The following is a 57,671-nucleotide window of genomic DNA, read 5'->3' on the forward strand; positions in this document are numbered from 1 at the left end:
CGACCGCCAGATAATGCGTTAACTCTAGATTGAATATACTCATAAGGTGCTAAAATCTTTTTAACCGTTTCCTCTGCGGTAAACAGCCTTTTAATTTTTTCAATAACAGCATGATTAAACTTATTTATTTTATTATTTAGATCATCAACTAATAAATCCTGTTTCATTTCATCTGTAATTCCATCAGGAAAAATAATCTTTTGTTTAATACTTTCTGATATATTTCCTTTTAACAACCCCATAATTGGAATTTGAATATTACTACCTTCCACTGCCAACGGAGTTTCTATGTCAATTTTTGAAATAAGATTATTTTTATGGCGCCATCCTTCAAAATAATCAATGAGTATAAAATCATTTAATTCTTGATTATGAGAAACAGATTTATGATACCAGTTTGATTCATAGCCATATTCACCTTTTAAATATCGCAATGTAGAAAGATGGTATTTAGCAATGTTTAATATCTGCAAGTTACGGCGTTCTTCATCACTATAACTTTCACGTACTCTGTCTTTTATTTTTATTTCTTCCTGTACCAGAGTCAGGAAAGCTTTTTGATATTCAAATTCTGATTTACTCTGGTCATGAAATTTTTTATGATTTCTTTCATCTTTTACGCCAACGGAAGATAATATCTTTTTTGTTTTATCAATGCCTGCTTTATATATATCTAATATTTTTTCAAATTCCTTCTGTTTTTCCTCAATAGTTTTTAAATCATTGTTCGCTACTCTTTCTTTTTCTCTTAATCCATCAAGTTTAATATTCAGCTTTTCAATATCATTAGCCAAATTATTACGGATATTTTCAATCTCAGATTTACTCTTCCCTATAACAGAAAAATCATACTCATCAAGTAAAAAATTAAGATGTTTAATTTTTTCACAATATTTCTCTTTTGTCTTTTTAGTTTTCGATAAAACTTCTTTAGCATTTTCAAAACTTCTATTTAACCTGGTTCTTTCCGCTCTTATATCATTGTCATCTCCTGAGATCTCAGTTTGGAGAAGGCTTTTATACAGATCTTGTTGTATTTCTCCAGAAGAAAATGCCACAAGATAAGTATCTAAAAGAGATTCACTAAGCGGTTGTTGAACAATATCTAAAATTTTTTGCTCATCTGTACGTTTATGTTTACGCTTATTGTATATTTCTTGCTTTGCCAGTAATATATAAAGCGCTTTTTCCAGATCATTACCTTCATGTGCCTGGAAAAATTTTATTGTAAGTGCATGATCAAGTCTATTCATAAGATCAATAAATTTTAATTTCGTTCTTACAGCAAAAATATTCTGTAATTCTTTCTTCAATAACTCTCCTATATTATCTGGGTATTGAGTATATTTGAACATCGACTCTACAATATAATTATTAATATCGATTCTATTTTTTAACTTCCAAGACTTCTCTCCCCTTTTTGATTTACTGCTTAAATATGAAATACGTAGTTTGTCACCTCTGGAATTTGAAATATAACCACTGGTCAGATTTTCATTAATTGGCTTAAAACGCCAATAAAGTCCATTCACTAAAATAAAATAATGTATTTTCCTGCCATTATCCATTTTTTCAGAGGTGAAACTTAAACCTGGAGGGGTTATAGGAGGTAACTTTCCTTCACCAGGCTGTATAATTTCACAATTCTTCCATTTATTTTCCGTCCACCATATAATCGAACGCGAAACATTATTTTTACCTTTACCAGAGATATTCTTCTGATTAACTGATTGATATTTTTTCCCCGGATTTAAAATAATAGATTCATGAAATGGCATAATAACTTCCTCTCTTTAATTCATTATGCAAGTGTAGATACTAACTAATTTTTATATTTTATGATGAGTAGTTTATTCTCTGGTGATTTCATCAACTCAGTTGCTGGCTTATGATGAAAACAGTATGGCGAAATCACAAAACCATACTTTCAGGAAAGGCGGTAGAAGAAAAAAAATTTGATGAAAAATGGTCACTTTTCGGTAATAAACATTTTCCAGATTCACAAAAGAAATCATTTAATGACTTAATGACTGGGAACGATGGCGTTTTGCGACCTGATTAGAAAAATTGCTGCCCGCACTGCTAACCACTCCCGTAATCACATTAGCCGGTGATTGGATAATCCCCGAACAGTTATGACAGGCCGGGAAGTCTTGTCCAGCATTTGCAGTGGTTAACCGTTTGGTGAAAATTGATGATTGAAGCATGGCCTTGTCATAACGGGCTGGATTGAGAGGTTCATTCTGATCTGCGGCAATAAATATCTGGTTCAACGCTTGTACTTCAGCATGCAGGCCGGCAATACCTGCCATTGTTGGCAAGATGCCCCCGTTATGTGCGATATGTTCTTCAACCAGACGTTGAGTCATCGGGTGTAGCGTTTGCCCATTTTTTTTATACATATCCTTCAATCCTGTAATAAAGTCAGAAGTCTTTGTTACCCGATATTCATTTGCCATATTATTTCTAAATATATCTTCGATATCATAGGCAAGTTTATTTCTCCGTGGTCCTATCGGTCTGTTTATTTCAATCGCTTTTTGGGGAATGAGTTCCACTCCCTGAAACAATTTTCCGGGGGCTAAGTTATGATTATTGTCTTTAAAATTAACAAAACTATCTTGATAAGTGTTGTTATGTAAATAGCCGGCATGGGCAGCAAAGTTTTGTAATGCCTTTTTGGTATATTTCTTTTTCTCTGATGGTTTTTGCTTGGGCGGCGAAGGTTGTTTGGATTCTTCAAGAATTGAATCTGTTTTATTCTGGAATTTTATCATGACAGAAGACAGGTCGCGCTGATAGGCAGCAGAGACTCCCGCTGTATCGGGTATATCCAGATGCAAAGCTTCCAAAGTTCTATTTAATTCTGATTTCTTTTTATAAATCATTTTGTTGTCATAACTGTATGTCATTGTTCCCTCCGATTCTTAATTAAAGTTTGTTGATATTTAAAATAAATAAAAACCACTATGAATTAATTATTCATTTCTATTTTATTTTTTCACCATTTTATCTAAAGTTAATTAGAAGAGATTGCTTATATATCTAATGATTACATTAAATCATTATGTTGGTTCCTATAAACAGGATAATAAAAAGATTTATGTTCCTTATAATCATTTTCGATATTTTTAAGTTGTTCATAAATTGATAACACTTTATTGTATAGGCACTCTCCTTCTTCCGTTAACACTAATCCCTGGCCTTTTCTGACAAAAAGTTTTACACCTAATGAGAACTCCAGTTTTTTTAAGCTTCGGCTAATTGGCGACTGGGTGATAAAAAGCTCCTTTGTTGCCTTATTTATTGATTTATTTTTGGCTACAACAATAAAGTTTGCTAATTCTTTTGAAAGAAACACCTGAACTCCTTTTTAAATGCAATAGGGTTTATTCCTGGCATTATAAAATATTAGTGAATTGTTACATTGTTATTTTAATTAAATAATCTGATGTAGTAACTCATCAAAATAAAAATCATTAATTATGTAATAATCATATATATACATTAATATTTGTCAATAATTTGCTATACAATTTATTGTATTTATCAATATAAATCTTAATTAAAAATTTCTTATTTAAGATCAATAGAATGTTTATTATACATAATAGATCAACCTTATTATTCATAAGTTTTATTTAAATATCTTTATCACAAAGTGTGACTTATAGACGATATTATTATGTTAAAATCAGGTGAATTATTAATTGATTAACTAATTATTTTTTATAAGGTTTTAAACTACTCATTGGAATAGTCGTTAAAAATGACATTTCAGCATCATTTACTGGCCCATGATTCAGAGCAATGACTGTTGCATCTTCCAAATTTTGCGTATCAAGAAGAATGGAGGGTTTCATATTGCCCGTTCTTCCATTTGGCAATGGAATCAATTTTCCTTTATCTACCCCAAACTCATAGAGTTCCATTGATATTTCATAAAGTGGCGCCCCTGAACTTTGTCCACCAGCCTCAGTATTGACTGCGGTAGAAACCCAAACCGTCGAGCGATCTTTGGTATATTTTATAAAGGTGGAAAGATCACTCAACTTAGGTGTTCCCGCTTTCTTCCATTTATTAATTTCATCGATAATATGTTTAGGCAAACTTTCTACATTGTCACTACCCAAGAATACGCTGGCAAATTTTCTCGCTTTTTCACTATCAAGATGTACCCAAGCCTTAAATCCCTCTGGACTACTTTTTTGTAACTCTGCAAAACTCCGGTTATCAGCGCGATATAGTGTAAATGGTTTTTTTACACCGTTTGCGGGCACCGGGGTTGATGTTGGTATCGCTTTTGGCGTTTGTGTATTACTGACAGATGTTTTGGTCGTCGTGCTGGCGGGGATGTTCACCGCAGAGGCTACAGGTGTTTTTGTTGCCTGTTGAAAGGGGACTGCTCTCAAAGGACGTGAGGCAATACGTGGACGCACAGCTTGCGCGTCAGTCTGCTGAAAGTTTTTCCTCAGCTCCGCTATTTTTGATGTTATGACATGTTCACCATTGACAGTATCTTGGTCAGGACGGGGGGATTGATTTTTCTTTTCTTCTTTCTGTTTTAAACTATACATAATAATACTCCGATTTAAATAAACGGTTATTTAAAGATTCATCAAAATAAAAATAAATTTCGAAACTTCATTAATATCTTTCAGATCATTCTGTTGGGTCATATTTGAGTTTTTATCACTTGTTCCACTGTAGAAGAAATATCCTTCACTGGAGTCACATTATCTTGCCCATCGGTGAGGCTAATCGGTATTGTCACTGAATAATTCAGGGAAAGCCGCGGGCGATTCCCCAGTGACTGCCAAAAATTGCCTAAACTGTTTAAACTTTCTTTCGGCGGTACAACCTGAGTGTAAGCGCCGGGAATGCCCGTCAATTGGCGGTTATTAATTAATGCCTTTAAAACTTGTGACATAACTTGTGTTGCCTGATTATCAGGTTGGCTCTCAGAATGGTTGGGATCCGTTGCAGGTTGGGTCGATTCCCAATAGGTAATCAGGTAATTACATTTAATATTGACCCAACCCGGTAATAATTTCCCCGAAGCAGCATTAAACACCCTGGATTCTGCTGAGCGAAGTTGTAGATCTTCATGGATATCATAAAGAAAAACACTCACCATCGCATCAGACTGTACGGTATCCAGTTCAGGCAGATCAAAACGGATCGCAACTTCTTTATCCAGATATTTTTTCAGAATTGCCTTCATTGCCTTATTGACATCGATAATGGTTTGCGTTTTTAACATAAAAATTTTTCCTCAATTTATTATTGTGATAACTATTCATCCATCAATGTATTTTATTTTTAGCTATTTTTATTTCTATGATTTTTGGAAATTCAATCGCCCCACTTTGGCTAATTCGCGTGATAATGCGATTTCAATATTTTTATTATTGACTTCGTTATGGTTATTCTCTGCGGCAAAAAGTGAAGACAATAAAGCGATATTGCGAATATTCGCCCCTGTTACACTTATTTTTTGCGCTAAGTTATCGAAATCCACATCTTGGGCGACTTTTATATTTTCAGGCCAAATTGTCTGCCACATTTTCTTACGGATAGTTTCATCCGGGTAAGTAAAGCGGGTAATAAAAGTAAAACGTCGATTAAACGCATTATCTAAATGATTGCGGTTATTCGTCGATAAAATCACTAAGCCCGGAAAATGTTCCATACGTTGCAGTAAATAAGAGACTTCAATATTGGCATGTCGGTCTTGTGCATCTTTAGTTTCGCTGCGCTTGCCAAACAAAGCATCTGCCTCATCAAAAAATAAAATACCGGTATCATTTTCTGCTAAATCGAAAATACGAGATAGATTTTTCTCTGTTTCACCGATGTATTTATTTACGACGGTCGATAAATCCACTTTGATTAAGTCAACACCAATGTCATTGGCAATCACTTCTGCCGCCATCGTTTTTCCTGTACCGGAATCACCATAAAACAGGGCACTGATACCGGTGCCATAACCCACCTTATCTTTAAAACCCCCCGCCAGAACTTTTTCCCGATGCTTAATTGCCGTCAGTATTTCTTGTATCTGTTGAGCAATGTCGTCGGAGACTAACAAGTCTTTTAATGAACGTTTAGGGATAATGCGCTGCGCTAATTGGCCGAAATTCTGTTGAGCGCGTAAATTGAGTGCCTTGCGAATATCACATTGCTGCAAGATACCCGAAGGATCTCGCTGTTGTTGGTAAAGTTTCGCTTCTTGTAAAATGAATGGCAGGGTTACGGGATTAAATGCGTAACGTTGGCTTAAGGTTATTGCGTCAATATCATTGGCACAGTGATTGGGTAAACGAGCCGTCAATAATCTCGCTTTTTCCACCGAAGTGAAAACGGGCATTTCAATCAGCAATGTCGATATCTTTTTCAACCACACTAGCGGCGAATACGGTTCGACCAGGCAGATCACTCTTAATTTAGGCTGGCTTAATAAGGCTGACAGAGGTTCCAGCAAGTGTTTATTCTGTTCTGCAAATAAGCAAAAGTTTCGTAGCAATAAGCAGGCACCACGCATACGAATTTCCCGCAAAATGGCTTTTATATGGCAAAACAGGGTGTTGTCATCGTTATCCGTCAATCTGGCGATATCCACAAGCAGCGTTTGTCGTTGTTCCGATGCCATCATATTAGCAACGGCATGGGATCTGGCACTATCAGCCATGCCCCGCAGTAAAATAACGGGCCGGCTATCATCATGATCAGATAACAGTACATTAGCCAATGCTTGTTTTAAGCCTGCTGGATAATTGCCGATTTCTGTGGGCGTTATCCACGCAACATAATGTTCCAGAGCAGGTGCAATATAGTGATGCCCAAGTAAAAAATGATAGACGCCGCTGTCTGTGATAAAGGGTGTCTGGAGCCAGGACAATGTTTTTTGACGGCTATCAATAGATAACAGTTGGCAGCCAATCAGGGGAGCCTGGTGTAAAAAACTGGCCTGCTGTGCCTGTTTTTCCAGTATTGATTGGCAAAACAGTTCCAAAGCCAACGCAAAAGTGGGCAGCCGGGATTGTGATTCTCCCTGAACCAGCGCAAACAGGTGATAATAGCGGTTATCAAAATGGGGCAGTAAACCTAACAACAAAACATCCCTTTCAAAATCAGTCAGTTCAAAATGTGTCATCAGGTCAGTTAATCGGGAAGCGACAGGAGTGATGGTGTGCGGTATTGTCAGGCAATCATCGTTGAGCCAATGAGGTTTACCCAGTGGGTTATCCAGCCTGTTTATCACATCTTCTTCGCTTAACAGAAATTCATCAAGGAGGTCACCTTTCTGGCCTGATATGCAATGGAAATGGTATTGAAGAATGAGATCGATACGTTCCAGTTGGCTATATAAGAATGCTAAATGAGGGTCATTATGTTGTTGAAATAAATCAGGGAAAACAGGCGCTGTATTCATAAATTGTTGCTCAGACTAATTGACGGTATTTGATGGTGATAACCACGTTATGGTGACAGGGTGCTGCAACCAACTAAAGCTCGCTATATTCATTGGCCACGGCCATTGGCTTATCAGTGCATCATACACTTCGGGTTTAATATGAATATTCGTCATACCGTTTAATTCACTTAATTCCCCACAACGTTGCAGAAATAAGTGCCGCACATCATTTGCACCCATTTTTTTCCAGGCCGGAAGTTGCACGATGGTTTTTTCCAGCCATTGGTTGATGGCAATTTGTTGTTCTGGTTTTGGGGTATGCCATAGCGCGTTATCATGAATGGGTACTCCACAAAGCACCTTATTGAGCGTCAACCGCCATGCGGGTATTTCTTCTTCCGCCCAAATCAGCCAGTCAAGTAAACAAACGGCCTCTCTTTGTGCTTCAAGGCTGATAAATTGATTCTTTTCCAGTAAACCAAAGGCACGGAAAAATGCGGGCAATAACGGCCACAAAATTATGCAACCGGCGTTGCTGATAGGTAAAACGGATTGTGCCGATGACGTTTGAATTCTATTACTCGGTTGCGTGGAAGGTATTTGCGCTGATAAAACCGATTTTAGTGATTCCCTGTGTCGCTCTCTATTTTGTAAGGTTAGATGACTTTGTTTTACTGTCGCCTTTATCAGACCATAATGCTGTTGTGTGGCTGCTGGCTGATGGTGTGTTTGCCTGTGCTGGAGTGCAAGTGGGGAGATTGCATCTGCCTGTATATCGGCTTTATTGTGAGTTTGTTTTAATAGATGGCTCTCATTCTGGGTAATATTTACCGTGGGTGTTTGCTTGATTTTAGTTTGTAATGTAATTGCTTGTTGTGTGGCATGGGGATATTTCATCTGATGTTGCAGATAATACTCCGCCGCTAAACTTAATTTTTCTGGTGTCACTTTTTTATCTGTAATTACCTGCGCTTGCGAATGAATAAATTCAGAGGTTGCTGTTTCAGTGAATAACTGACAAAGCATAGCAAGAATGTCTGGCTGGCACAGTTGCATTAAGCGACTTAGCCCCGCAGGCTGTAAGCAGTGTTTGGCTAACATAGGTAGCCATTGTTGTGGCTGGTGGTTAACTTGTTGCCATAATTTATTATCAATATTCACAATATTTGTGACGTGATGATTGTCGTTATCAGATAACCAGTTTCCCTTACGTAAGTAATGGTCTACTTTTTCTATCAATAGAATGTCAGTAGACATTGGGTAGGAAATATCATTTACTGATCTATCTATATATTTATCCACGAGTTTATACATTGATAACGGGTAAGCCCCTTTCTCCTTCCACGGAGTATACTCATAAGAATGATAATATTTTTGCAGAATTTTTCTTAACTCAGAATTTAACCTTATGGGGATTTCTGTTTCAAATGCATTAATATCAATATTACCTAAATCCACGGATATCTTTTCTAAAGATAATTTCTTATTTCTGTTTAATTCTAATGCTTTGATATTTTCTTTTATAATGAAGGATAGATTATCATTAAATAATGACGAGCATTTATCCATTACCTTTTCACCATAATAATCTGCTGACTCAATGGAGATGATAGTTTTGTGGATAATGCTATTCTTTTCTTTTTCTAATAAAGACATCAGCTAACTTAACTCCACTCCACAAATATAATAAGCTATATAAATTAGCAATGAGTATTTACTAAAACCCATTGCTACTAATATAAATTAAAAAATCATTAGAGCTTCATAATAAAAGCCAGAATATAATATGGTACAGTGACACTGTTATTATGACTATGTTCACCGCTGGTCAAGTCGATACCATGAGAATGTGGATCGCCTTTCCCAGAATTATATGTATATGGAGCATAAGTAATAGATGAAGTACCAGTATTTCCACCAGAGACATAAACGGTTTCACCTTTTTTAAGGCTTCCATCATGACAAAATTCAGAATGTATGTAAGTTTCTCCTTGCACATGGTAATGACTACCATTTTGCTCAGCGGTTAATCTATGCCCATCTGTTCTTCCTGATATACGAACGCTTTGGCTTTCCGATGTGAACGTAAATCTTTTACTGTTCTTATCGCCGGAAAATGTATTCGAAGATTTACCATGTATATTTTGTATTGTACCTCCCATAATAAATCTATTGATAAGATCAGGTGTTCCCTTAGAACCATCACACAATGCCCACCCTACTGGAATATCTTTTCCAGAAAACATCATAATCATGCCTTTTGGCAATACCGTGTTAGGATCGATAGCAACGCGATCAGCATCTATCTTAATACCGTTACCAGGTTTAACATAAATTCCTGACGAACCATTACCAATACCTCCATCCGTACGGATGTTTACATCCAAACCTTCACCACCAACTTTAACTCCCCAACCAGTAGAAACTTTTATTCCTGAACCATCAACTTTAATAGTCGAATCAGCCGAACCCACTGATAATGCACCATCTGAACTAAACTTCATCCCATTACCAGGTTTTATGGCAATACCATTGCTATCAACAACCAAACCTTTATTATCAGCCAGTTTCACTGCAACCTTATCACCATCTATCTTAAGACCATCTCCTGGAACAACACCTATTTCATGTGCCCCTTGATAAGTCATTAAACCATTGCCTACACCTACAACCAATACATCTTCATGCAATATTAAAGGGCTATGACGTCCATCGACATAACTTTCATCATTCTCACTTAATTTTAACTGTAAAAGCCCATCTTCGCCCAAACGCATTCCTTTTGCCGGGCCCTTTTGATTGGGAGCCTGTCCAGTCGCTTTACGCCCAATATCAGCAATATCAATTAATTGATTGAAATCGGTTTGTAAGGGAATACTGCCTTCTTTAAACTTATCTTTTAATTTATCAATATCAGGTCCAACACCTTTTGCGTCAGACAATGTTTGTTGTTCTTGTATTTTTGCAGAATAACGAATTTCTTTCATGGTTAACTCCATAAAATATTTTTAATTTAAAATTTTGATTAATCGCTAATTGTTTTTTTGTTCTTTCTCTTTCGGAATATAGAATAATTCGTTTTGTTTTATTCTATTGGTATTCCATTGTTCACCACTCTTACCAACAACTTCCTCTCTCTGATGTGGTGTGGCAATGCGCATTGATCCTATTCCTTTGAAAGGGGAAGGTAATTTACCCAGTGTCAAACTTTCCAGAATCGAATAAGCGGCATCCCCTAATGGTGCGCCATTATTTTGCCAACGTTGATACGTATTGCCGAAGTTTAAAAATGGCTCCCGATCCATCCAGTGAATAATCATGGAAATATGAGCAGGGAATTCGGTGAGAATGGTTTCCTTAACCCACTCTTCCAATTGATATGGATCAACTTTGAGCTCACGTGATTTAATTAAATCACTATTTACCACAACACTAATCACAAATGAGAAACGATCCGTACTTTCATATTCTTTACCCGAAAAATGCCAACTGTACCGCCAGGCTTCTTCTGCGGCAGGGAATGCCAATGTAGAATGTTTCTGACGCTCAATAACCAAAGTTCCCTTGATACGATCAAAGCTGATAACTTTTGCATACAATTTTTCTGATTCGTCAGAAGATTCTTGCTCCAAACCCACTCCCCCCAACTGTTTGCTCAGGGTAATTTCATTACCTACAGCAATCAGGGCCGGGAAAGGGGTTTGTGCTGTGCGGGTCAGGCGCCGCTGGTTTTCAGGCAATGAGGATTGATCACGATCATAGGCCAGCCGGTAGTTCATATCTTCCATCCATACCGGGCTATTTTGCCAGACGAGTTTTTTCCCTTTGGCGGCGGTCATGACTCGTTCCAGATTGTATTCCAGTTGAGTACTGTTGCTCACGTCCAGCCAAAACTGATCCCCTGCGATTTTAGTGATCATTTGACCACGCACGGTAAATCGGTTTTCGTTCTGTGCGCCTTCATAGAGAATTAAATCAATCACCTGACCCTGTATCAGTTTTCCATCAATACCGGCTTGTTTAATCACCAAGTAATATTGATCAGTTTGATTGTCCCTTTCTTCTCTCACCGAATCTGGCTGCTGCTCTTCATCAAACTGGCTGTTGGGTTTGACTGGCAGCAATGCCCGATGTTCTATCAGATAAAAAGGCAGTTTGCTCAGGTCAGGCTTTGGTTTAAATAATTCACCCCCTAACCCCATACGGGCAGCAATGCGCTTTTGTAGTGACGAAACTTGATCAATCCGAATATTGGCTCGGTGATAAGTTAATGTCGGTTGTTGAGCCAGATAACCTTGTTGCACGGCGCGAAATTCATTGATGTTGGTGGTAAAGGTACGTGGTGCCCGCTGAGTGCCAAAGTATCCGAGCAGATAATTGACAATATCCAATTCGTGATCGTTATTGTGTGCAAGCTCTTTTAGTACTTCCTTTAATTCGTGAGCGTAATTTTGGTGGGCATCATCATTGACAGAGCCTGGCTTAAACGGCCATTGATCGCCCCAAACTTCGTATCCTTCACGCTTAAAAGCTAATAATTTTGGCAGCATGGCAATTTGCTGACAGCCGCAAGCCAGCAATTGTTCAAATGGCAGCATAAATTGATGAAGTGACAACAGGCGTTGGGCGTGCTCACTTTCGGATAAGGGTTGTTGTAACTCATAGCAGGCAGGCAACATATCGCTGACGGGATAATAGCGCCCCACATCGCGATGCCGCCCATAAGGTAATACCACGGGTTTATTCTGAATCAAGGGGGACTTGGGTAAACGGTTCCGAATTTGTTGTTCATTCACCGTAACGCTGATCCCGCCTTTGGCAATCACCCTCAGTGGGCCATCATGTTGCGCCAATTGATGAATCGGATCTTTACCCCACAAACGAGGGTAGTAGCCTTCTTTTATTGACCATGACCAGCTATCCCCTTTAATCGGTTCAATCAGGGTTTTATTGAAACTGTCATCCAGCCGAAGGCGAATTACATTCTGAATCCCCTTAATCTTAAGCAGTTTATTCACCAGCCGGCTAAGATTGAGCGTGAGCCGCTTGGTATAATCACGGGCTGCCGGCAATTCAGGTATCCAGCCGTGTTCTAATCGTGGCCCTTCAAAGATTTCACCATTACTCATTCCCGCATCTTGTAATGTTTCGGTACTGAAACGCTGCGCCCCAGGCATCAGATACTGTTCTGCTGTGCTGTAGACGGCAGCAAAAATAACTGGGATATCTTGTACCTTTACATCATCATCCAGTTCAATATCCAGTAATAGCGGAAAATCAACCGGATTTGTCCAGATAATCTGACTAACCCATTCACCAATATTGCGGTTCTTGGTCAAAAAATCGGTTAATTGTTGGGTGGCAGTCGCCAAATTCTCCTGACTATAGCGAGTCGGTTCCAGATAAAGACAGTAATTCCCCCGCAACGTAAATTTTTTCGCCTCTTTACGCTCGACAAAGCTATATTCCCTTTTGCTGGCATCATACCAATAGGTATAACGTTGCGTTGTCGGTTCACGGACTAATTGCACGTTACGGAACAGAAAATCCCCTTCCTGTTCTGATTTTGTCCAGTCACGGCTATGCAGATCCAGCAATGCCTTGCGGTAATCATCAGTGGTGATGGGTCCGCAAGTCAGTGTATTGTGCGGGCCAAATTCAGCGGGAAAAATCCCGTCTTGCTGTTTCTGCTCATTGAGGAGCGGGGTCAATAAGTCTGTTAAAGGAAGAGTATGACGGTAAGACAAATCTGACACACCGTAGCTGAGTCCTTCCAAAAAAGTGATGCCGGGATCGTGTTCTTCTGTGTCACTCCACAGTTTTCCGGCCTGTTGCTCAACCACCTGATGAGCCTGTTCCAGCAAGGGATCAAAGTGAATAGCGTCTTTCACTTTGTGAAACAGTACATCTTTATCACTCATAGTTAATTTCCTCGGCATTGCCGCTTGTCTTCGGCTTCCCAGACTAAAATCAGCACTTCATTGTCTTTGGCTTCTACGGATGCGGTGATATCACTGTCTTTAGCCGCCTTTGACCGACACAGCGTCAGACAAGTGACCCGCTCAACCAGTGGCTGTTGCTGAATGGTTGCCAATAACTGGTAATAATTAATGCTGTTATTCAACATAACAGGACGTTGCTCATCGACACTCCAGGGCATATATATCTTACTGAGTTGCTGTCGTAGCTGGCGATAGCCAAAATCTTCATTAACGTCTGGTTTAAAAATAACCTGATAATTGATTTTTACATCAATGTATTGAGGATTACTGATCTCAATCTCAGCCCAGGGAGAGCCTTTTTGCTGTAACCATTCGGCCATTTCTTGCAGACGTGCCGGATTTAGCACCGGACGCAAAGGGTCATCACTGTCGTTATATCGATTGGCCGGAATAATCGTCAGTTGCTGTTTTTTCAGTGCGGGGACTCGCGTGAGTTCATCATGACCGGGATACTTAACATCAAAGATACTGACATAATGCTCTTTTAACAGTGTCGCCATATTGCCCCAGGTTAAGGCCCGGTTACGGTGGGACAGGTGTTGGGCTCCCCGTGCAAAAAAGGCACTGTTGGATTCTGGCACACGTCCGTTCCATGATGCCCAGGGCTGGTTAATCGACGCCACCACCATGATGGGTTCAACGGGACGCTGAATAGTACCTGCCGGTAATGGTGTTAAGAAATGGCTGTTGCTGATGCTATCGGCATTCGTCAATGTCGCTGTCATGGCGTTATAGATCAGGCCGCATAACCAGGGCGTCTTTCCCCATGAACCTTTGTGTGTGGGGATAACCATGACGGCCTTTAACCAGTAGCGTCCGGTTGGCATCTGGGTAATTTCTTTAGCAGAAGCATCCACAGGCAATACAACTTGCCAGATGCCATCTTGATACAGGGACTTGGTTTCATCTTTAACCCACGCATCTAATGCAACCCATTGATTCTTACTATTCAGGTAATACCAGGAAATGTTTTCGGGTTGCTGTGGCGATTTTAATTTCCAATACAGCGATAAGGTTTGTCCCAGTTTGACGTCAGTGATACCAAGGTATAACGTGGGGTTCTCTTCCAATGGTTCAATTTCAGGGCTATAACCAAAGGGAGTTAAGTGAAATGTCTTGAATGACGCTTTATCTATAGTTGCTTCTTGCACCTTTAGTGCGGTTACTGTAGGCAGTGGTTGGCTATTTTTTCCCTGTAGCCTGAGCACTGGCTCACTGAAAACAAAATCATCCAGATCCTCTGGCGCACTGATTGCTGGCTCTTTATCTGAAAGCGTTAGTGTAACCTCTTTTCCCTTTCCCTCAGCAGTCAAGATTAGCCACTGGTTTCCACTACTGATTTGAGCCACCAGATTTTGGCTATTAATATCTTTATCAAAAGTAACCGCTATCTTTCTCGTTCCTTCTTCCATCACCAGTTGTGCAGAAGTCACTAATACGCCACCCAACACAGATTTATCCGTATCCGTTTCACTGAATAACCGAATTCCATCAGATGGCAATGATAACTGTGCTTGTGAATCCCAGGGTGTCGCAGTCACCCAATGCTGTTTATCTTTATTGCGTAACCAGTACAGGTCACTGATATAGCCACGGTTTGCCAGCAAACTGGCATCCAGCGCATATTGCAGGGCATTGCCTTGTTCATCCTGTCCTGCTTCAAATAAAGTGCCTTTTGTGAGCGATTGTTCTGTGACTGTGGTATTCAGTTCTACAGATAAGGCAACTTGATCCGGTTGGGCCGGACGAGGAGATAACCCTAAAAGTTCCCGGTAATAAAGATTGCGATGCGCCGCCGGTAAGGTATTCAATAAGGATATTGGCGTTTCCAGTAATCGTAATACCGCTAACAGAAACGCTTGATGAGGTAATAACTCCCCATTGGCTTCGATTTTTCCCTGATATAATTCGGCAAGTTTCTCCGGCGTATTATTTGCCATAAAGAAAAAGTCATTCCAATGGTTATTGCCCTGATTGAAGGGAATTTTTTTCGTGTACTTTTCAATATATTCGAGTAATTGCAGACTGGTTCGATTATCTAATTTAAAATCGCTCATTGGCACCAAGTCTGACAATTTTTTATTTAACTCAGTTAATTCCATAATATCACCTGTATGGCACAGCGATTCCTCTGTGAATAAAGGTTTATTCACTCTGTTTAATTTCTTTTTAATTCAGCCAATGTCTTAATTGACGGTGGCAAAGTTTTGTTGGGTATTAAAACTGCCTGTACTAGATGAAGGCGTTAAAATATCCGTTGGCGGCTGAATATTACTATTATTAGTTTTGGCCGATTCACTAGGCTCAAACTTGGCTGTAAACTTTTTCCCTTTGAGAATTAGGGGGCCATTACTGGTACAGTTAGGGGCTTGTTGGCTGGCATCCAATGCACTGATGGTAATGGTTCCTGTTCCCGGTATTGTATATATTGGTGTGGTATATTTTGCCGTAACACGCACTGAACTCTCATCTCCCAGAACGCAAACTTTCCTGCCATTTATTTTCGCATGGCCTGTACCTTTGATTTTAATTGGGCCGGGAATATCCACCTGTCGATTCCCAAAGTTGGGTTCAAACTGTAGTATGTCACCATCTGTTACAATAGCTTCACTCATACCACCTCCATTCCCCGGCCTTCACTCAGCGGCAATGTTGCTTGGATTTGCTGATTGATATCGCTGCCCCGCAGGCGATACATGACTTGAATTTGTAAGGTACTCTGATTCTTTGGTGACTGACGAACCTGAATATCGGTAATATCTGCCCGTGATTCATAACGTAATACGCTGTCATGAATATGGGACTCAATTTCAGCAAACAGTTCGTTACGGATATTTTCAAATGCAAAATCATTTAATCCGCAGCCATAATTTTCACGCATCAGACGTTCCCCCGGATCAGTTTTGAACAGAATGTGCAAACTTTGGCGCACATCTGCTGCTCCTTCCGCCATTTCCACCCCCTTTTCAAGGGAAAAAGCGGGAGGAAAAGCCCAACCTCGACCATAGAGTTGTGTCAGTATTTGGTTTTCCATTGTTCACCTTTCACTGGGTAAGATTAATTTTGCCACCCTTGATCTCAACACTGTTTTTGCCAGACAGATTGAGCGATTTATCCATTTGGGCATTCATGGTTTGTGCTTTCAGTGTTAATTCTTTTTTCGTTGACAGAGAAATATCTTTATCCTGCTGGAGGGCTATTTGATTTTCTCCCGCATTCATTTGGATTATTTTCTTTTTGCTATTAATCATGATGTGTTGTTGAATTTCTCCTTTTTTCACCACCAGCATTTTTTCTTGATTATCTTGGGTAGGCTCTAAAGGTGCTTTATTTTTCGGGTTGTGCATTGCCCCCAGAATGACCGGATAACGTGGATCATTTTCAAAAAAGCCGACAATCACTTCATCCCCTGGTTCCGGGTAGAAACAAAAACCGCTTTCGTGGCTGGCGTAAGGTTTCCCCAATCGGGCCCATAAGAAGTCATTCGGACGATTCAATACCGGCAGAATAATCGGAATGCGGTTCAGGGCGGCTTTGTCTTGCTGATACTTTGCGACTGTCGCAATATGGAGTTCAGTGGCATCGGGCAACATCGGCAGGTGTTCCTGTTGTAAGCCAATGCTCAACGTCGTTTCCCAATCAATTCGTCGGTTAAAACGATGGCGAACCGCAGTAATGCTTGCCGTTCCATCCAATTGTGCACCGAATCCGGTTAATTGAATGTTGTCCCCTAACTGATAACGTCCATGACCTTTGAGCAAGAATTCACCTGTAACACCAGAGATACGCTGATTCAACAATAGCCCCTGTGCCAAATAGCCACTTTCCTGAGTCGTTAACGGGCTGCTGTAGCGAATGTCCCAACTTGCTTTATTTAAAGAGGCCAGCCTGTCAGGGGAGAGGGCGGCTTTACCCACGGCAACACTGCCGTGGCGACCACCCGATAATTCCTGTTGTTTGCTGATATCCCAACCACTGACTTCCAGCGAAGCGGGATTAAGATGGTTATCAAACTGCCAACTGGCATCTTTGACGATGATATCTTTTTTCTCATCCCCGCGGCTTTTCAGGGTATGGATTGGGTTAGATTTCAGGGAGTCAGGCTCGGCAAGCTGAACGCCTTCTGTCGTTGGCAACAACCACACACCGGTTGCCGATAGACGACACAACAGAAAACGCCAGTCTGAACAACGAAATTGCACCATTTGCTCATGTTTTTGATCTAATGCAGCAATCCGTCCAAAATGCGCTTTGATACCTGCCTGATTCAATAAGGTGTTCAGAATGGTTTTTTCGTTACTGGCCTTAAACAGTTGTGAGTGCTGAGTATCAACCATCAGTTGCAACCGATGTCTGACGACCAAAGTAAGCAATAATTGTTTATTTTTTATCTTCAACGTGTTACGGGTAATCAGGCCATTGAACAGTACCGATTTCCTGCCACTCTCAATCATTTCCAGCCGCAGAGTTTTCCCCACCTGACAATGCGCCAGTTCTGCTTGTACATCTGCCTGACTGAAAGCGGAAAGCGGTCTGTCTGGTAAGCTGAGTTTCAGCGTTGCACAAGGGATGCTGTTAACGCGGTAGTAGGTATCTGCATCAACGGCAGCCAACAGTGACAGCACCTTGCCATCTGCAATGATTTTCAGTTGATGGCTCATCAGGCGTCTCCTCTGGTGGCCTGCAATATTTCCCCCGGTACAAATCCGTTAAGATTATCCAGACCGTTTTGCCAGGCCAGCGTCAGGTAATCGACACCGCCAGACAGCGTTGAGGCTGTGCTGGCCGCCATCAGAGACAGCGAAACACCATCCTGTACCCGTAAGGCGATTTTCGCCGGTGATTTCAGGTTTTGTTCTGTCTCCTGTAAGACCAGACTTTCATCCGCCACCAATGTCAGGATGACCCGCGCCCGCAAAGGGGTAGCATCACGATCAAACAAGGTGTAATTGACCGATAAGCCTTTCGCTCTGCCGGCAAAATAGCCGCGGTTTTCCCAACGCATTTTTCCCCATTTAATTTGCAGGAATCGCGTTTCATTACTGGTGGCATCCACGCTGCACAATTGCTTAAGCTGCATTAGCTGAGCTTCAACAGGAGTTTTGTTGCCCGGCATCGTGGCGTCAAAGATCAGTTCAAGGGATAACCCTGCGGGCTTGGCCTGTACGTAAATGCTGCTCTGTTTTTCGCTATTAATCGCCTGGGATTGTTGATAATCCGTTTGATAATCCAGTTGCAAGGAATCGGGGTTATATAGGGCCTGAAGGGTGCCTGCCCGTATTTTTCCTTCCCGGTCTTTATAAGCGTTAATGGTCAGCTTCGCTAAACCACGTTCTATTAAACTCATGGACGCCACCCTTCCTCATCGCGTAATGCCGCTAACACTTCGCGTTTAATTTTTTCAACCCAAATGGCTTCATCCAGACTTTCCTGAATCAAAGAATGGCCTTGTTGAGCGGATTCATTCGTTTGTGTTGGTAGTGTTGGTGCGGATGAAACCACTTTTGCCTGAATAATTAATTCTCTGATTTCTACTGTCATACTTTGACTCCCAACCAGCACATATCCTGATAGCGCAGTTCAAGGGTATTCACCAAGATGGCGTTACTGTTCGCATCAAAGTCACTGGTTTGCCAGCGTACCGGTAAAGCGTTACTTAACGTCCAACTGGACAAAGGCAGTGAATTTTCGTTTAACAGCATAATCACCACATCTGCATAGGCGATTTTTTCACCGCGCAATACCCGATCAAACATCCAGGTCAAAGGAGAAACCGTCATCACACCACGCTCCAGCGTTAATGTGCCGTGTTGGATCTTCTCGGCCAGATAGTTATTGCGGGCGTTCTCGCCGCCTTGACTGTGTTGAGTGACTTGAAGTTCACGACTCAGACCAGAAATACGTTGAAAACGGATATCCAGCGGATCAGGAATACCATTAAAAATAAAACTCGCCATAAAGCGGTGGGATACCACAGGGGTGTAATAATCGTTCATTGTGCTCTTTCCTTCTTAAGACAAAAGCGCTCCCGTTTGGGTATCAAATACCAAACTGATTTCGATAAATTCAGCAGGAGACAAGACGGCCAAAGCAACTTTCATGATCATTTTCCCGGCACAGATATCCTCTTCAGTCATCGTTTCATTTACGCCTAACAACACAGTAAATGCCTCATCTTCCCGCGAGCCATACAAGCCGCCCTGTAACCACAGTTGCCGTAACCAGTTGTAACTTTGCCCCTTACATTTCATCCACGTCAGCTCGTTATTAGGCTCAAAGAGGTACATACGGGCCAATTGCGCCAAATGAACAGTGACATAAGAAACCAGACGTCGTGTTTGCAGGTAACGCCACGGCGAGCTATCTCTGTTTTCCAGTGTGCGGCACCCCCACACACGTATGCCTTTGCCGGGGAAAGTGCGGATCACATTGAGTGAAGCGCCATTGGCGTTAAACAGCACACTCCCTTGCAGATAAGACTTACCCGGCCGAATAACCTGAGAGAGGGCTATATTGGCTGGTGCTTTCCACACGCCAATTGCACTATCTGTGTGCTGGATAACTGCCGCAATCGCGGCGGTGGGAGAGAGCACGATATTTTGCAGGCTGGATATATCCTGATAAGTGGTTTCCAGACGAGGCCAATAAGCGGCTCCCCATTGGCGAAGCTCTGATGAGAGACCTTCCAGACATTGCCGGGCCTGTTCAACCTCATCCGGCGCATCCAGCAGCACAAAGAGATTGGCGCGGATCTGGCTCAATTTCAGTAGTGCCATCCAGCTTTCAGACCACAACTTGATCAAAGTGTGTTGATCATCAATGTCACTGTCATTCAGTCGGGCAATATCCGGTGCCAAAATCAGGGTAATCTGTGATTCCCCACCGATAGCTTCTGACACCGCATCAGACCCTAATGCTGTTATCAGTGCTTCGGCTTCTGCCTGGGTCATGTTTGCTGAGGGCATATTGCCTTGCAGCGGCAAAACAAAAGCCTGTTTCCCGCCATTATCGAAATAGTGTCTGACCGCCCATGCCATCAGATGATTATCACCAAAGAGCCGACTATATTCCACCAGATTGTCGATACGAACTGCGGTTTTTGCTTGTTGTGAATTGTGGGCTGTATAGCCGATAAATACCGGCACTGCGCCAGGTATTTCTTGCTGACCTGTAGCAATGATACTTTCTGTTAAAGTTACGCCCGGTTGAATTCTTTCCATCATCATCTCCTTTCATTGGGTGAGATAGGCACTGCTAATTCAGTGCCTGGTTTTAATCTCGGAGATTACTGAGCAACATCCTGCGTAAATTGCAGAACGATAAATTCAGCCGGTCGCACGGCGGCCAGACCAACTTTCATGATCATTTTGCCGTTTTTAATATCGGTATCAGACATGGTGATACCCTGACCAATATGGACAAAATAAGCCTCTTCCGGTTTATCCCCCATCAAGGCATTTTTTTGCCAGAGGGTATAAAGGTATTGATCAACGGCAGCTTTGGCACGCATCCAGGTCGGTTGGTTATTGGTTTCAAATAATACAGCTCGCAGTGCCTGACGGATATCGCGTTCAACAGAATTGAACAGACGGCGGACAGGAATATAGCGCCAATGGGTATCGTTAGTGTCGGTACAAGTACGGGCTCCCCAAACCATTATGCCTCGATCAGTAAATGAACGAATGACATTAATGCCTTTGTTATTCATGCTGCCTTGTCGTTCGTCATCGACTATATCCGTCAATCTTTTGATGCCGGTAAGTGCAACGTTGGCTGGCGCTTTCCAGACACCACGCTGGTTATCTGTTTTGCAATAAATTCCTGCAATGGCGGAACTTGGAGGAAAAATGAGTTCACATTGCTGTTTCTGCTGCAATTTGTCATTAATGTTCTGCGCCAGCGTCTTATCTTTTTTCCTGAGTTCATCCAGATTTTTCAGTTTATCTTTGCCTGATTCATCCTGATACCCACTGATAATAACGTCCTTATCGTCAGGCAAAGCAGATAATTTCAGGTTTGTTTCCAACAGAGGATAATAAGTGGCAACCTTAGCACCATTGCCTACACCAGGTGTCGGTTCACCATTGTGGCTATCTGCAATCAGAAAATAGCCTACTTTATCATCATCTAACAGTGGGCTGACTGCACCATAGACTTTATTTTTATAATTCCAATCTGCTTCTAGACAAACCAACAGCGTGATATCCCCTTTTTGTTCTATCACATTAGGAATGGAGGCCAGAGCCAAATCGTCACTGACATTGTTTAGTGGGTAGATATAACAAGCCCCACCCCCATTTTGAAAATAGAGCCTCAAGGCTTCTACGGCTTGAGATAGATTGACGTCCTCAATATTGTGAATCCATTTTTGGGGTTCTTCTTCCTCTGCCGAGAGAGTCTGAACGTTGGGAGTCTCCTGGGTTTCAGTCTCTTTATTTTCGATTTTTTCTTTCTTATCCTGTTCTTTTTCTGTTGCGCCTTTTTTTACGCCATCAGAAGAAGAAGAGGCTTCAAGACTAGAGCGGATGATAATTTCTGTCACTGGCGTCAAAGAAAAAGAGGAAGTAAATTCAAGCCAATTGTTGATACGAATACAGGCTTGGGTTGGCGCCGCCGTTTTTGGGGTAAATTTGCCGATAAAAACAGGCACGGCAGTTGGGCTGTTGCTAACAGACAATGCAAGGGATGCATCCTCTTCAATATAAACACCGGGCCCTTTTAAATTAGCTGGCATAATAATTCCTTATCAATCAGTATGATTAATGCTGTTCTACATCTTGCGTAAACTGGAGGATGATAAATTCCGCAGGCCGAACAGCCGCCAGGCCGATTTTTACAATCATTTGTCCTTGCTGAATCTGTTCTGGTGTCATCGTGATCCCCTTGCCAATCTGCACGAAGTAAGCTTCTTCTTCCTTACTGCCAGCCAATCCCCCTTGTTGCCATAAGCCATGAAGATAGTTGCTGATTGCCGCTCTGACACGTTCCCAAGTCGGCTGGTTGTTAGGTTCAAACATGGCGAAGCTCATGGCACGCTTAACATCTCGCTCAACGGTATTAAACAGGCGGCGTACAGGGACATAGCGCCAGTTATCATCATCTTGCAGTGTTCTTGCTCCCCAGACGGTAGCGCCGGTATTGCTGAAATGTCGAATCATATTGATGGCACGACCGGAGTTATATGCACCCTGAACTTCATCCGTGATCAGAAATGCAGGCTCCAGACCCCCTTTCAATGCGATATTGGCAGGCGCTTTCCAGACTCCACGAGAGAGATCGACGGAAGCATAAACTCCGGCTATAGCCGCACTTGGTGGAATGTCAGTCTTGGCCCAATCAGCTTTCAGCCACGGGTAGTACACTGCGGCAAACGCTGTGGCGTCATATTTGTTCTTAACTGTCTCCGCATTCGCGATAGTCAACGCTTCTTCAGGACCATCAAAAATGGTGAATAATCCTTTTCCCGGCTGACATAAAGTTGCCGCTGCTGTTTTAATATCTTCACCCGCTGCAACCAGTAAGGTGACATCATCTAAGGTTGGAATCACCTTTTCTAAGCTACTGGTCTTAACGAGGTAACAATAACCTCCGCCATTGGTGAAATACGCCCGCAGAGAAACTGACAATTTATCTGCTGCATTAAAATTGCTTGATACCTTATTAAGATATTCCATCCAAGAACTAATTCGGAATGCGGTGTTTTCGGCAATAATATTATTTTTTTCATTCACTGCAAAAACAGGAACAGCGGTGGCACTATGAGATACAGACAGCGCCAGACTATTTAATTCTTCAATATAAACGCCAGGATAACTGGTATTGGTTGTCATAAGAAATACCCTTATACGAAATGATTAACTCTATCAATGCTTCAAACAGCCTGCATAGTTACGCGATCGGCTGTCAGGGTAATTTCTTGAACAGCGATGTCATTGCTGGTGGCATCAAAGGAAGGAGAAGTCAGCGAGGTAGGAAAAGCATTAGCAACATTCCAGGTCATTAATAACTCAGTGCCTGCATCATTGGTTAAGCTAATAGTAATATCTTTTTTCTCTACCTGATTAAGTTGGATAGAATTAATCCAGTCAAATAATTCCGTTTTGCCCGGAAAAACGCCCTTACGCAGAGTAATATGAATAGGTTGACGCTGCCCCGGCATTTTGAACCAATTCCCCACGCCATCACGGTATTCAATGGTTTCATAATTAATATCCAGCCCTGAGACACTGTTAAATGGGATTTTCTCATCGCCAACAGAAACAATGAAACGATAAGAGGGAATTGGATATTCAACTGCAATTTGAGATGTGCTTATAGACATAATAGCCTCTTTTAAAAAAATGATTAGGGTTAATTTCTTTGAAATAGGATGTAAGACTATATATTTGGAGAAAGCTACCGCCACAAAATGACAGTGAATATCATTCTGGAAATTTTCGTGGCCATATCATGCTTACATTGATATTTTCAATCGATACTTAAATCGATATCTATATCAATAATCATCGTGCCGAAAAATCTATAATGAGTACATTGCTAATAATGCAATTTGCTTTTTATGCAATTTAATTCCTGTGATAAAAATATTTTTGTTAATTGTTACCTTACAATGTTTAATATATGTTAAAAATAATTCAATAAATAAAATATAAGATATTAATAATGAAAATAGAGTTAAATGAAAAGCTGCTATTAGGGTTATTAGGAAAGCGGCTATATGAAATGGAAAATGCAGATATGATTTCAAAAACCGGGCCTGAATTGATATCTGCTCAAAGAACTATTATTGAGATAACAGTTCATTAAGCAGATCTGCATAAATAAAATGACAAACAAGCTATACAAGGCGCTGAGGTTCTGATTCATTCAGTTCAGTCAAGGATAATTTCACCGGAACAGATTTAGATGTTGGTGTACCCGTACCATTACCAATACTATCCATCGGCACTAACGGGTTAGCTTCCGGGTAATAAGCCGCAAGGTTCCCGCGAGGAATAATATAAGGAACGAGTTTAAAGCCATGCACTTTACGCTCAATACCGTCATGCCATATTGTCTCGATATCAACCAGATCCCCTGCCTGATATCCCAATTGAGCAATATCTTCTGGGTTCATAAACAACACTTCCCGCTGGCCATAAACACCACGATAACGATCATCCAAACCATAAATGGTCGTGTTGTATTGATCATGCGAACGTAATGTCTGCAAAGCAAAGGGGATTTCAGCTCCGTCGATTTGTGGAAACAGTGTTTTTGGTAATGGTGCGTGGCTAAACTGGGCTTTTTTACTCGGTGTCAGAAAACGCAGTTCTGCCGCGGCATTGCCAAGATAGAAACCGCCCGGCTGTTCACATTTTTTATTAAAGTCAGCAAATCCCGGAATAGTTGCCGCAATATGATCACGGATTTTGTTGTAATCTCCGGCTAATTCCAGCCAGTTAATTGTTGGGGTATTGCCCAAAACCGCATCGGCAATACCTGCAATAATAGCCGTTTCAGAACGTTGGGTATCAAATAGGGGTTTATTCACTCCCTCGGAAGCATGCACCATGCTGAAAGAGTCTTCTACCGTCACAAACTGTGCACCACTGAACTGGATATCCTGCTCAGTACGCCCCAATGCAGGCAGGATCAGAGCATCTTTTTTACCGGTAACAAGATGACTCCGATTTAATTTTGTACTGATATGAACAGTTAAGTCGCAATGCCGAAGCGCTTCTTCTGTACGTGGACTATCAGGCGCAGCAGCGGCGAGGTTCCCTCCTAAAGCGATCAGCACTTTCACTTGATCACGCAACATAGCTTCCAGCGCTTCGACGACATTATGCCCGTGGGCACGAGGCGGTTCAAAACCAAAATGGTTTGCCAGGCTATCAAGGAAATATTGGGAAGGTTGTTCATTTATCCCCATTGTCCGGTTTCCCTGTACGTTGCTGTGACCACGAACCGGACATACGCCCGCACCGGGTTTACCTAATTGACCAAACAGCAATTGCAGGTTTGTAATTTCACGAACGGTATCCAGAGAATGTTTATGCTGTGTAATCCCCATCGCCCAGGTACAAATAACCCGTTCGGCGTTCTGATAAATATCAGCAGCCTCGCGTAATTGTACCTGCGTTAAGCCTGATTGTTCTTCAATAAACGACCACTCAGTAGCAGCAACTTCCTGCAAATAAGCATCCACACCTTCGGTGTAGGCCGCAATAAAATCTTGATCAAAAATACCTGCTTTTCCGACATCCGTCAGTGCGGTATGGGTTTCTAAAAGTGCTTTGACCATACCCCGCACAGCCGCCATATCTCCACCCAGTTTAGGCTGATAGTAACGATGGCTAATATTACCCGCTATTGGCGTGATCACTTCGAGTGGTTTTTGTGGATCAGCAAAACGTTCTAAGCCGCGTTCGCGCAATGTATTGAAGGTGACAATTCTGGTGCCGTGCTCAGCGGCATGACGTAAGCTATGCAACATTCGTGGATGGTTTGTACCGGGGTTTTGACCAAATACAAAGATGGCATCAGCGTGATCAAAATCATTCAGGCGAATGGTTCCTTTACCAACACCCAAACTTTCCAGCAACCCATAACCGCTTGCTTCATGGCACATGTTCGAACAATCCGGGAAATTATTGGTCCCCAATACCCGGCCAAATAACTGATACAACCACGAAGCTTCATTACTGGCCCGACCAGAGGTATACAGTTCCAACTGATTGGGGTTATCCATTGCCTTAATGTGTTTAGCGATAAGAGAAAAGGCCTGCTCCCAACTAATTGGTTCATAGTGATCCGTTTTACGGTTATAACGCATCGGTTCAACAACCCGTCCCTGATATTCCAGAAAATAATCACTTTGTTGGTAGAGTTTACTAACGCTGTATTTGGCGAAAAATTGGTTGTCTACATGGCGACGGGTCGCTTCCCAGGTAACTGCTTTGGCCCCGTTTTCACAGAAGCTGAAAAGGCTTTTGTTATCATCTCCCCATGCACACCCCGGACAATCAAAGCCTTTGGGTTTGTTCATGCGCATCAGGTTAACCATGTTTTTTAATGCTTGTTTACTATCAAAAACAAAGCGTGTTGTTGCCTCCAATGAATCCCAACCTCCCGCAGCAGCACGATAAGGTTCTATTTTTGTTTTGAATTTCATAACAATCTCGATTTTTTAACATGGTGGTCAAAAAATTGGCCACGGATTGGCAGATGAATCAGAAACGACGAACTGATTTATTGTGATATTTATTCCGTTCTTATACAACGAGAAAACCGAATTGTCTTCCTATTTCTTCTCACGGTGAAAGTGGTTTTGATTTAGTAAAAATTATTTAACTATAGTAAAATTACTCAATAAATTAAGCCAATAATATGGCAAATCCTGTTTTGAAAGTGGAATTGAAGTAGACGGTGAAGCCTCTTAGAAAAAATTTTCGGCGGATAGGCTATCCCTGATTTATATCAAATAAAATAATATCGTGGTGTAATATGTATTATCGTGATGAAACTGGTTGTTTGCTCTTAGATAAAAAAGATAAAAAGAAACACTGCATAACGGGAGCCATATTGATTTTTTTAAGATTGTACGTATTAGTGATAATGAAATGTGTCTCTTGTCGAAAGATGTACACTTAACAGTTTTGATATCCCTGAATATTTTCTCTGATAAGAATCATGTCAGTGGTTGTACAGCAACAGTAACAGCATCTGTCATTACCCATAATTTTTTTGGGAAAATGTATATGATACCGGTATCTCTCACACACGGTATTATTGTGAAAAGTATGCTCTCTAAAGTTAAGTTCCCACAAAAAACTCAATGATATATGTAGCGAAATCTAAATGGGAAAATGTTATCAACACAGCACGCCTCCAGCTATAATATTTTCCCCACGACAAAATAAACAATTGACCACGCCAGCGATAATGCAATGTCTTTCAGGGCGATATTTTTCGGTTTCCAATAAGCTGCGGCTAAGGTCCGGGAGTTATCCAGATTGGGATCATTATCTATCGCATCTGAATAAGGACTTCCCCAGAACTGCTTTGCCACTGTCCAGCCCGATATAACGATCAGGATAATAAAATAACTAAATGAGATGGTAACAATTGTGAGGCTTCCACTAATTTTTCAGCCACACTTTTTCTTACTGCACAATATTCAACATAACCTTTTATACTTGCAAAAAATTTTTCTTCCTGTCGGGAAAATTAAATCATTATTTGGAATTACACTGATGGAGATACAGTATATATTTCTCAATGATATTACAAAAATTTATCATCAGATATTGAACCAAAATGATTTGGTTGAAATACCATAAGAAGAAATGATTTCACAAGCGACTATGATATGTTCATTACGCAAGATGAAATGCCAAACCTTATATGACAAAATAGGAGCATGTCCCTGATTCCCTAATATCTGGAGGAGAAATACCCTAAACGGTATTCACAGCACAACATGACCCAAGACCATTCACTACAAGATCATCAACTACAAGTAGAAGCCATTAAATGTGGCACAGTTATCGACCACATTCCGGCCCATGTCGGTTTTAAGTTATTGTCACTATTCAAACTCACAGAAACCGACCAACGCATTACTATTGGTCTGAATTTACCTTCCAATCAATTGGGTAAGAAAGATCTGATCAAAATTGAAAATACGTTCCTGACAGAACAGCAGGCAAATCAACTTGCTATGTATGCGCCACATGCAACTGTGAATAATATTGAAAATTACGTTGTCGTGAAGAAGATGCCAATCAACCTGCCAGAGAAGATTGATGGTATCCTTGTATGCCCGAACGGTAACTGTATTAGTCATAATGAACCCGTAGAAAGCTGTTTCCGCGTTATGGAAGCCGCTAACGACGTCGTCGTCTGTTGCAAATACTGCGAAAAAGAGTTTGATCGTCAGGCTGTCATCAGCAACGATTAAAGTCCCGCAGTTGATGCTGACCAGAGGGGCACTATGATGTTGACCTCGCAAAAATTTTCCATTCTGACGTTAAACAGGAGTTTCTAATGTCACATTCTATTCACACCGACAATGCACCAGCCGCAATCGGCCCTTATGTTCAGGGTGTTGATCTGGGCAGCATGGTTATCACTTCCGGTCAGATCCCTGTTGATCCGAAAACGGGTGACGTTTCTGAAGATATTACGGCACAAACCCGACAATCACTGGAAAACGTCAAGGCTATTATTGAACAATCTGGCCTGAAAGTAGCGAATATCGTAAAAACTACAGTGTTTGTTAAAGATCTGAATGACTTTGCTACAGTGAATGCAGCCTATGAAGCATTCTTTACTGAACATAACGCGCCTTTCCCTGCTCGCTCATGTGTTGAAGTTGCTCGTTTGCCAAAAGATGTAAAAATCGAAATCGAAGCTATCGCTGTTCGTAGCTAATTCATAGCTTCATCAACCCTGATAGCTCAATATCAGGGTTGATATTCTCTCTTTTTGCCTCCCCACTTCGTCCCAGAATAATTTCCCTGTTCTTTGTCTTAGATCAACTTATTGCATGGTATATTGATTAGAAGAACCCACATATTGTGCTTAAATATAAAAATATAACTATATATGGTGTTTATGCACAAGATTATCCACATCAAATTAAAAACTGACCATCATGCAATTTTAGTTTGTGGGTAACATTTTGTGGGTAGCATATTGAGGAACTCTATTGTGAAAACGGTTGTGATGCAGCGCAATAACCATCCAGTTAATGTTGAGAAAAAAGCTCTCCATGAATGGCATGATCGACTAGATCAGGAAATTCGCGGCCTGATCGAACAAAGCGATCTACCTTTACTCAATGAAAATGCCAATAAAGATGCTAAAGTGATCCCCACTCAGCGTGACTTACTGGCAGGGATCGTCGCCAGACAGTATGCCAAACAACATATGCTGCCGAGTGATGTTGTTCTGGCACATGAAAAGGGAGAAATTCACTACCATGATCTGGATTATGCTCCATTCTTCCCGATGTTTAACTGTATGTTAGTTGACTTACAGGGCATGCTGACCAAAGGTTTTAAGATGGGTAATGCCGAGATTGAACCGCCAAAATCAATCTCCACAGCAACTGCCATTACAGCCCAAATTATTGCACAGGTCGCCAGCCACATTTATGGCGGTACAACCATCGACCGTATTGATGAAGTGCTCGCTCCGTTTGTTGAAGCCAGCTATAACAAACATTTGACCATCGCAAAAGAGTGGCATATTACGGATCACACCGCCTATGCTAAAGCCCGCACCGAAAAAGAGTGTTACGATGCTTTCCAGTCTTTGGAATATGAAGTGAACACGCTGCACACCGCCAACGGACAAACACCGTTTGTGACATTCGGTTTTGGACTGGGAACATCAAAAGAATCCCGTTTGATTCAAACGGCTATTTTACGTAACCGTATTGCTGGCTTAGGCAAGAATCACAAAACTGCCGTATTCCCAAAACTGGTTTTTGCCATTCGTGACGGGCTAAATCATAAGCTTGGAGATCCTAACTATGACATCAAATTATTGGCTCTGGAATGTGCCAGCAAGCGCATGTATCCCGATATTCTTAATTATGATCAAGTGGTTAAAGTCACCGGATCATTTAAAGCTCCAATGGGCTGCCGTAGCTTTCTCAGTGTTTACGAAGAGAATGGTCAACAAATTCATGCAGGGCGCAATAATCTGGGGGTAATAAGCCTGAATCTTCCCCGTATCGCGATTGAAGCCAAAGGCAATGAAATGCGTTTTTGGCAGCTACTGGAACAACGCCTGTTGGTTGCCAAAAAAGCATTAATGACCCGAATTGAACGCCTTGAAAACACCAAAGCACGGGTTGCCCCTATCCTCTATATGGAAGGCGCTTGCGGAGTAAGGTTGAAAGAGGATGACAATATTGGCGAAATCTTCAAACATGGGCGGGCTTCTATTTCGTTAGGGTATATTGGTATCCATGAAACGATTAATGCGCTATACGGTGATCACATTCATCTATTTGACGATGAACAACGTCGTCAAAAAGCAATCTCTATCGTTAAACGCTTACGCAAAGCAGTTGATACCTGGAAACAGGAAACCGGCTATGGATTCAGTTTATACAGTACGCCAAGTGAAAGTTTATGTGACCGTTTCTGTCGCCTCGATGCCGCTGAATTTGGCGTGATCCAGGGAGTCACGGATAAGGGTTATTACACCAACAGTTTTCATCTGGATGTAGAGAAAAAAGCCAATCCTTACGATAAGCTGGATTTTGAAGCACCTTATCCCCCATTAACGAATGGTGGTTTTATCTGCTACGGCGAATATCCCAATCTGCAACATAATTTAAAGGCATTGGAAGATGTATGGGACTACAGTTATTCCCGTGTCCCTTACTACGGAACCAATACTCCAATTGATGAATGTTATCAATGCGGTTTTACCGGAGAATTTTCCTGTACCAGCAAAGGGTTCACTTGTCCCCGTTGTGGTAATCATGATTCAGCGCATGTTTCTGTGATCCGACGGGTTTGTGGATATCTTGGCAGCCCTGATGCCCGTCCATTTAATGCAGGTAAACAGGAAGAGGTAAAACGTCGCATCAAGCATCTCAACAATGGGTCAATTGGCTAATATCATGAATTACCATCAATATTATCCGGTTGATGTGGTTAATGGCCCCGGAACCCGCTGTACCCTGTTTGTGGCTGGCTGTTCCCATCAATGTCGTGGTTGTTATAACCAAAGTACATGGCGGACTGACTCAGGTCGCCCCTTCACGCAAGCTGTTGAAGATCAGATCATTACTGATTTGAAAGATCTCCGCATTAAACGGCAAGGGATATCATTATCTGGCGGCGACCCTCTTCATCCCTCCAATACGCCTGATATTCTCAAATTGATCAAACGGATAAAGAGAGAGTGCCCGGATAAAGATATTTGGCTATGGACAGGTTATGTCCTCCACGAGTTAAGCGGTCTCCAACAAGAAATTGTCAGTTATATTAATGTGTTAGTTGACGGAAAATTCGAACAGACTTTGCACGATCCAGCGCTAATCTGGCGAGGCAGTAGTAATCAGGTTATTCACTATTTACGATAATGAATTCCGATAATTTTAGGGTATAAAATTTGCAGCTCTGATATTAACGCCGCCAATGTAATTTCTTACCAAAGCCAAGTGTGTTATCCACCATTTTTATTTCATTCAGGTTCAATTGCCAAATAGGCGATTTTGCTGTTATCGCAACAGGAAAGCGGTGGCAGTAGCTTGCTCTGGCAACTGTTTCATCCTTACCTGTCAATAGGGCAACTTCCCCACGAAACTGAATGCCTCTGATCTGGGAAATATTATGGGTTTGCCCGGCAATAGTACCTGCAACTACGGCGTTTTCCTGCATCATTTTACCGTGGCGGGTATCAGGTTCAGTCATAAACCAGAGTGTCATTTTATCGATATCAAAAGCATAGAAACAATTTGCGCACCATAGATCCTGATTTGAAGAAGTACAAATTGTGAAGACATGTTGCTCGGCAAGATACTGGCAGATTGTTAAGATATCTTTATTCAATTCCATCTAATTCCATATTGTTATATTTACTTATCTCAATCAGAACACATGTGGATATTGATCCAGCGATGTGTTCTGATATTTATACAGCAGTATGATATTTAACCTGATCTAACTATACGTTATTTATAGATTTCTGCAACACCATGCAGTTTATCGTGACCAGTAGCAGAAATAATGCGGAAATAAGCTGCTCCAGCTTTGTCAGCTTTTTTGGACAATTCTTCTGTCAGGTTATCCAGTGTTTCTGCTCCCGTCACAGAAACAACACCAATTTTCTCCCCTGTAGCATTTCTTACTTCAATAGCGGCAAAAGAACCAAACGAAACAGTACATAGTGTTAAAACAGCAGCAATAAATTTTGCATTTCTCATTTTTAGATCCTTTGTCTACTTTTCAATATAAAGGGTATCTCTCTGTGATTTGGATCAAGTTATACGCTTCTTCAAAAAATGATAATTAGCAATTCTTGCTATAATTTTTCAGTTATTTTGAATAAAAATATTGTCACTGACTGTTAATAAACATGTCATTTAATATCATTCATCATGTTACATTGTTACAAAAACCACAATGCAGTCTATGGTCTCATTATGATTTAATCTCATGCGGTATTTATACATTTGTAACTATTTAATATAAATTATGAATATTAAAAAATCTGATTGGTATCTTTACTTGATAAAAACCGAGAATGGTTCTTTATATACCGGAATTACTACAGATATTTCCCGTCGTCTGATACAACACAGTACAGGAAAAGGAGCGAAGGCTTTGAGGGGAAAAGGCTCATTAACTCTGGTCTATCACCGTTTAGTACGGGACAAGAGCACAGCATTAAAGCTGGAATACCGAATAAAGCAACTAAACAAGCAACAAAAAGAGAGGCTGGTTACAACCCAACCTCTCTGTATAGCAACCTATTTGTCAGAGACTTCATGAGAATAGACATTGTTGCCAGCGTATTTCCAGCATGACTTCAACGTGTATTTACTACTTTTTGTATTTACATCTTGTAATTACATTTCATAGTTACACATAGTCAAAATGACTGGGATATGTGACTAAACCATGACAATCATCCAGCGAGACATCAGCCAGTGTGTAAACCTGAAAGAACTCCTCACTATCAGGCCATTGGCAATGTAATTGGTACTCTTTAGCAAGCCTGAAACCAAAACGATGATAATATTCAGGTTTACCAAGCACGACTACTGCACCATAACCAAACTCATTCAGGCTATCCAATCCTTCATACACTAACTTTTCACCAATGCCCTGACGACGATACGGTTCAGACACTACCAATGGTGCTAATCCAACCCAATTATGATCCTGACCATTGATGTCAACAGGTGTGAAACCAACATAACCAATAACGTGACCTTCATCGTCAGTCGCAACAATCCCTAGCGTCAACAAGCCATTTTCTCTTAATCTATGAACTAACTCAGCTTCTGTCGATGTCTCAAAGGATTCTCGCAGCAAGCGATCAATACCCATGGCATCAACCGGAATTTCGACCCTGATTAACATGACGATAACGCGCGATCGTTCTGATCTGCGCCCTCTTTTTGTTCCGCTTTGATAAATTGAGTTAACGATAATAAACCAAAACGGAAAGTGGATTTAACCTAACACAAGTCAGATCCCTTTTCGTGAAAAGGAACATGTTATTTTGCCAAAATACTGTGATATTTCCTGATACTACCTCAAGAATTGATAATAAAATTCTATCACTGAGATCCAGGTAAATCAGTATCCGTGACATTTGCACGGAACCCGTCCCAAATCAATATATTTTCACTATCGGTCTGGCGATAATTCTTGATTGCTGTTAATGCTTTCGCTGCCGTTTCATAAAAATCTTCAATTCCCGCAGTTCACCATTACGCAATATCCCAACAAAAATTCCCAGGATCATGTATACAACACCAAGGAACAGGATCATTGCAATATCCCCTAACATATTTTGCAAGGGCATATTCATTTGGTTTATTCCTGCGATAATTTTGGTTGCCCATGTGGATGGCAAAGCCGATGAAATCGCTCTTACCCAATCAGGCATCGCCTGAACCGGCCAGATAGTCCCCGAAATGTAGAAAACAGGCGTAGTGATAAACGCCAATGTCAGATAAATCATTTCCACACTGCGCAAACACTCTGTTACCAGTTTACCTAACCCCAATACTGCCAGCAGGAATGGGAAAGTCATCAGCAATAATTGATAAATTGGTGCGTCCTGCCGGTATCCCAATACCCATGGCCACAGAACAAAAAAGATCACAGACAAAAACAGCCAAATAGGCAACAACGCAGACAAAGCTCCCAGATAGACAGGAAGTGGTGGCTTACCTTTAGGGGTACTACGTATGGTGATACTCACACGTACACAAGCAATCAAAAAGGAGTGCTGCAAAAGCATCACCAGTAATCCGGGAAAAACAATGGCAGCATAACTGATCCCCGGATTGAATAATCCAATGGTTTCTCCTTTAATCGGTTGTAGCAACACGTTCACCTGTTCCGTACTGAAACCTGATTTCAGCAGTAACTGTGTATTATATTCAGATAATAACTGTTGATACGCCAACGCCAAATCCTGCTGAATCTGCCCATTGGCAAGGCGGTTCGTCGCGTCACCATAAACCGGTACTGTCACATTTTTCCCGCCTAAAAGACGTTTTTCAAAATCCGGCGGCACAATGATAATGGCGAAGATTTCCCGTCGTAACATGTCATTACGGGCGTTAGCAAGACTAGTGTAGTTTTGGGTTTCAATTTTCGCCGTCGCATCAATATGGCGGATCAGCGCACGACTCATATGACTGTTGTCCTGATCAATAATCGCAACGGGCAGATCCCATAATGTAGGGCGGACATAAACCAGACTCATCACACACAGAGAAACAATCAGCATTAACCACAAAGGTTTTTCCAGCATTCCCAACAATACATTGCGGAAAGTTTGCCAATACATTTTCCAATTATTCATTTACCTGCTTCCCCTGCATTATATAGCTTCTCCTGACTGGTTAAGCCGTTTCCACAAACGATTGCGGATCAACAAGGCACAAACTAAAGGATAAATCACCAATAGCATGCAAACATGCAGGATGATTTTTAATGATACTTCCCGCAGAAAGATATCGAACATGGCATTTAAAGCATGGGTTAATGGCTCCAGATTCGAAATAACTCTTGCCGGCCATACCATTGATAATTCAGGCACCACCATGCCAGAAAATGACATCGCAATACTGACCAGCATTCCGATTAGTGAATAAGCCGTCAATGCATTACCGGTGAAAGTAAATAGTAGTAAACCGATACTTTGAGCCGCAATCACATAAAAGAATCCAACAACTGGCATATATATGGGATTACCTGCAACTTTGGCATCAGAAAATGCAACCAATGCTGCAATTTCTATCATCAACAACAACGTAAAAATCAGGGTATAAGGCGCAAGTTTTCCTAATAAAGCCGATATAAAAGATTTTGCGCTTAAGAGCTGTTTTCCCCTTGCCATTGTATAAATAGTGCAAGTCACGACGAAAAGCTGTAATAAATGGATGGTTGCAGCAAATTGCTGGAAATAGATATAACTGCCACTGGCATTGAACAAGCTGTCATAAGACATCGTCGCTTTAGCTAGTGGTGGAAGCTGACGACCCATTTCAGACGCAATGATCTTACGATATTTGGCATTTGTTTCTGCCATCAATCCGCCGAAGTCCTGAACGGAATAACGCCCTGCACCATAAAACAAGGCATTATAATAGATGCTCACTGTCGGCTGTTTACCACTCAACGCATCTTTTTCTAGATCGGGAGGGATATAGAGTAAAGAGTAATCCTTTGCACTGCCCAATCTCTCTAATGATTCTGTCAGACCATTATCATAGGTTTTGATATCAGCGTGAGGTGCCGCATTTAAGTTACGGATTAATGTGCGTGATAAGGTACTGTGATCATTATCCACGACTGAAACAGGCAGGTTTAGCAGCGTTCCTTCCGAAAAATTGGCACTAATTAAGATAAACAGCAACAGAGGAAACAGCCAACTTAGCCAGTGAAAAATCGGGCTACGGACTGCAACCACCAGCTCGCGGATAAACGCATGCTTAAAACTATGCCATTCAAGACTATGCCATTTAAGACCATGCCATTTAAGACCACGCCATTTAAGACCACGCCATTTAAGACCACGCCACACAGCTTTTCTGTTCATCAAGCTGCCGCCTTACTTATCCCAGTGCCATAATGCACTCATTCCCGGACGCAGCCCATCAACAGGTTGTAGTGGATATAAACGGACTTCAAATGTTCTCAGATCAAAGTCCCCTGTTGCACGAGTGGCCCGTTTTGTTGCGTAATCCCCCATTGGCGCGATATAACGGACTTCTGCCTCAATATCTTTATTATCCAAAGCCGGTACACACAATGTCACTTTGTCACCTTTACGGACTTTAGCCAGAATATCTTCGCGCAAATTATAAACAAAATAAGCTTCAGGGATACGTATTAGTGTTGCCAATGGGCTATTGGCATTGAAAAGTTGCCCGACCTCCGCCGGAAGTGGCCCAATTTCACCATCAACGGGAGCTTTTACCTGTAGATCATTACTCTGAATTTTTAATTCCCGTAATTTCTCTTCAGCTTCATTCAGTGCTGCCTGATATTGTTGCCGTAATTCTATACGATCTCCATTTTTCCCTGCATCCAGCTCCGCTTTTGCTGACAGCATTTTCTGGTAAGCAATATCACGCGCGTTTCGTGCGTTATCCAATTCACTGGCAGATGAATAACCTTTGCCTGAAATATTACTGAGTCGCTCAAATTCACGTTGAGCGTTTTTATATCCAAATTCAGCCTGTAAGTATGCCGCTTCCAAACTGCGAATATTTTCTTCTCGTGTTCCATGCAAAGATAAATTGAGTTTTGCTTTAGCCTGATCACGGGCGGCTTGAGCTGCGGCAACTTTTGCAGTCAGCTCAGGGCCATCAAGGCTTACTAATAGTTGGTCGGCTTTTACGTCGTCTCCTCTCCTAACGTGAAGCGCAATCACTCTTCCAGAGGCTTTAGATGCAATGATGACTTCAGGTGCTTCAACCTCTCCCTGCAACAATAAGTCCTGATGATGTGAGCGAAAAAGCACGGCCATTGCGGTCAGAAAGATAATCAGCAATATCGTGAAAAGTGTTCTTTTCTTCATTATGTTTTGTAAGCTCCAAGCATACTACCAGATCAAAATTCGTCAGCGATGACCAAATTAGTGTAGCTGTACCGATCTAGTGTGACACTATCTTCATAAATTCTTTTTAGAAATTCGTGCGCCTGATCATTGACAAAAATGAAATGCTTTATGTAACTACCTATCACATTATATACCCAATCAATTTCAAGTAGCAGTAAGACGGGAAATTAACACATTCCCTTTCCCTCAATTCAACTTGTTATCTGATTATTTTTATTTCTTAAAATCAATTCATCAATTAATATTTAATTATGAATTAGAAAGAAAGTGCTTTCTGAAACCACATTGTAGAATATTCGCCAATAAAACATCAAAGATTAATAAAATGAAAATACAAATAAAAACCAATAATAATTAGCATAGAATATTTAACTATGAAAAATCCTATTATATTTAAAGTTATTTTTTCCCTTCCTCAGACAATCCCTGTTCACATAAGACATATAAATTGCAACATTATGTTTTAATTTACATAAATCTAAAAAACCATGTTTTAACCTAATGAGAAAATACGTATAAATCACCTGTTATTTTTTTATTCTCAGTCTTGTTTTTTATTTTCAATACCTGATATAGAAAGTCATGTTGACCACTAAATAGTTTTATGCTGGAATAAAAAATACATATACAAGATATGTCAGATCAATAATCCTTGCGTTAACACGTTAACAATTTTTTTGTTAACCAATTTATGATGTCTCAAATAAGGCAATACCATTTTGCCCCTCTTTTATTTCATCATCACCTGACGCTGTTACTATTACAGGTTTATTTTTATGCACAAAAAATTTGATAAGCCTCAGGCACAAAATCAGCAACACTGGCTGAAACGAGTAGCCTGGGTGAATATTATCGCCCAATTCGCGTTCCCACTCGCTGGCACATTTACTCCTATTATTGCCACGGCCGAAACGCATACGATTTCTCAACATTCCCCTCTGGCAATACCAACTGAGCCTTATATTCTGAAACCGGGAGAAACTATCCATACAATAGCTAAACGTTACGGTTTCACCATTAATCAACTTAAGGAAATAAATAAATTCCGTACTTTCAGCAAACCGTTTCCAGTACTTGGGGTTGATGATGAAATTGATGTCCCCAAATATCGCCCTAATAAATATTTACCATTCAATGACTTTTCATCAGAGCCATTTTCCAAAACCGATGATACAGAACGCAAGCTGGCTCATGCGGCTATCCGCGTCGGTGAGATACTGAACAGCAATAAAGCAAGCGACAGCGCAATAAATCAGATAAGCAACTTAGCGGTGTCAGAAGCCAATCAACAACTCCAGAGCTGGCTAGGATTTTACGGTACAGCGCGTGTACAAACTCATATTGATAAACGAGGTCGTCTGGATGGCAGTCAACTTGATATGTTGTTACCTCTGTATGACAACAAAAGTAAAATGGACTTCACTCAATTTGGCCTACGCCGCATTGATAAACGCAACACCATCAATATCGGTATCGGACATCGTCAGTTTTTTGATAGCTGGATGCTAGGATACAACGCTTTTCTGGATCACGATTTTACCGGAGATAATACCCGGCTTGGCCTCGGCACAGAGTATGCTCGCGATTATCTGAGGCTAGGCATGAACGGCTATTTTCGCTTAAGTAACTGGAAAAAATCGCATTTTCTGAAAGATTACGATGAACGTCCTGCCAATGGATTCGATCTGAGAGTACAAGGCTATCTTCCCGCTTTGTCACAACTTGGCGGTAAGTTGGTATATGAACAATATTTTGGCGATGAAGTTGGGTTAATCAATAAAGATCACCGCCAAAAGAACCCCGCGGCCTTTACTGCCGGCATTAACTATACGCCTATCCCATTGCTGACTTTCGGTATTGACCGCAAACAAGAGATGTCTGGCAATAAAGACACTCAATTCAATATAGAACTGAACTATGACATCGGTACACCATGGTCAACACAGATTGATCCCGATGCCGTGATATTCAAACATACGCTACAAAGCGGTCGTTTTGATCTCGTTGATCGTAACAATCAAATTGTTTTGCAATTTCGTAAACGTGAAGTCATTAGTCTGACATTAGACAGACTGATTTCCGGCCATGCAGGTGAAATCAAACCTATTCATCTTAGAGTAAACAGCAAATATGGCCTGAAAACGATCCAATGGGAGGTTGGAAGCCTGCTTGCCAATGGAGGCAAGATCAAACAACAAAACAGTAATACCTATCTGCTGACCCTGCCGAAATATCATCGTCAAGGCAATAACACTTATACCATAGGTGCTATTGCCTACGATGAGCATGGCAATGCTTCCAAACGAGCAGAAACTCAGGTTCAGGTACTACAAGCACAGGCAAGTGCCGATAAATCTACGTTCACCGCAAAAGACAGCGAACTGTCAGCAGATGGTCACTCCACCACCATCCTTAAATTGACACTAAAAGATGGGAACGGCAATCCAATTCCTGGTGCTGGCGAGGATATCAAACTCATGGGTAGTAAATTAGGCGGGGCCGGTAAAGATCCTCAGATTGGGCAAATAAAAGAAACTCAACCAGGGATCTATGAAGCGTTACTTACCGCTGGTGAAAAAATAGGTGTGCTGACTATTACACCTGAAGTGAAAAGCCTTGATATAAAGCCAATAGAGATCACCTTTTTTCACCCTGACAAACCAATTATTAAAGATCTCAGTATGTCAGGCAGATTAGAAATAGGACATATCCTCAATGCAACCTATACCTTCCATGCTAATAACGGCGAAAATGTGGACAAATCACGCTATGTGTGGGGAGATAAAGGGAATGTTGATATTACCAAAAGCAGTACTATCGTCGAATCGGGTAAGATCCCCGGTTATACATTGACACTGTCAGATGCAGGTAAAGTAAAAGCACTTGTTGTTCAGGCACAAAATGGGCTCCACATTACCGGGAATACCAAAGCGATTGATACCAGTATGGATCAAGAGCACGGTAACCATACCTATGATGGTACTGAAGGCGGAAAAGTCAAAGGGATTGCTGATCATCTGGTAGTCACCCTCAATACAGGGAAAGTTAAAAAAGGCGAAACAATTACCTTGAATATTAAAGCATTCAATCACGGACAGCCTGTAAAAAATGTCCCCATAGAAATGAAAGCAACCAAAGCACTAAACCGTCAGGAAGTCCCTCAGACAGTTACTGCGCTGATAGACAATGAATCAGGTCACTACCAAGGAGCAACGGGAGATGAGGGTAGTTTATCGCTCCCCATCACCGACCCAAATGGACTGGGCGTAAAAACGACCTTGCAAATAAAAGCCTATGGTGTCTCAAACCCGAAAACTGAAGATGTCATTTTTACTGTCGTGACCAGCCCTGATTCTAAGTACGCAAATTTTTGGGGACATATGGCTGAAACGGTGACAAATACAAACGGAGTCATTTTTGACCGACCTCTGCTACAAGCCGAGTTAGCAATGGGTATGAAAGGAATGACTACTTATACTGAAAATGGTGAGATTTGGCCACGTCGAGTCTATAAAGGCGCTGTATGGTATTGTAAAAAAATACATAAAAAATTACCGACAGCAGAAGACTTAGCCAGCCTGTACCAAGCACATCAACAAAATGCGATGCATGAGCTGTATGGCTGGCCACAATTCCGTTCTTACCGTTCTTCAACACCCGGAATAGATGAACACGGGAAAAATGCTCATTTCGCCGTGAATATAGATGATGGTACAGTTCATGTTATTAATGAGATAGTCACCGATTACGTTATCTGCACTGAATAATCCTATTCCTGTTTATTTCGTCAAAAAATCTTTAAGAAAATCCGTCCTTGCCGAAGAGGGCGGATATACCCATTGACGGCGTTAAATTCAAGCTTTGATAATGACCGCATAAATTTATTTATTGTTATCAAACATGCCGTGAAAAAATATGTATGAATTTAACCTCGTGTTACTACTGCTCCAGCAGATGTGTATCTATCTGGTGATTGCCTGGCTACTGAGTAAAACGCCTCTGTTCATTCCTTTACTGCAAGTGAGTGTTCGCTTACCTCATAAGCTCATGTGTTATGTCATTTTCTCCATCTTCTGCATCATGGGAACATATTTTGGTCTGCATGTTAATGATTCTATTGCTAATACCCGTGCTATTGGTGCTGTATTAGGTGGTTTCCTTGGCGGGCCAACAGTCGGAGCGATGGTAGGATTCACGGGAGGATTGCATCGCTATTCCCTTGGCGGAATGACCGCATTCAGTTGTATGGTATCCACCATTATAGAAGGCGTTATTGGCGGTCTTGTACACAGTTATTTAATGAAGCAGGGCAAGATCAATAAGTTACTTAACCTATGGACTGCGGCGATTGTGACATTCCTTGCCGAATGTGCTCAGATGGGGATTATTCTGCTGTTTACTAACCCTTTCAGTGAAGCATTTAATTTAGTGAAAAATATCGCCGCTCCTATGATCATCGCTAATAGTATCGGGGCAGCTATGTTTATCCGTATCTTACTGGACAGACGCGCCATATTCGAAAAATATACCAGTGCTTTTTCTGCCCAAGCCCTGAAAATCGCGGTATGCACCGAAGGGATATTACTTAAGGGATTTAATGAAGCTAACAGCATGCGTGTCGCAAAAGTTATCTATCAGGAATTGGAAATTGGGGCTGTCGCAATTACTGATCGGGAAAAATTATTGGCATTTATCGGCATTGGTTCCGACCATCATTTACCGGGAACGCCTATTGCTTCCGAGCAATCACATCGTGCGATAGCAAATAATGAGGTGGTCTACGCTGATGGTAATGAAACTCCCTATTGCTGCTCCCTTAGTCCTATTTGCAAGTTGGGTTCAGCACTGGTTATTCCTCTACGGGGAGAAAATCAGCAAGTGATCGGTACGATAAAATTGTATGAAGCCAAAAACCGTTTATTTAGTTCGATCAATCGAACATTAGGTGAAGGAATTGCCAGCTTGCTTTCTGCCCAAATCCTTGCGGGACAATATGAACGAAATAAGCAGTCTCTGTTACAATCAGAAGTAAAACTACTTCACGCGCAAGTGAATCCTCACTTTTTATTTAATGCCCTGAATACATTACAGGCGGTGATCCGACGCGATAGCCAGCAAGCGGGTCAGCTTGTGCAGTACCTTTCAACATTCTTTCGCAAGAATCTGAAGCGACCAGAAGAAATCGCCACACTACAAAATGAAATAGAGCATGTGAATGCTTACTTACAAATTGAAAAAGCGCGATTCTGCGAACGTCTCCAGATAACGATAGATATACCGGAGTCTCTGCGTTATGCCCAATTACCTGCATTTTCCCTGCAACCCATGGTCGAAAATGCAATTAAACATGGCACATCACAGTTACTGGATACCGGAAGAATTACGATTAGAGCCCATCAACAAACGAATCTGCTATTGGTAGAAATTGAAGATAATGCGGGGCTTTATTGCCCGAAAAAAATGGGGGATGGACTTGGAATGAGCCTGGTAGATAAGCGCCTGCGGCTTCGCTATGGTGAACATTATGGTGTGCGTGTTGATTACCAACCAGAAGAATTTACTCGTGTCATCTTATGCTTACCACTGGAAAAAGAGGCTGATAAGGCAGCGTAGGTATGAATGTATTAATTATTGATGATGAACCACTGGCCCGTGAAAATTTACGTTGCCTGTTAGAAGAGGAAACAGATATTCAGATCATCGGTGAATGTGCCAATGCAGTAGAAGCCATTGGCACCATTCATCGTCTGAAACCGGATGTGATTTTCCTTGATATTCAAATGCCTCGCATCACTGGGCTTGAAATGGTGGGTATGCTTGACCCTGAGCATCGCCCTTATATCGTTTTTCTTACCGCTTTTGATGAATATGCCATACAGGCATTTGAAGAACATGCGTTTGATTATCTGCTAAAGCCGCTGGAAAAAGAGCGACTGAGCAAGACATTACAACGACTTCGGTCGGGTTATCAAAAACAGAGTCTGGCAGATTTACACTCCGAAAATGAGCAACTGAAATATATTCCCTGCACAGGACACAGCCGGATATGGCTGATGCAACTGGATGATGTGCTGTATATCACCTCACGTTTGAGTGGTGTATATGTAATGAGTGCCAACGGACAGGAAGGTTTTACTGAATTGACCTTGCGCACTTTGGAAACCCGTACGCCTCTGACTCGCTGCCATCGGCAGTATCTTGTCAATATGGCCCATTTACGGGAGATTGTTTTTGGGGAAAACAGCCAGGCGGAATTGGTATTGCGCAATGATGAACGTATTCCTGTCAGCCGCCGTTATTTAAAGCCTCTCAAAGAAGAACTGGGGTTAATTTAATCATTTTTTAGAAATAATTCTGTACTCTCTATCATTAAGCCAAAAATAAAATAGGGAAATGTATGGCCGATCTCTATCTAAAAATCAAAACCAACCAAATGATCCTGAAAAATCTCAGTAATCAAAAAGAACTGAGTATTACAGGAAATTTCAGTACTTCCCGCTTATTGGTTGGTGATTTTTATAATGCAGAGCAGCAATTGCATTTGCTGCTTAAGCAACATGGCCTCATCCGATTCATTGACAGATTCTTCGGACGCAAACATCGGGTACTTATCCATCCATTAGAGCAATCCGAAGGCGGTCTTTGTTCCGTCGAAGAACGTGTGCTATTAGAAGTGGCCTATAGTGGCTCTCGATCCAGAATGAAAAAAATGGTTATTCATCAAGGTGAGCACTTACTTTCAGATTTAGAAATCAAAGAAATACTGAGAATTAATACACAAGCTGTGAGTTAAGAAATCATCTGATTTTTGATTTAAAAAACAGCAATAAAAAGCAGTCTATAACGAGTGGTTTCAGTTCACGTTCAGAAAGTACTTCATACAGCCAGAAAATTGGCTACGAAAATGAGAATATTGAAAACATAAAAAAGCCCTTTCTTTTATAAAGAGAAAGGGCTTATTTCAATTCGATATTTCAGCGTGTTATTGCTAACACGAAACAATAATCAATGGTGTATTAAACGTTACCATTGCTTTGTTGCTGACGACGACGTTGTGCACCACCGTTGAAATCGTCATTATTGCGACCACGGAAAGAACCACGCTCACCGCCACCACGACGTTCATTGTTAAAACGACGACCACCGCCGTTACCAAAACCGTCACGATCACGACGTGGACCATTGCCACCATTACCATTACTGTTGCGACCACCACCACGACGCTCACGACGTTCAAATGGCTGTGCATCGCCTAACAACTGCATGTTCATTGGTTTGTTCAGGATACGTGTACGGGTAAAGTGAGTCAGTAACTCCCCTGGCATCCCTTTTGGCAACTCAATTGTGGAGTGCGTTGCGAACAGTTTGATATTACCGATGTAACGGCTGCTGATATCACCTTCGTTAGCAATAGCACCCACAATGTGGCGTACTTCAACACCATCATCACGACCCACTTCAATGCGGTACAGTTCCATATCGCCAACATCACGGCGCTCACGACGAGGACGGTCACCCCTGTCGCCTTTATCACCTCTGTCACGATCACCAAAGCCATTACCATTACGGCGACGGTCATCACGATCATTGAATTCACGGCGAGGACGACGAACCGGATCTGGTGGCAGGATCAATGAACGTTCACCTTGTGCCATTTTCAGCAATGCCGCAGCTAATGTTTCCATATCCAACTCGTCACTGGTGCCCAATTTAGACAACAGAGCACGATATTGATCCAGATCGCTGCTTTCCAACTGCTGCTGAACGTTAGCAGCAAATTTTTCCAGACGGCGCTGGCTCAGAAGTTCAGCATTCGGCAGCTCTACTTCCGGGATTGTCAACTTCATAGTGCGTTCAATGTTACGCAGCAAGCGGCGTTCACGGTTTTCAACAAACAGCAGCGCACGACCGGCACGACCAGCACGACCGGTACGGCCGATACGGTGTACATATGACTCAGCATCCATCGGAATATCATAGTTAACAACCAGACTGATACGGTCAACATCCAAACCACGGGCAGCAACATCTGTTGCGATCAGAATATCCAAACGGCCATCTTTTAAACGCTCCAGAGTCTGTTCACGCAGAGCCTGATTCATATCACCATTCAGTGCCGCAGAGTTATAACCGTTACGCTCAAGCGCTTCTGCCACTTCCAGAGTCGCATTCTTGGTACGGACGAAAATAATCGCCGCATCAAAATCTTCTGCTTCAAGGAAACGTACCAGTGCTTCATTTTTACGCATACCGTAAACAGACCAATAGCTCTGGCTGATATCCGGACGGTTGGTTACACTGGTCTGAATGCGAACTTCCTGTGGCTCGTTCATGAAACGACGAGTGATACGACGAATCGCTTCAGGCATAGTCGCTGAGAACAATGCAGTCTGATGTTCTGCCGGGATCTGACTCATGATGTTTTCAACATCTTCAATAAAGCCCATACGCAGCATTTCGTCAGCTTCGTCCAGCACCAGACCTCTCAGGTTGGACAGATCCAACGTACCACGCTTCAGGTGATCCAGCAGACGACCCGGTGTTCCCACTACAACTTGTGGCCCCTGGCGCAAAGCACGCAATTGAACGTCATAACGCTGTCCACCATAGAGCGCGACAACATTCACACTACGCATATGTTTGGAAAAATCTGAACATGCTTCAGCAACCTGTACCGCCAGTTCACGGGTCGGTGCTAACACAAGGATCTGTGGAGCTCTAAGCTCAGCATCAATATTATGCAGTAAAGGCAAGCTGAAAGCCGCAGTTTTACCACTACCAGTCTGCGCCATACCCAACACGTCACGACCATTTAACAGGTGAGGAATACATTGCTGTTGAATTGGTGAGGGCTTCTCATAGCCCATGTCTTGCAGTGCAGAAAGAATAGGTGCTGATAATCCTAAATCAGCAAAAGAGATTTCAGTCTCAGTGGTCATGTAATGGTGCCTCATTGATCGTGGCGGCCAGTCTACATAACACAGTGAAAAGAATTTCTGTCATTTTCATTTAAAATGTGAACTGGCTCAAATTATGTTATAAAACGAACAAACAAATCCCCACCTCTTATAGATGTGGACTTAAAAATCTGTCGTGAAAATGTTCGTCAGCTATTGTTGGTTCGATTCTGATAGGTCATCTTGTCTTTGGCCTAGCAGCGCCAATTCCAACAATGCATAGCGGTGCTCAACAAAGTTATGGACATTATTAGCTACCGTCAGCTTGAATAACGCAACCGCGCTATCCTCATCCCCCAGACTTAGGTAATGCTTACCTAAATAGAAGTCAGTTTCACTGAGATGCTCAGCGAGCGAAGTGTTATCTGTCGAACCTTGTTTCAGGCGTTTCATCAGTGTCTTCTCACTGATCTTACCTAAATAGAATTCAACAATATTCCAGCCCCATAGCCCCCGGTTCGTTTTGTCAAAGCGATGCGACAAATTAGTCATTGCAACCTTCGGATCGATTTTCTCTTCCACAAGGTACAACCACAACGAACGGAAGGGATCATTTGGATCGTCTTGATAAAACGCCTGCAGATCATCCTGCGCTAAACGATAACGGCCACCGTAATACAGTGCAATTCCGCGATTCATTCGCGCGTAGTTGTAAGTTGGATCAAGCTCTAAAACAGAATCAAACGCTTCATAGGCAGCATCAAAATTGCCTGCCTGCGTAAAATAAATCCCCAAGTAATTAAAAATCTCAGGAATATCAGGACGGATAGACAAAGCAACTGAAAAATCATTCTGTGCCAATGCCCTCAGCCCGAGGCTATCATACAGCACACCTCTTTCATATAAAAGCTGTGCATACTCATCTTCCTTAAGAGAGCGGCTCGCAAGTATTTGTTCCATGCGCGCCAAAATAACCTCTTGTTGCAATGTTGGTTGAAGTGGAATAGCAAAAACTTCATTTTTACGCCACTCAGTGCTGCCACATCCTATAAGGAGAAAAATAGCTGCAACGTAATACCAGCGCAGAAAAGAATTCATTTCCCACTCCCGAAGTCAGACATTAATCAGAATGCCCTGTTACTCCACCCACGGTTGTTCCACCCACATTGTATATTTCAGGCATCCCGCCAGAAATTAACTGCCTTCCTTTATCTTTCAAATTGTCCTTTGTTGGCGACAATGCGAAATCTATTGGAGATAAACGGCGCCCTTTTTACAGGACACCGTTCTTTACGTCAAATTTATTCTACTGATGATTCCGGTGATTGTGATGTTTCATCGATAATATTCAGCATAGTATTAGCTACTGCTTCTTTCATGCTCAGGCGGATACGACCCTGACGGTCAATTTCCAGCACCTTGACAGGAACTTCCTGACCAATCTGCAAATAGTCAGTGACTTTCTCTACACGTTTGTCTGCGATCTGAGAAATGTGTACTAATCCTTCTTTACCACCGCCAATCGCAACAAATGCGCCAAAGTCAACAATACGAGTAACTTTACCAGTATAAATACGGCCAACTTCAACTTCAGCAGTAATCTCTTCAATACGGCTGATAGCATGACGCGCTTTTTCACCATCAGTCGCTGCTATCTTCACTGTACCGTCATCTTCGATTTCAATAGTTGTGCCTGTTTCTTCAGTCAAAGCACGGATCACGGAACCACCTTTACCAATCACGTCTTTGATCTTATCTGGATTTATTTTGATGGTGTGAATACGTGGCGCAAATTCAGAGATATCATTACGTGGACTCTGGATTGCCTGCTCCATTACGTTCAGTATATGTAAACGAGCACCTTTAGCCTGATTCAAAGCAATTTGCATGATTTCACGGGTGATACCTTCAATTTTGATGTCCATCTGCAATGCGCTGACACCATCACGGCTACCCGCAACTTTAAAGTCCATATCACCCAGATGATCTTCATCACCCAGAATGTCAGAAAGAACCACAAAGTTATCGCCTTCTTTCACCAGTCCCATGGCGATACCTGCAACTGCGGCCTTAATCGGTACACCTGCATCCATCAGTGCCAATGAAGCACCACAGACGGAAGCCATAGAAGAGGAACCATTGGATTCAGTAATTTCAGAAACCACACGAACGGTATATGGAAACTCGTTGATGCTAGGCATTACCGCCAGAACACCACGTTTCGCCAAACGACCGTGACCAATTTCACGACGTTTTGGCGAACCAACCATACCCGTTTCACCAACAGAGTATGGAGGGAAGTTGTAATGGAACAGGAAGCGATCTGTGTATTCTCCCATCAGTTCGTCGATCACCTGAGCATCACGTTCAGTACCCAATGTTGCTGTAACCAGTGCCTGAGTTTCACCACGGGTAAACAGAGATGAACCGTGAGTACGTGGCAATACGCCAGTACGAACGTCCAGTGCACGAACCATATCTTTTTCACGACCATCAATGCGAGGCTCGCCACGCAGGACACGGCCACGAACGACGTTTTTCTCCAGAACAGACAATACTTCAAGCACTTCTGTCTCTTCCAGTTCAACACCTTTTTCTGCTGCTTCTGCCAAAATGATAGCAGAAACTTCTTCTTTGATAGTATCAACCTGAGCGTAACGCTCCTGTTTTTCAGTAATGCGGTAAGCATCACCCAAACGGCTTTCTGCCAACTCAGCAACGCGATCATGCAGAGATTGGTTGACAGTCTCTGGTGTCCAATCCCACTTCTCTTTACCCGCTTCAGCAGCCAGTGCATTGATATTATCAATCACAATCTGCTGTTGTTCATGGCCGAACACCACCGCACCCAACATCTGCTCTTCTGTCAGCAGATCCGCTTCGGATTCAACCATCAGTACAGCGCTTTCAGTACCTGCAACAACCAAATCCAAGCGACTGTTTTTCAGCTCATCGCTGGTTGGGTTCAATACATACTGATCATTGATATAACCAACGCGCGCTGCACCAATTGGGCCATTGAATGGAATGCCAGACAATGCCAACGCCGCAGAAGAACCGATCATAGCAACGATGTCCGGGTGAACCTGTGGGTTTACGGAAACAACGGTTGCAATGATTTGAACTTCATTCAGGAAACCTTCCGGAAACAGTGGGCGCAATGGACGGTCGATAAGACGGGCAATAAGGGTTTCACCTTCACCCGGACGGCCTTCACGACGGAAAAAACTGCCAGGAATACGACCAGCAGCATATGTACGTTCTTGATAGTTAACAGTCAGTGGGAAAAAATCCTGACCTGGTTTCACTTTTTTCTGACCAACAACGGTAACAAATACCGCAGTGTCATCCATATTTACCATAACAGCCGCTGTCGCTTGACGAGCCATCATGCCTGTTTCGATGGTCACCGTGTGCTGACCATACTGGAATTTACGAACAATCGGATTCAGCAAAATAATATTCCTTCGTTAGTGTTGCTGCCTTTTAACTATCAGCAACAATGGATATTCTCTTCATTGCTACACCCTCACGACTAATGACAGCGCTTAATCCCCTTTGTCTTTCAAGTGCAACTTTGTTAGCCGCGCTATAACTTAGCATCTACCGGGTATATCCTTTTAAGTACTCTCATTAGCCGCGCGAGTCACTGTAGCTGAAGAGGTTCAAATATTTCAGAAACGGAATTTAAGTTTCTTAAATTCTACTTTCTAGAAGAAAAGGGGCCCGATAGGCCCCTTTCCACTGAAACTCATCAATTAGCGACGCAGTCCCAGACGCTCAATCAGCGCGGTGTAACGTGCCAGATCTTTACGCTTCAGGTAGTTCAGTTGATTACGACGCTGTGCAACCATACGCAGCAGACCACGACGGCTGTGGTGATCTTTTTTATGCTCTGCAAAGTGACCTTGCAGATGGTTGATTTGTGCAGTCAGCAGGGCAATCTGAACTTCACTAGAACCACTGTCGTTAGCGCCACGGCCAAACTCAGCAATAATCTGCGCTTTTGCTTCAGTACTTAGAGACATAGTATAACTCCAAATAATAGATTATGAATGACGAGTGCCGATCTCTAATTCAGCCACTCATATACAGGCGCATTATTCTACGCTGCAAATAGGTGAAGCGCAAGATAACCCCATAAATGCTTACTTTTGATATAATTCAACCATCATTCGGTTTTTACTATCATAAGTTTTAACTAACATTATCTTCCACTACCAAACGACGCGGAGCCACTAAGCCATCATCATCAATCACGGCAATACCGATGAATTTGTTTTCATCTCCTTCGGTAATACGTACCCACTCACCAGATGGTAAACGGTGCTGGCTACGAACAGGCTGTCCCTGCTTAAAATAAGCAGCAACAACAGATGTCAGATGAATTACAGGGAAATGCACAACTGCCGTATCCATCGGTAACAGTAATGGGTCGAGCAATTCTCCTGTTTCAATCTGTTGTCTTTCCGCCTGTTCTTTTAACTCATATAACTGTTCCAATGTCACCATTCTATGATTAGGATAATTGGCAACCTGCAAACGACGCAGATAAATCACATGGGCACCACAACCCAACAACTCTCCTAAATCGTCAATGATAGTACGGATATAAGTCCCTTTGGAACAGTGGATTTCCAGCTCCAGTTCATCACCTTCCCAGCGAATGAACTGCAATTCATAAACAGTAATTGGACGCGCTTCCCGCTCAACTTCAATGCCCTGACGAGCATATTCATACAGCGGTTTTCCCTGATGTTTTAATGCAGAGTACATGGAAGGAACCTGCATGGTATCACCACGGAATGTTTCCAATGCCTCATCAAGCTGAGCCAGAGTCACCTGAACTTCACGTTCACAAATGATTTTTCCATGAGAATCGGAAGTATCAGTGCGCTGTCCTAAACGGGCAATGACTCTATAGCGTTTGTCAGAATCCAGCAAAAACTGAGAAAACTTGGTCGCTTCACCCAGACAAATCGGCAACATTCCAGTTGCCAGCGGATCTAACGCACCTGTATGACCTGCTTTGCTGGCATTAAAGACCCGCCTTACTTTCTGTAAAGCATCATTGGAGGAAATATCCTGCGGCTTGTCCAGCAACAGTACGCCGTGTATCGCACGACCCCGACGACGCCCCATTACTTTTCCTCGTTATGATCCGCAGAAGCACGACGCTGCTCATCATTTTTTACGACATTAGTCACCAAATTTGACATACGCATCCCCTCTATCAAAGAACTGTCGTAAGAAAACGTCAGTTCAGGAATAATACGCAGACGCATCGCTTTGCCCAGTAAAGAACGAATAAATCCAGAGGCTTCATTCAATGCCTTAATACCCTCTTGAACCTTATCTGAATCATGTTCTTCTACTAACACATTAAGAAAAGTCACAAATATTTTGGCATAAGCCAGATCGCGGGAAACCTCAACACCAGAAACAGTGGCCATACCGATACGGGGATCTTTGACTTCACGCTGTAAAATGATGGCAATCTCTTTTTGCATTTCTTGTGCAACGCGCTGAGTACGACTGAATTCTCTTGCCATTGTTTTATCTCCTGACATTTTGGGGGGCATTAAGCCCCCCAAGAATGGATGAATCTATACCCGTCTTTCAAGCTACTACCTGAAATCTATTGGGTAATTGTGGTTTTTTAATCGATGGAGCGTTTAATTTCAACAACTTCGAAGACTTCTATCATATCGCCAACACGGACATCATTGTAGTTCTTCACACCAATACCACATTCCATGCCATTACGAACTTCGTTAACGTCATCCTTAAAGCGACGCAAGGATTCCAGTTCACCTTCGTAGATAACCACGTTATCACGCAGAACACGGATTGGATTATTACGTTTAATGGTACCTTCTGTCACCATACAGCCAGCAATTGCACCAAATTTCGGTGACTTAAAGACATCACGGACCTCTGCCAGCCCCATGATTTGCTGTTTGTATTCTGGAGCCAACATACCGCTCATTGCCTGTTTGATTTCATCAATCAAGCTATAGATAACGGAGTAATAACGCAGATCAACACTTTCGTTTTCAATGATACGACGTGCAGAAGCATCAGCACGGACGTTGAAGCCCAAAATGATTGCGTTGGATGCTGCCGCAAGCGTTGCGTCAGTTTCAGTGATACCACCCACACCGGAACCGATAATTTTCACTTTCACTTCGTCAGTAGACAACTTCATCAGTGAATCACAAATCGCTTCGCACGTACCCTGAACGTCGGTTTTCAGGACGATGTTCAGTTCAGATACTTTACCTTCTTCCATGTTAGCAAACATGTTTTCCAGTTTAGATTTCTGCTGACGAGCCAGTTTCACTTCACGGAATTTGCCTTGACGGTACAATGCCACTTCACGGGCTTTCTTCTCATCTCGTACAACAGTTGCTTCATCACCCGCAGATGGCACGTTGGACAGACCAAGTATTTCCACTGGCATAGATGGGCCGGCAGACATGACTTCCTGACCAAGTTCGTTACGCATCGCACGGATACGGCCATATTCGAAGCCGCACAGAACGATATCACCTTTGTTCAGAGTACCGGACTGCACCAGAATGGTTGCAACAGGACCGCGGCCTTTATCCAGGAAGGATTCAATGACCACACCATTTGCCATACCAGTACGAACCGCATTCAGCTCCAGAACTTCAGCTTGCAGCAAGATAGCTTCCAGCAATTCATCAATACCAATACCTGCTTTAGCAGATACATTGATAAACTGGTTTTCACCGCCCCAATCTTCCGGAATAATGCCGTACTGCGACAGTTCATTCTTCACGCGATCCGGATCAGCTTCTGGTTTATCAATTTTATTAACCGCAACAACTACCGGCACACTAGCTGCTTTGGCGTGCTGGATAGCTTCAATAGTCTGAGGCATCACACCATCATCCGCAGCGACAACCAGAACAACAATGTCGGTTGCTTTAGCACCACGAGCACGCATGGAGGTAAATGCAGCATGGCCTGGAGTATCCAGGAAGGTGATCATGCCTTTTTCAGTTTTCACATGATATGCACCGATATGCTGTGTAATACCGCCCGCTTCACCGGAAGCCACTTTGGTTGAACGGATATAATCCAACAAAGAGGTTTTACCATGGTCAACGTGACCCATGATGGTAACCACAGGCGCACGGGGCTCAGCCTGAGTTTCACCAGTGTCACGATCGCTCATCAGCGCTTCTTCTAGCTCGTTCTCACGACGCAGAATAACTTTGTGCCCCATTTCTTCGGCAACCAGTTGAGCTGTTTCCTGATCGATAACCTGGTTAATGGTCGCCATTGCCCCCATCTTCATCATGGTTTTGATGACCTGGGAGCCTTTAACAGCCATCTTATTAGCCAGTTCAGCAACGGTAATGGTTTCACCAATTACTACATCACGGTTAACGACTGCTACAGGTTTGGTAAAGCTCTGCTGCAAAGCAGAGGTTTTGCGCTGTTTGCCTTTGGTACGGCCGACTGCACGTGCTTCTTCACGATCAGCTTTCGATTCAGAATGTTTATTATTCTTCTTCTGGCGGGAGGATTTGCCGCCACGGCTGCGGGCACGGCGATCGCCTTCAACTTTAGCGTCATTCTCATCTTCCGCATCACGGGCATGACGGGAAGTGGTTACATGATAGTCATTGCTGTCATTAAGATCAGAGTCGTCAGACCATTTATCCTGATTTTCTTCTGCCATGCGGCGAGCTTCTTCTGCTACCCGTCTTGCTTCCGCTTCAACTTTACGACGCATCTCTTCTTCAGCTTTGCGTTTTAAATTTGCTGCTTCAGCTTCACGACGCGCTTTTTCAGTTTGCGCTGCTGGCTCAGTTTGCACTGGTTTCGATTTCTTTTCGGTATGTTGCTTAGTCACTTTTTCTTTTTCCGCTGCCTCACGCTGAGCCTTTTCAGCCTCTTCACGTTTGGCTTTTTCTTCTGCTTCACGTTGAGCTTGCTTTTCTGCTTCGCGTTTTGCCTGTTCTTCCGCGTTACGTTTCGCTTGCTCTTCCGCGAGTTTCTTCGCTTCAGCTTCAAGCCGCGCCTTTTCTTCTGCCTCGCGCCGAGCCTGCTCTTCCGCTTCACGCTTCGCCTGTTCTTCCGCTTTAGCTTGTTCAATCGCGTCACGGTTCACATATGTGCGTTTTTTACGGACTTCAATCGCTACCGATTTACTTTTGCCACCGGTGCCAGGGACGTTCAGTGTACTGCGCGTTTTACGCTGTAGTGTTAATTTACCTGGCTGACCGCCAGTACCGCCTTGTTCGCGGTTCAGGTGGGCCAGCAAAGCTTCTTTTTCTTTCTGGGAAACAGAGTCAGTTGCGGTTTTCTGAATGCCAGCATCAGCGAATTGCTGGATCAGGCGTTCAACCGATGTCTGGATCTCTTCTGCCAGTAATTTTACGGTTACCTCTGTCATTCTGTTCCTTCCTGCTACAGTTTATTTATGCATCATCGCCAAACCAACAGATATTACGGGCTGCCATAATGAGTTCTCCTGCTTTCTCATCATTCAGTCCTTCGATATCAGATAAGTCGTCGATACCCTGCTCGGCAAGATCTTCCAGAGTGCAAATGCCACGGGCAGCCAGGTTAAACGCCAAAGTACGCTCCATGCCAGGCAGATCCAGTAAATCTTTGGCTGGTTGCTGATCACCAAGACCCTCTTTCTGAGCCAGTTCCAGCGTCGTCAAGGCCGCTTTTGCACGTTCACGGAGAACTTCAACGGTTTCCTCATCAAGGCCTTCCACTGCCAGAAGTTCATTGATTGGCACATAAGCCAACTCTTCCAGTGTGGAGAAACCTTCTTCGACCAATACAGTGGCGAAATCTTCATCAATGTCGAGGTGCTTAGTAAATGTATCAATAGAAGCATGAGCTTCTGCCTGATGTTTCGCTTGCAGCTCTTCCGCAGTCATGACATTCAGTTCCCACTTGTCATCACCACGATGTTTTTTCAGCAATTGTGCCGCCAGACGGACGTTTTGTCCATTACGACCAATCGCCTGAGCAAGATTGCTGTTTTCCACGGCAACATCCATCGTACAGTTATCTTCATCAACAACGATAGATGCAACATCCGCCGGAGCCATTGCATTAATAACAAATTGCGCAGGATTGTCATCCCACAATACGATATCAATTCGTTCGCCACCCAACTCACTGGAAACGGCCTGTACCCTTGCACCACGCATACCTACGCAAGCACCGACCGGATCGATACGCTTGTCATTAGTTTTCACCGCGATTTTGGCTCGGGAACCCGGATCACGGGCAGCAGCTTTGATTTCAATAATTTCTTCACCAATTTCCGGTACTTCGATGCGGAACAATTCAACCAGCATCTCTGGACGAGAACGGCTAATGAAAAGCTGTGCGCCACGTGCCTCTGGACGCACATCATACAAGACACCACGCACGCGGTCACCCGGACGGAAGTTTTCACGTGGCAGCATGTCTTCACGCAAAATAACCGCTTCAGCATTATTACCCAAATCAAGCGTAATATTATCACGATTTACTTTTTTGACCTGACCAGTCACGATCTCACCCTGCTGTTCGCGGAACTGATCGACAACCATTGCACGTTCAGCCTCACGTACTTTCTGCACGATAACCTGTTTTGCAGTCTGAGTTGTAATACGGTCAAAAGTTACTGATTCAATTTGATCTTCAATATAACCACCCAGTTCAATTTCTGGGTCTTCAAATTTTGCAGCTTCCAATGTGATTTCACGCGTCGGCAGAGTGACTTCTTCAACAGCTAACCAACGGCGGAAGGTATCAAAATCACCGGATTTACGATCGATGCAAACACGGACATCGATTTCCTGCTCATATTTTTTCTTGGTGGCTGTCGCCAATGCAATCTCTAATGCTTCGAAGATTTTTTCACGAGGGAGAGATTTTTCATTAGAAACCGCTTCCACAACAGCCAGAATTTCTTTATTCATCCTAGTTGCCTCATCTGAACTTTAAAAGTGGGGTACCAGATTCGCTTTCTGGATGTTGCTCAGTGCGAACACTTCGTCTTTTCCATCCACCGTAACCGTAATCATTTCACCATCAACAGCTTTGATAATTCCTCGCCATTTACGACGGTTTTGCATTGCCATGCGTAACATCAAGCTGACTTCTTCCCCCATGAAACTCTGGTAGTGTTCAGCCTTAAACAGTGGACGATCTAGCCCCGGTGAAGATATTTCCAGGTTATAAAGCCCTGAGATCGGATCTTCGACATCGAGTACTGCACTGACCTGATGGCTAACATCAGCACAATCATCAACAGTGATACCCTCCTCACTATCGATATAGACCCGCAGTGTCGATACACGTGCGCGAATAAACTCCAGGCCCACTAATTCAAAACCTAAAGCTTCAACTGGTGCTGAAATCATCGCTGTTAATTTTTGCTCTAATGTGGACAAGCCCACCCCCAAGACATAAAAAAAGGGCTATATTAGCCCAGTAGTTCTGCTGTCAAATAACAAAAAACCCCGAAAACCGGGGCTTTATGCAACTGGACCCTATTTACTGCCAGTGGTCTCAACCAACTTCTTTTATACCTCTCAAAGCTATACCTCTGGAAGCAACCTGTCAAATCAGGATTGATACCCTAGGCTGCTAAATCATAACTATTTGAAAGGGTATATGTTGTTAAGAAGTGGTTGCGGGAGCCGGATTTGAACCGACGACCTTCGGGTTATGAGCCCGACGAGCTACCATGCTGCTCCATCCCGCGTTCGAAAACGTGGCAAATCTTACGCTGATAACACTAAAAACGCAAGTTTCTAGATTAATGGTGCCGAGGACGGGACTTGAACCCGTACGCCCGTTGTTTAGGCACTACCACCTCAAGGTAGCGTGTATACCAATTTCACCACCTCGGCACTGATTGTAGAACTGTTATCTTAATCTGTTAAGATACCAACTGTTTAAATTAACAACCCTACTTCAATTCTTTTTCTGACTATTTCTTTTTACCGAAAACTTTCTATCAAGAGTTACTGTGGGATATCACTATTCGGTTTAGTCGGCTTTGCTGGCACTACTGGAACTTCTGTTTGTTTCTCAACTTGTGCAGGTTCAGCAATATTTTCCCACTTACCACTTGAACCAGTTCTGTTACTGGTCATATTACCCAGAACCAAACTAATAACAAAAAACAGTGTTGCAAAAACTGCTGTCATACGGGTCATAAAATTCGCAGAACCCGATGAACCAAATATTGTTGCAGACGCACCCGCACCAAAGGAAGCACCCATATCAGCACCTTTCCCCTGCTGCAGCAGAACCAGAGCGATGAGCCCGATACCGACCAGCAAGAATATACCTAAAAGAGCTTCATACATATGTTGTACCCGTTTCCTCGTGGGATTTGCCATAACTTTGGTAACGTCATAACTCTGGTAACGTTATACTGCATCACCCGCTCAAAGTTAAAAAAATTAACTTATTGAGCGGGTGTGAATACTAACCAAAGCGTTTCAGACAAGCAAGGTTAATTTCAAATACTGATGCTGA

Annotated in this window: 48 protein-coding genes and 2 tRNA genes (1 of these 50 only partly in view); 10 read left to right on the forward strand and 40 right to left on the reverse strand. The window is 42.4% G+C overall.

The features are described from left to right. From Xind_RS05895 to Xind_RS06000, 21 genes are all read right to left on the reverse strand, one after another. On the reverse strand, positions 1–1,778 hold the 5' end (the start) of the coding sequence (locus tag Xind_RS05895; protein WP_187649648.1) for a cytotoxic necrotizing factor Rho-activating domain-containing protein. Its footprint begins 3,037 nt before the window's first position; the window shows 1,778 of its 4,815 coding nt (coding positions 1–1,778); it begins with the start codon at positions 1,776–1,778; the stop codon falls past the left edge of the window. Between the two features lie 237 nt (positions 1,779–2,015). Continuing rightward, entirely contained in the window at positions 2,016–2,912 is an 897-nt protein-coding gene (locus tag Xind_RS05900) for a YwqJ-related putative deaminase (RefSeq protein WP_047684531.1), read from the reverse strand. Between the two features lie 140 nt (positions 2,913–3,052). Further along, positions 3,053–3,361, reverse strand: a complete 309-nt coding sequence (locus tag Xind_RS05905; protein WP_047684528.1) for a LysR family transcriptional regulator — start codon at positions 3,359–3,361, stop codon at positions 3,053–3,055. 361 nt (positions 3,362–3,722) lie between these two features. Continuing rightward, positions 3,723–4,577, reverse strand: a complete 855-nt coding sequence (locus Xind_RS05910; protein ID WP_187649649.1) for a hypothetical protein — start codon at positions 4,575–4,577, stop codon at positions 3,723–3,725. A gap of 98 nt (positions 4,578–4,675) precedes the next feature. Further along, positions 4,676–5,263, reverse strand: a complete 588-nt coding sequence (locus tag Xind_RS05915) for a Pvc16 family protein (protein WP_231571536.1) — start codon at positions 5,261–5,263, stop codon at positions 4,676–4,678. Between the two features lie 75 nt (positions 5,264–5,338). Continuing rightward, entirely contained in the window at positions 5,339–7,435 is a 2,097-nt protein-coding gene (locus Xind_RS05920; RefSeq protein ID WP_187649650.1) for an ATP-binding protein, read from the reverse strand. A gap of 15 nt (positions 7,436–7,450) precedes the next feature. Beyond that, a complete protein-coding gene (locus tag Xind_RS05925; protein ID WP_187649651.1) occupies positions 7,451–9,073 on the reverse strand; it encodes a contractile injection system tape measure protein in 1,623 nt (540 codons plus the stop codon). A gap of 98 nt (positions 9,074–9,171) precedes the next feature. After that, on the reverse strand, positions 9,172–10,404 hold the full coding sequence (locus tag Xind_RS20105) for a tail fiber protein (protein WP_222941739.1): 1,233 nt from the start codon (positions 10,402–10,404) through the stop codon (positions 9,172–9,174). 45 nt (positions 10,405–10,449) lie between these two features. Then, a complete protein-coding gene (locus Xind_RS05935; protein ID WP_187649652.1) occupies positions 10,450–13,338 on the reverse strand; it encodes a hypothetical protein in 2,889 nt (962 codons plus the stop codon). A gap of 2 nt (positions 13,339–13,340) precedes the next feature. After that, positions 13,341–15,521 (reverse strand): hypothetical protein, encoded by a 2,181-nt coding sequence (locus tag Xind_RS05940; protein WP_187649653.1) that lies wholly within the window; start codon positions 15,519–15,521, stop codon positions 13,341–13,343. A gap of 84 nt (positions 15,522–15,605) precedes the next feature. Then, the gene (locus Xind_RS05945; RefSeq protein ID WP_187649654.1) at positions 15,606–16,034 is read right to left on the reverse strand and encodes a hypothetical protein; all 429 of its coding nucleotides are present in this window, start codon (positions 16,032–16,034) and stop codon (positions 15,606–15,608) included. Then, entirely contained in the window at positions 16,031–16,453 is a 423-nt protein-coding gene (locus Xind_RS05950; RefSeq protein WP_187649655.1) for a GPW/gp25 family protein, read from the reverse strand. The genes Xind_RS05945 and Xind_RS05950 overlap by 4 nt, the downstream gene beginning before the upstream one ends. A gap of 10 nt (positions 16,454–16,463) precedes the next feature. Further along, on the reverse strand, positions 16,464–18,080 hold the full coding sequence (locus tag Xind_RS05955; protein WP_187649656.1) for a phage baseplate assembly protein V: 1,617 nt from the start codon (positions 18,078–18,080) through the stop codon (positions 16,464–16,466). Continuing rightward, positions 18,080–18,766 (reverse strand): CIS tube protein, encoded by a 687-nt coding sequence (locus Xind_RS05960; protein ID WP_047684497.1) that lies wholly within the window; start codon positions 18,764–18,766, stop codon positions 18,080–18,082. Before Xind_RS05960 ends, Xind_RS05955 begins: the two co-directional genes overlap by 1 nt. Then, entirely contained in the window at positions 18,763–18,960 is a 198-nt protein-coding gene (locus Xind_RS05965) for a DUF5908 family protein (RefSeq protein WP_047684494.1), read from the reverse strand. Before Xind_RS05965 ends, Xind_RS05960 begins: the two co-directional genes overlap by 4 nt. Next, positions 18,957–19,415 carry a phage tail protein gene (locus Xind_RS05970; protein WP_047684491.1) on the reverse strand — a complete coding sequence of 153 codons (459 nt, stop codon included), beginning with the start codon at positions 19,413–19,415 and terminating at the stop codon, positions 18,957–18,959. Before Xind_RS05970 ends, Xind_RS05965 begins: the two co-directional genes overlap by 4 nt. Positions 19,416–19,430: 15 nt before the next feature. Further along, positions 19,431–20,639 (reverse strand): phage tail sheath family protein, encoded by a 1,209-nt coding sequence (locus Xind_RS05975; protein WP_187649657.1) that lies wholly within the window; start codon positions 20,637–20,639, stop codon positions 19,431–19,433. Between the two features lie 65 nt (positions 20,640–20,704). Then, the gene (locus Xind_RS05980; protein ID WP_187649658.1) at positions 20,705–22,153 is read right to left on the reverse strand and encodes a phage tail sheath family protein; all 1,449 of its coding nucleotides are present in this window, start codon (positions 22,151–22,153) and stop codon (positions 20,705–20,707) included. Positions 22,154–22,178: 25 nt separating this feature from the next. Further along, the gene (locus Xind_RS05985; RefSeq protein ID WP_187649659.1) at positions 22,179–23,249 is read right to left on the reverse strand and encodes a phage tail sheath family protein; all 1,071 of its coding nucleotides are present in this window, start codon (positions 23,247–23,249) and stop codon (positions 22,179–22,181) included. 41 nt (positions 23,250–23,290) lie between these two features. Continuing rightward, complete coding sequence (locus Xind_RS05990; RefSeq protein WP_047684479.1) at positions 23,291–23,740, reverse strand: phage tail protein; 450 nt, start codon at positions 23,738–23,740, stop codon at positions 23,291–23,293. A gap of 516 nt (positions 23,741–24,256) precedes the next feature. After that, a complete protein-coding gene (locus tag Xind_RS06000) occupies positions 24,257–26,575 on the reverse strand; it encodes an FdhF/YdeP family oxidoreductase (protein ID WP_187649661.1) in 2,319 nt (772 codons plus the stop codon). Between the two features lie 391 nt (positions 26,576–26,966). Between Xind_RS06000 and Xind_RS24035 the strand changes: the two genes are divergently transcribed. Continuing rightward, a complete protein-coding gene (locus tag Xind_RS24035; RefSeq protein ID WP_187649682.1) occupies positions 26,967–27,242 on the forward strand; it encodes a DUF2867 domain-containing protein in 276 nt (91 codons plus the stop codon). Positions 27,243–27,295: 53 nt separating this feature from the next. Here Xind_RS24035 and Xind_RS06010 read toward each other — a convergent pair whose 3' ends face one another. After that, on the reverse strand, positions 27,296–27,472 hold the full coding sequence (locus Xind_RS06010) for a hypothetical protein (RefSeq protein ID WP_187649662.1): 177 nt from the start codon (positions 27,470–27,472) through the stop codon (positions 27,296–27,298). A 411-nt stretch (positions 27,473–27,883) separates the two neighbouring features. Here Xind_RS06010 and pyrI point away from each other — a divergent pair, with 411 nt between their 5' ends. From pyrI to nrdG, 4 genes are all read left to right on the forward strand, one after another. Further along, positions 27,884–28,363, forward strand: a complete 480-nt coding sequence (gene pyrI / locus Xind_RS06015; RefSeq protein WP_047684464.1) for an aspartate carbamoyltransferase regulatory subunit — start codon at positions 27,884–27,886, stop codon at positions 28,361–28,363. An 86-nt stretch (positions 28,364–28,449) separates the two neighbouring features. Beyond that, on the forward strand, positions 28,450–28,836 hold the full coding sequence (ridA, locus tag Xind_RS06020) for a 2-iminobutanoate/2-iminopropanoate deaminase (RefSeq protein WP_038261552.1): 387 nt from the start codon (positions 28,450–28,452) through the stop codon (positions 28,834–28,836). A gap of 294 nt (positions 28,837–29,130) precedes the next feature. Then, positions 29,131–31,041: an anaerobic ribonucleoside-triphosphate reductase gene (gene nrdD / locus Xind_RS06025; protein ID WP_246432468.1), complete on the forward strand. Its 1,911-nt coding sequence runs from the start codon at positions 29,131–29,133 to the stop codon at positions 31,039–31,041. Positions 31,042–31,045: 4 nt separating this feature from the next. Further along, positions 31,046–31,510: an anaerobic ribonucleoside-triphosphate reductase-activating protein gene (nrdG, locus tag Xind_RS06030; protein ID WP_047684556.1), complete on the forward strand. Its 465-nt coding sequence runs from the start codon at positions 31,046–31,048 to the stop codon at positions 31,508–31,510. A gap of 43 nt (positions 31,511–31,553) precedes the next feature. Here nrdG and Xind_RS06035 read toward each other — a convergent pair whose 3' ends face one another. Together Xind_RS06035 and bhsA are read right to left on the reverse strand one after the other, a co-directional pair. Beyond that, on the reverse strand, positions 31,554–31,985 hold the full coding sequence (locus tag Xind_RS06035) for a YhbP family protein (protein WP_047684461.1): 432 nt from the start codon (positions 31,983–31,985) through the stop codon (positions 31,554–31,556). Between the two features lie 116 nt (positions 31,986–32,101). Continuing rightward, positions 32,102–32,353 carry a multiple stress resistance protein BhsA gene (bhsA, locus tag Xind_RS06040; protein WP_047684458.1) on the reverse strand — a complete coding sequence of 84 codons (252 nt, stop codon included), beginning with the start codon at positions 32,351–32,353 and terminating at the stop codon, positions 32,102–32,104. Positions 32,354–32,630: 277 nt separating this feature from the next. Here bhsA and Xind_RS06045 point away from each other — a divergent pair, with 277 nt between their 5' ends. Further along, entirely contained in the window at positions 32,631–32,921 is a 291-nt protein-coding gene (locus Xind_RS06045) for a GIY-YIG nuclease family protein (protein WP_304413521.1), read from the forward strand. Positions 32,922–33,011: 90 nt separating this feature from the next. Here Xind_RS06045 and Xind_RS06050 read toward each other — a convergent pair whose 3' ends face one another. The 4 genes from Xind_RS06050 to Xind_RS06065 form a co-directional block, all read right to left on the reverse strand. Beyond that, entirely contained in the window at positions 33,012–33,515 is a 504-nt protein-coding gene (locus Xind_RS06050; RefSeq protein ID WP_047684455.1) for a GNAT family N-acetyltransferase, read from the reverse strand. 301 nt (positions 33,516–33,816) lie between these two features. After that, a complete protein-coding gene (locus Xind_RS06055) occupies positions 33,817–34,974 on the reverse strand; it encodes an ABC transporter permease (protein ID WP_187649664.1) in 1,158 nt (385 codons plus the stop codon). A gap of 18 nt (positions 34,975–34,992) precedes the next feature. Then, positions 34,993–36,213: an ABC transporter permease gene (locus tag Xind_RS06060; protein ID WP_187649665.1), complete on the reverse strand. Its 1,221-nt coding sequence runs from the start codon at positions 36,211–36,213 to the stop codon at positions 34,993–34,995. A 12-nt stretch (positions 36,214–36,225) separates the two neighbouring features. Then, positions 36,226–37,197 carry an HlyD family secretion protein gene (locus Xind_RS06065; protein ID WP_187649666.1) on the reverse strand — a complete coding sequence of 324 codons (972 nt, stop codon included), beginning with the start codon at positions 37,195–37,197 and terminating at the stop codon, positions 36,226–36,228. Positions 37,198–38,015: 818 nt separating this feature from the next. On the opposite strand from Xind_RS06065, the gene Xind_RS06070 reads away from it, so the two are divergent. The 4 genes from Xind_RS06070 (at position 38,016) to Xind_RS06085 (ending at position 44,032) form a co-directional block, all read left to right on the forward strand. Continuing rightward, positions 38,016–41,006 carry an inverse autotransporter beta domain-containing protein gene (locus Xind_RS06070; protein ID WP_187649667.1) on the forward strand — a complete coding sequence of 997 codons (2,991 nt, stop codon included), beginning with the start codon at positions 38,016–38,018 and terminating at the stop codon, positions 41,004–41,006. A 148-nt stretch (positions 41,007–41,154) separates the two neighbouring features. After that, positions 41,155–42,852: a sensor histidine kinase gene (locus Xind_RS06075; protein WP_047684443.1), complete on the forward strand. Its 1,698-nt coding sequence runs from the start codon at positions 41,155–41,157 to the stop codon at positions 42,850–42,852. A 2-nt stretch (positions 42,853–42,854) separates the two neighbouring features. Further along, positions 42,855–43,574: a two-component system response regulator BtsR gene (btsR, locus tag Xind_RS06080; protein ID WP_047684440.1), complete on the forward strand. Its 720-nt coding sequence runs from the start codon at positions 42,855–42,857 to the stop codon at positions 43,572–43,574. A 62-nt stretch (positions 43,575–43,636) separates the two neighbouring features. Then, positions 43,637–44,032 carry a hypothetical protein gene (locus tag Xind_RS06085; protein WP_187649668.1) on the forward strand — a complete coding sequence of 132 codons (396 nt, stop codon included), beginning with the start codon at positions 43,637–43,639 and terminating at the stop codon, positions 44,030–44,032. Between the two features lie 223 nt (positions 44,033–44,255). On the opposite strand, the gene Xind_RS06090 is transcribed toward Xind_RS06085, so the two are convergent. The 12 genes from Xind_RS06090 to secG form a co-directional block, all read right to left on the reverse strand. Then, on the reverse strand, positions 44,256–46,178 hold the full coding sequence (locus Xind_RS06090) for a DEAD/DEAH family ATP-dependent RNA helicase (protein WP_187649669.1): 1,923 nt from the start codon (positions 46,176–46,178) through the stop codon (positions 44,256–44,258). 171 nt (positions 46,179–46,349) lie between these two features. Then, positions 46,350–47,234, reverse strand: coding sequence for a lipoprotein NlpI (gene nlpI / locus Xind_RS06095; RefSeq protein WP_047684435.1), 885 nt, complete (start codon positions 47,232–47,234; stop codon positions 46,350–46,352). Positions 47,235–47,437: 203 nt separating this feature from the next. Next, the gene (gene pnp / locus Xind_RS06100) at positions 47,438–49,591 is read right to left on the reverse strand and encodes a polyribonucleotide nucleotidyltransferase (RefSeq protein WP_187649670.1); all 2,154 of its coding nucleotides are present in this window, start codon (positions 49,589–49,591) and stop codon (positions 47,438–47,440) included. Positions 49,592–49,894: 303 nt separating this feature from the next. After that, positions 49,895–50,164, reverse strand: coding sequence for a 30S ribosomal protein S15 (gene rpsO / locus Xind_RS06105; RefSeq protein WP_038261508.1), 270 nt, complete (start codon positions 50,162–50,164; stop codon positions 49,895–49,897). A 169-nt stretch (positions 50,165–50,333) separates the two neighbouring features. Then, positions 50,334–51,278 carry a tRNA pseudouridine(55) synthase TruB gene (gene truB / locus Xind_RS06110; RefSeq protein WP_047684428.1) on the reverse strand — a complete coding sequence of 315 codons (945 nt, stop codon included), beginning with the start codon at positions 51,276–51,278 and terminating at the stop codon, positions 50,334–50,336. After that, a complete protein-coding gene (gene rbfA / locus Xind_RS06115; RefSeq protein WP_047684425.1) occupies positions 51,278–51,688 on the reverse strand; it encodes a 30S ribosome-binding factor RbfA in 411 nt (136 codons plus the stop codon). The genes truB and rbfA overlap by 1 nt, the downstream gene beginning before the upstream one ends. Before the next feature lie 107 nt (positions 51,689–51,795). Beyond that, complete coding sequence (gene infB, locus Xind_RS06120; RefSeq protein ID WP_047684422.1) at positions 51,796–54,567, reverse strand: translation initiation factor IF-2; 2,772 nt, start codon at positions 54,565–54,567, stop codon at positions 51,796–51,798. A gap of 25 nt (positions 54,568–54,592) precedes the next feature. Further along, entirely contained in the window at positions 54,593–56,101 is a 1,509-nt protein-coding gene (gene nusA / locus Xind_RS06125) for a transcription termination factor NusA (protein ID WP_187649671.1), read from the reverse strand. Between the two features lie 21 nt (positions 56,102–56,122). Further along, positions 56,123–56,575: a ribosome maturation factor RimP gene (gene rimP, locus Xind_RS06130; protein WP_047684417.1), complete on the reverse strand. Its 453-nt coding sequence runs from the start codon at positions 56,573–56,575 to the stop codon at positions 56,123–56,125. Between the two features lie 237 nt (positions 56,576–56,812). Then, positions 56,813–56,889, reverse strand: a tRNA-Met gene (locus Xind_RS06135). 58 nt (positions 56,890–56,947) lie between these two features. Next, a tRNA-Leu gene (locus Xind_RS06140) sits at positions 56,948–57,037 on the reverse strand. A gap of 114 nt (positions 57,038–57,151) precedes the next feature. Beyond that, a complete protein-coding gene (secG, locus tag Xind_RS06145) occupies positions 57,152–57,499 on the reverse strand; it encodes a preprotein translocase subunit SecG (RefSeq protein WP_047684412.1) in 348 nt (115 codons plus the stop codon). Positions 57,500–57,671: the final 172 nt, after the last annotated feature.

Source organism: Xenorhabdus indica, assembly GCF_014467235.1.
In the GTDB taxonomy this organism is placed as follows: Bacteria; Pseudomonadota; Gammaproteobacteria; order Enterobacterales; family Enterobacteriaceae; genus Xenorhabdus; species Xenorhabdus indica.

What these genes read in the sequence shown, in the direction of transcription:
- Xind_RS05900 (WP_047684531.1), bottom strand. Translation starts at nt 2,912, where the DNA reads ATGACATACAGTTATGACAACAAAATGATTTATAAAAAGAAATCAGAA.
- Xind_RS05910 (WP_187649649.1), bottom strand. Translation starts at nt 4,577, where the DNA reads ATGTATAGTTTAAAACAGAAAGAAGAAAAGAAAAATCAATCCCCCCGT.
- Xind_RS05915 (WP_231571536.1), bottom strand. Translation starts at nt 5,263, where the DNA reads ATGTTAAAAACGCAAACCATTATCGATGTCAATAAGGCAATGAAGGCA.
- Xind_RS05920 (WP_187649650.1), bottom strand. Translation starts at nt 7,435, where the DNA reads ATGAATACAGCGCCTGTTTTCCCTGATTTATTTCAACAACATAATGAC.
- Xind_RS05925 (WP_187649651.1), bottom strand. Translation starts at nt 9,073, where the DNA reads ATGTCTTTATTAGAAAAAGAAAAGAATAGCATTATCCACAAAACTATC.
- Xind_RS20105 (WP_222941739.1), bottom strand. Translation starts at nt 10,404, where the DNA reads ATGAAAGAAATTCGTTATTCTGCAAAAATACAAGAACAACAAACATTG.
- Xind_RS05935 (WP_187649652.1), bottom strand. Translation starts at nt 13,338, where the DNA reads ATGAGTGATAAAGATGTACTGTTTCACAAAGTGAAAGACGCTATTCAC.
- Xind_RS05940 (WP_187649653.1), bottom strand. Translation starts at nt 15,521, where the DNA reads ATGGAATTAACTGAGTTAAATAAAAAATTGTCAGACTTGGTGCCAATG.
- Xind_RS05945 (WP_187649654.1), bottom strand. Translation starts at nt 16,034, where the DNA reads ATGAGTGAAGCTATTGTAACAGATGGTGACATACTACAGTTTGAACCC.
- Xind_RS05950 (WP_187649655.1), bottom strand. Translation starts at nt 16,453, where the DNA reads ATGGAAAACCAAATACTGACACAACTCTATGGTCGAGGTTGGGCTTTT.
- Xind_RS05955 (WP_187649656.1), bottom strand. Translation starts at nt 18,080, where the DNA reads ATGAGCCATCAACTGAAAATCATTGCAGATGGCAAGGTGCTGTCACTG.
- Xind_RS05960 (WP_047684497.1), bottom strand. Translation starts at nt 18,766, where the DNA reads ATGAGTTTAATAGAACGTGGTTTAGCGAAGCTGACCATTAACGCTTAT.
- Xind_RS05965 (WP_047684494.1), bottom strand. Translation starts at nt 18,960, where the DNA reads ATGACAGTAGAAATCAGAGAATTAATTATTCAGGCAAAAGTGGTTTCA.
- Xind_RS05970 (WP_047684491.1), bottom strand. Translation starts at nt 19,415, where the DNA reads ATGAACGATTATTACACCCCTGTGGTATCCCACCGCTTTATGGCGAGT.
- Xind_RS05975 (WP_187649657.1), bottom strand. Translation starts at nt 20,639, where the DNA reads ATGGAAAGAATTCAACCGGGCGTAACTTTAACAGAAAGTATCATTGCT.
- Xind_RS05980 (WP_187649658.1), bottom strand. Translation starts at nt 22,153, where the DNA reads ATGCCAGCTAATTTAAAAGGGCCCGGTGTTTATATTGAAGAGGATGCA.
- Xind_RS05985 (WP_187649659.1), bottom strand. Translation starts at nt 23,249, where the DNA reads ATGACAACCAATACCAGTTATCCTGGCGTTTATATTGAAGAATTAAAT.
- Xind_RS05990 (WP_047684479.1), bottom strand. Translation starts at nt 23,740, where the DNA reads ATGTCTATAAGCACATCTCAAATTGCAGTTGAATATCCAATTCCCTCT.
- Xind_RS06000 (WP_187649661.1), bottom strand. Translation starts at nt 26,575, where the DNA reads ATGAAATTCAAAACAAAAATAGAACCTTATCGTGCTGCTGCGGGAGGT.
- pyrI (WP_047684464.1), top strand. Translation starts at nt 27,884, where the DNA reads ATGACCCAAGACCATTCACTACAAGATCATCAACTACAAGTAGAAGCC.
- ridA (WP_038261552.1), top strand. Translation starts at nt 28,450, where the DNA reads ATGTCACATTCTATTCACACCGACAATGCACCAGCCGCAATCGGCCCT.
- nrdD (WP_246432468.1), top strand. Translation starts at nt 29,131, where the DNA reads ATGCAGCGCAATAACCATCCAGTTAATGTTGAGAAAAAAGCTCTCCAT.
- nrdG (WP_047684556.1), top strand. Translation starts at nt 31,046, where the DNA reads ATGAATTACCATCAATATTATCCGGTTGATGTGGTTAATGGCCCCGGA.
- Xind_RS06035 (WP_047684461.1), bottom strand. Translation starts at nt 31,985, where the DNA reads ATGGAATTGAATAAAGATATCTTAACAATCTGCCAGTATCTTGCCGAG.
- bhsA (WP_047684458.1), bottom strand. Translation starts at nt 32,353, where the DNA reads ATGAGAAATGCAAAATTTATTGCTGCTGTTTTAACACTATGTACTGTT.
- Xind_RS06050 (WP_047684455.1), bottom strand. Translation starts at nt 33,515, where the DNA reads ATGTTAATCAGGGTCGAAATTCCGGTTGATGCCATGGGTATTGATCGC.
- Xind_RS06055 (WP_187649664.1), bottom strand. Translation starts at nt 34,974, where the DNA reads ATGAATAATTGGAAAATGTATTGGCAAACTTTCCGCAATGTATTGTTG.
- Xind_RS06060 (WP_187649665.1), bottom strand. Translation starts at nt 36,213, where the DNA reads ATGAACAGAAAAGCTGTGTGGCGTGGTCTTAAATGGCGTGGTCTTAAA.
- Xind_RS06065 (WP_187649666.1), bottom strand. Translation starts at nt 37,197, where the DNA reads ATGAAGAAAAGAACACTTTTCACGATATTGCTGATTATCTTTCTGACC.
- Xind_RS06070 (WP_187649667.1), top strand. Translation starts at nt 38,016, where the DNA reads ATGCACAAAAAATTTGATAAGCCTCAGGCACAAAATCAGCAACACTGG.
- Xind_RS06075 (WP_047684443.1), top strand. Translation starts at nt 41,155, where the DNA reads ATGTATGAATTTAACCTCGTGTTACTACTGCTCCAGCAGATGTGTATC.
- btsR (WP_047684440.1), top strand. Translation starts at nt 42,855, where the DNA reads ATGAATGTATTAATTATTGATGATGAACCACTGGCCCGTGAAAATTTA.
- Xind_RS06085 (WP_187649668.1), top strand. Translation starts at nt 43,637, where the DNA reads ATGGCCGATCTCTATCTAAAAATCAAAACCAACCAAATGATCCTGAAA.
- Xind_RS06090 (WP_187649669.1), bottom strand. Translation starts at nt 46,178, where the DNA reads ATGACCACTGAGACTGAAATCTCTTTTGCTGATTTAGGATTATCAGCA.
- nlpI (WP_047684435.1), bottom strand. Translation starts at nt 47,234, where the DNA reads ATGAATTCTTTTCTGCGCTGGTATTACGTTGCAGCTATTTTTCTCCTT.
- rpsO (WP_038261508.1), bottom strand. Translation starts at nt 50,164, where the DNA reads ATGTCTCTAAGTACTGAAGCAAAAGCGCAGATTATTGCTGAGTTTGGC.
- truB (WP_047684428.1), bottom strand. Translation starts at nt 51,278, where the DNA reads ATGGGGCGTCGTCGGGGTCGTGCGATACACGGCGTACTGTTGCTGGAC.
- rbfA (WP_047684425.1), bottom strand. Translation starts at nt 51,688, where the DNA reads ATGGCAAGAGAATTCAGTCGTACTCAGCGCGTTGCACAAGAAATGCAA.
- infB (WP_047684422.1), bottom strand. Translation starts at nt 54,567, where the DNA reads ATGACAGAGGTAACCGTAAAATTACTGGCAGAAGAGATCCAGACATCG.
- nusA (WP_187649671.1), bottom strand. Translation starts at nt 56,101, where the DNA reads ATGAATAAAGAAATTCTGGCTGTTGTGGAAGCGGTTTCTAATGAAAAA.
- secG (WP_047684412.1), bottom strand. Translation starts at nt 57,499, where the DNA reads ATGTATGAAGCTCTTTTAGGTATATTCTTGCTGGTCGGTATCGGGCTC.